Source organism: Nocardia sp. NPDC057227, assembly GCF_042669725.1.
Classification (GTDB): Bacteria; Actinomycetota; Actinomycetes; order Mycobacteriales; family Mycobacteriaceae; genus Nocardia; species Nocardia asteroides_A.
Genome location: NZ_JBHUXA010000036.1, coordinates 1 through 49343, shown reverse-complemented (window position 1 = coordinate 49343; position 49343 = coordinate 1). Strand labels below are relative to the sequence as shown.

Genomic DNA, 49343 nt, shown 5'->3' with positions numbered 1-49343 from the left:
GCTCGGCGGTGGGCGGATCGTTCGGCAGCTGGCGGGTGACGTAGCCGGGGGCGTACCCGTTGAGGACCGTGGTGATCTGCCGGATGCTGTCCGTGCCGTCCTGATCGTCCCACCCGGTGTTGCCCTCGAGGTCTTCGAGCTCGCGCATGAAGTCCCGCTCCGGCTTGACGATGCCGAGGGAATTCAGCACGGTCTGCGTGGACGCGGGCCCGCACCACCACCCGGTCTCCTGTCGCACCACCGCGCGGTCGTAGTCCAGCACCCGTTCGGTCACGAGCCCTCCTCCATCTGCTGCTTGAGGTCTGCGAGCCGGTCGAACGCCGCGGGCATCTGCTGGCGGTACGTCGTCCGCGCCGCCGCCCGCTCCTCGGGCGTCATGTCCTCGATCCGCCCGGCCAGCTTCGGGTTCAGCACACCCAGCAGGGACTCCGCCGTGCCGCGCCATTTCTCGGCTTCGGCGTCCGGGTCGGAGTGGGCGGCCTGCCATTCGGCATAGGCCGCTCGATCCACGACGTTCGGGACGTTCAGCCAGCCACCCTCCGGGTGATCGCCGGGGGTGAACCACTTCGTCTGCAACTCGGGGTCGTGCCGGAACCCCAGATCCCACAGCAGCTGCGAGAACAGCGGACGGACGGCGGGCTGGATCGGCACCCCGCCCATCTGCGGGTTCGGCGACGGGAAGAACAACAGCGCCCAGGCGAGATGCTGGCGCGGGTCGGACATGTCCGCCGCGTCCTGCTGCAGCTGGGCCGAGTCGCCCATCAGCTCCTGGATGTCCATGTGCTCACCTCGGAATCTGTCGATACTGGCAATGTGTGACCTAGCTCACAATGTGAACGCCGATGTTGCTGATCACGGATAACGCGAAGGTGATCTGACGGCTCATCCGCTCCGCTGCGGTCATCGCCGCGGTCGCCTGCCCGATCTGTGCCGAGTACTCGTGCGGGCGCCCGGCCTCGAAATCCCAGCCCAGGGTTACTTCCTCCACCTGGTCCACGCGGATCTTCGAGGTCGCCTGCTCAAACGTGCTGCCGATGCGGTCGCCGGGCATGAACATCAACCCGGGCAGGAACCGGCCGCCGGAGCCGAGCGACATCACGTGCGCCGATTGCGCCTTCGTTGCAAGGAACGCGCCGCGCAGGGCCACCACAGCGCCGAGGGACCAGGCGTTGTTCTCGGCGCCCTGCCCGAAGACCTCCCACAGATGCACCCAGCCGAGCTGGTGCGCGCGGCCGTGGTTCTGCCACTGCAGCCACGCCAGGATCGTGCCGACGAGGAACGGCATGATCACGTCCGCAACGATCGACCCGAGCCCGGAGAATCCCCCGAGGAGGAAGTAGCCGATCAGTGCCCCGATACTCTCGATCGTGAGCCGCGCGAGCTGGTCCACGAGGGGGTTGTCGCCGCCGACGATCGCCCGCACCGCGGTCGCCGGACCCCACGTCCACTCCGAGGTCTCCACCGCGCTGTACTTCGAGTCCCGGATCACGATCCACGTCCGCGTCGGATCACCCGGCCCGAGATAGGTGGGGTCGTAGTAGCTGGCCGGCCAGGACTGCGGGTCGCCGGTGAAGGTCTGGATGTCCTCGACGAACCCGGAGGCGAAGCCCTGGACCGTCCGGTCGAATCCGCCCGCCAGGCCGCCGCCGGTTGCCGTGCCGTCCGGGGAGTAGTAGCCGGAGGTGTCCACCACCTCCAGCACCAACGCCCCATTCGCGACCTCGGGTACACCGGGGACGTCGGAGGTCTCGCCGTCGACGGTGAGGATGCGCCGGTACCGCATGGTCAGCTGCGCGTCGTCGAGGGCGTTCTCGATGATCTGGTCCATGCGGTTCATGCGGGTCGCGATCAGCGTCCACATCGAGCTGTCGTCCAGGTCGATGGGCTTGGCCTTGATCAGCACCTGCCAGGACGACCAGTCGAACAGTCCACCCCAACTGCCGGTGGCGAATGGGTCGTCCGGCAGCGTCCAGAGGTTGCCCTCGATCCGGATCAGGTTCAGCAGGATCATCATCGAGATCGCCCACTTGGCGGGCCCGAACAGCGGCAGCACCCGGGGGAACTGGAAAATCGGGATCGGCAGAAGCGGATTCGGGGCGCCGAGCATGAACTGCAGGTACTGCAGGTCGTCGATGAACGTGATGTCCAAGTACCACAGGCCGCCCTTCTTGACGGCCTTGAAGTACTTCAGGATCCCCGACCAGCGGACTTTGCCGCCGTAGTGGTCGACGGTGATGACGACGTTCTTCTTCGCATCGGGGTCGTCCGGGATGGAGATGAGCCACTTGGCGAGGTAGTGGTCCATCCGCAGCCGCAGGGTGCCCGTGGTGCCGAACTGATTCCGGCGCCAGGGGAACTCGCCACTGATGGAGTCCTCGACGGCGCCCATCAGGATCAGCCCCGGGGAGCCGTCCGGCTTGTTCGTCCACAACCGCGGCAGCGGGCGGGCGCGGCGCATCGCGTTGAGCTCGTCGCGCTTGGCCTGACACCCTGCTCGGATCTGCTCGTGGGTGAGCATCGCCGTCACAGTGACACCCCGAGCGGTCGGGAGAACCAACGGTCACACTCGATCGTCGCCGTCACGCCCGCGGTCGCGCCGGTCACCGACACCGTGGTCTCGAACGGCGGAGTCAAGGGCGCGACCGGATAGATCAGCTCCCGGCCGTTCGACCGCATCCACGGTCCGAGCCCGCCCGCGGAGGTGAGCATGAACGGCTCGGACTGGTTGGTGTCGAGCTCGACATGCTCACCGGCCAGCAGCGGGGTCACCGGGTAGGTGAGGTTGGTGTCCGCGCCCGCGGGCCGCTGGAAGTCGATCTCCTGCCCCAGCGACGGATCGCAGATGGTCCAAGTGGCTGGTCCGTTGAGCGTCCACCGCGGGAAGACCACCACGTCCCCCGGGTTGCCGGGGTGCAGGAAGTGGTTCGTCGACCCCGATGTTCCAGCAGTGAGCGTCCAGGACTCGGTCTCGGGATCGTCTGCGTACCAGTGCGGCATCTCCGCAGCCGCCGAGACCCACAGCGTCGAGGCCCCGAACAGATGCGGGTCCTTGCCCTCCCACTCGCCGGTTTCGAATGCCTTCGGGTCCTCGAGCAACCGCATCTTCAAACGGCGGATGCCCCACCGCGTGGTCTCGGCTTCCAGCTCGAACTGCTGGTCGTACATGCCGAGGTCCATCCGCATCTGCGAGTGGATCTCCGCCTCGTCCTCGGCGTCGTCGCCGGAGATGAACAGCCCGAACAGGGGGTCGCGGCGCTTGAAGCTGAACCCCTGGTACTTCTGCAGCGAGCCGCCGGATTTGATCCAGAACGTCTCCGCCGGGGAGTCGTAGAACTGCTTCGGCTTCGGCATCAGCTCCACGCCGTCGCGGCCCTGACCGGGGCCGGAGATCTCCCACCGCCGCCCGGACACACCGATGAGGGTGAGGCGGAGGAAATCGCTCACGGGAGCGCCGCCATCAGGCCGACGGTCTTCACATGCGCCCGCCTTTCAGCCACGTCGACGAGGTCGTTCACGTCGGCCACGCGGGTGCCGGTGAGGTGGGTGGAGAAGTCGTAGCTCGCCCCGGCCGCCACGGCGCTCGGCGCCGCGGTGAACCGGTCGGCGCCCAGCCGGTCCGACGCCCAGGCGGAGGCGTTGATCGACTCCAGCAGCGGCAGCACCGAGTCGTAGGTCTCGGTCTGGTGCGGGGACAGGGTCCGCTCTGGGCGGATGATGTTCTTCGCCATCAGCCCCTTGCCGACCGCGACACCGCCCTGGTCGTACCAGTGCGGGTTCTGTGCCTGCCAGAACGACCACGCCGAAGCCGGGTCGCCGTAGCGCTGCTCGATGTAGCGCTGCCCGTACACGCCCTGCATGTGCGGGTCGGAGGTCTTCGACCCGCCGACCGTGCCCCAGGTCTGGTCCAGGAACTGGAACAGGCCGTAGGCGGTGGAGTTCGGATTCTGCGCGTTCGGGTCCCAGCTGGACTCGTGCGACACCAGCTCATCCAGGGCATTCCACTGACTGCCGGTGTCCCAGCCCGCCGGAGCGACGGCCTTCTTCACCGCGTCCACCGGGCCGCCGCTCGACGATGCCGGCGCGGCCGGTTCCCCGGTCACCGGATCGGTCGTGGTCGCCGCAGGGGTCATGGTGGTGACTGTGGAGGGCAGGTTCTTCGGCTGGTAGGCGTAGCCGCCTGGCTGGCCGAGCTGCCCGTTCTTGTTGCCGTAGAAGTCGGCGGTGGTGTTCAGCGCCCGGTTGTAGACGTTGTTGCTGGACAGGATCGAGTTCTCCAGCCCGAGCCCCGACAGGATGCCCTCGGCCAGGATCCCGCCCGCCTTCGAGAAGATCCCCTGCAGCGACAGGTCCGCCGAGTCACCCTTCTTCGCAGCGGATTCCAGCGAGTTCTGCGCCTGCTGGTACTTCAGGTCCGCAGCGAGGCGATCTTGCTCGGTGGACGAGGGGTCCGCGTAGACCTTGTTCCGCTCCGAATTCGCCACATCCACCGCAGCCTCACCCTGCAGGCGCTGCAACTCCTCGTCGCTGCGCTTGCCCGGGAGCGCGGCCTGCGGGCTGATCACCGACTGTGTCGTCGCCGACGGCGCACCCGCGATACCCGGCGTGGTCGAGGTCGAGCCCGGAACCGCGGCGGCGGAGGGGATCGACGGCGCGGTCGCCATCGCCCAGTGGACGTGGTTGCGGTGCTCGGCCATCGTCGAGGCCCCGTAGGTGCTCATCCCGTCGCCGACGTTCGCGCCGTTCTTGATGTTGCCGGAGAACGGGGAGTGGATCAGCTCCAGCGACTGCGGGAAATTCGCGGCGATGTAGGCCGCCAGCCCCCGCATCTCCGGAGTGGAGTCCGAGCCGTTGGAGAAGTCCGCGGCGTTGCCGGTGGAGTGGTGGCCGTCGTCGGTAAACCGCAGCCCGGAGGTGAGCTGCATGCCCGGGAACTTCGCGGCCACGACCGCGCTCATGCCCTCCACGACCGACCCGTAGGTGGGGCCCTGCCCGATCCGGCCGCCGGTCTCGTAGCCGGGCAGCTTCGGGAAAACGCCGGCATTGATCGCGGCGAGCTCGGCGCCGTAGGTGTCGGAGGAGTGCCGGTTGACGACCCACTCCCCGCCGTCGAGGCGCGCGATCGGGGCACCCGTCGCCGCGGCCACGCCCAGGAACCCGTCTGTCCGTTCGGTACCGGGCCCGGTGGTCGGCAGGCGCCCGCCGGATGCGTTGCCCGGGGTCGACAGGTCGATGGCCGCGGTGCCGGTGAACTTCTTGCCCGCGAACTTCGCGAGCTCGACGTTCAGGGTGAGGGTGTGGGGCTCCTTGATGAAGTTGTCCAGTGCCACCCGGGCCGGGTCGGTGTTCGCGTTCAGCGAGGTCATGACCGGGTTGTCCGCCACCACCTGGACGTCGACGCCCCACTGCTTCAGCGCGGCGCGCGCCTTGTCGTCCAGCAACTCGGTCGGGATGTTGATCGGCTTGCCGTCGGCCTGGCGCACCATCATCGCCAGCACCTGCAGCTTCTGCTGGGTGTCAGTGGCGCCCTCGAGCTTCACCAGCGGGACGATGAACTCCGGCATCAGCCCGGTGGCGGCGGCGAGCCCGTTCATCTGCTCGATCGAGAGCCCCGTGGCCCCCGCCAGCGTCTCGAACTGTCTCGCGTTGTCGGCCAGGCGGGCGTCCAGATCGCCGCCCGCGGCGCCGACCTCGAGGGTCTTCTCCTTGATATTGATCAGGGTGGTCAGCAGCTTGCCGCCGTTCGCGGTGGCGGTGTTGACCGTGCCGTCGTCGGAGATCAGCTGCGAGCCGAACCCCTGCGAGGCATCGAAACTCGCGGCCAGGTCGGCGGTGGCGCGGAGCTGCTCGTTGTAGGCGGCCAGCGCGAGCTGCGCGTCAACCGGCTTCCCGGACAGCGCATCCAACGCCGACTTCATCGCATTGAGCCGGTCCGCGCTCGTCGAGCTCGTGGAGGCCAGCACCTTCACGGCCTCGGTGAGCTGCGAGAACCCCGGCGTCGTCGCACGGGCGATGTCGCGGGCGCGGATCATCTCATCCCGCAGCCACTGGTAGTTCTTCGCGGCGAACTCGCCGCCCTTGCCCATCCCCTCCAGCTTCGCCTTCAGCTCCGCCCACGAGCCGTCATTGCTGAGCTGCTCGGCGATGGTTTGCTCGGACACGCCGAGCTTCTCGATCGCCTCCTGCGCAGCCTTGTACTGGTCGGCGATGTTGTTCTCTTTGCCCACGTTGTCGTTCCACGGCGCCTGCGTCAGCGCCCGCCACTCCGACCACTCCGTGCGGTTGGCCGCCGAGGACTTGATCGCCGCGTTCAACTGGCCGACCTGGCCGACCATTTTCGCCAGGTTGCCCTCGTCCGTCCCGCCACCGGAGGCCTGCAGGGAGCGCAGCATGTCGTCGCGGGCGAGGCCGAGATCCCGCCAGGACGCCGAGACTGCGTTGATCCGCTGCTCGTGCTCGCGGGCGTCGGCATTGAACTTCACCACCGCCGCGGTGACAGCGAGGAGCCCGATCACCCACGGCCCGCCGAGCGCGGCGGATGCCGAACCGGCGGCCGAGCGAATGCCCGACACGGCTGCCGCCGCGGTACCTGCGCTGCGCCCGAAACGGTCCGCGCCCGCAGCCGCGTTCAGGTACGCCGTCTGCATCCGGCCGATCGCAGGCGAGTGCGTGCCGGCCTGCTGGATGGCGGATCCGAACCGGCCGAGCTGTGTGGCGCCGACACCGGCCACGTTCGCCACACCGCCGGTGGCCGTAGCCATCCCGCGCAGCGCGGTGACCGCGCCCGTGGCGTGACCGCGCATCGTAGCCATCGCACCCGAGGTCGTGGTGATGCCGTTGCGGACCCCGCCGAGCATCGGGCCGATCGCCCGGAAGCCGAGGAAGGCCACGATCGCCGCGGTGACAGCGGAGGTCAGCTCGGGCTGGGCCGCGGCGAGGGAGGTGACGGCGTTGATCAGCGGGGACGTGACCGCGGAGATGGCCTGGAAGCCGTCCCAGATCGCGGCGAGGATCTCCGGCAGGTCCTGCAGGATCGGCTTCAGGTGTTCGGCGCCGTCGCGGGCCTCGTCGAAGAAGGCCTTGAGCTGCTCCTGCCCCTCGGTGGAGCGGAGGAACTCCCTCCACCGCTGGGTGAGGTCGTCGATGCTCTGCAAGGTGGGTCCACCGGCGGCCGCTGCTCGGAAGATGCTGCCGATGCTCCCGCCGAGGTTGCCCGTGATCGAGACGAGCTCCCGGGTCGCGGTGATGCCCGCGTTCATCGTCTCGCGCAGGCTGCCGTCGGCGGCACCTTCCTGGATCCGCTTGTTGAAGCGGCCGGCGGCGTCCGCCATGCCCTGCCCGAACATCGGCGTAAATGTGCTGCCGACCGTGATGAGCTTGGTCAGCGAATCGGTCAGCGGGCCAGCGGCTCCCGCGGCGTTGCCGAATCCGATGGAGGTGTTCGTGAGCGCGGTCCGGAAGTCGATCTTGTTGACGTCGGAGGAGAGAGACCGGATCGAGTCCCGCAACCCGCCGTTGATCGCCGTGTTGATCCCGAAGAACCCGTCCCGCAAGGCAGGGAGCTGAGCGTCAGCGAGCCGCGTGATCGCCGGGCCCATCTCGGTGGACAGCGCCTCCTGGGACGCCTTCCGGACGTCGGTCCACGCGGGCCCGAGCGCCCGGACGTCCTCAACTGCCCGGCGGGCGCTCGGCGACAGCTTCGCCAGGGCGGCCTCGAGCTCGTCCTGCTTCCCGCCGCCGGATGCCTTGGTTTCGGCCTCGTTGAGGGCGGCGATGGCCTGACCCTGAGCGTGGATCGCGTCCGTCACCTGGTTCCGAGCAGCTTCCACCTCCCGGGAGCCCTCCACGCCGCGGGCATTGGCCTCGGCGGTGTCCTCGGCGAGGTCCTGGGTCTGCACCTGCTGCTGCCGCATCCGGGACACGGCCTGGTCGTAGGAGAGCTGAGCCCGCTTGCGACTGGTCGAGTCCGCGGTGGGGTCGAAGCTGACCTCCGTCAGCCGCTGAGCCGCCTCCTCCACGCTCAGCGAGGCGTCCTGCGCGGCGAGCTTGGAATCGACGAGCTCGAAGTTCATGTCGCGGATCGAGCGCGAGGTCTGCTTGTAGACGTCGCTCAGGTTCTGCTGGGAGGCGCGGATGTCCCTGCTCGACTTCGAGACCTGGTACTGCTTGTCGGCCAGTTCGGACTGCCGCTGTCCCTGATCGGACGCCGCGGCCCCGGCCTCCTTCGTGGCCGCGGTCATGGCCTTGAAGGCGCCGCCGATCCCGCTGGCACCGGTCACGAGCGCACCACCGCCAGCGAGCACGCCGAATCCGATGGCAGGGATCAGCGAGACCGCCTTGCCTGCCTGCGCCGCCGCCGCGGTGATCGCGGCGATATCGGCCAGCACCGCACCGGTGCCGAGGACGCCGGAGATGGCGAACGTGACCGTGGCCGCCCGCCGAAGCTGGGCGGAAAGCCGCCGCACCTGCCCCGCCGCAGCACCCCCACCGCCGATGGTGGCGGTGAAGGTCAGCGGGGAGTTCGCCTCGTTCCGCAAGGCGGCCAACTGCGCCCGCGCCAGGATGGTGTCGGCGTGGACGCCGAACGACTGGTTCTCCCGCGCTGCCCGCTTCAGGTTCTCGATCTCTGCTGCGGCGACAGCGGTGTCGGCGCCGATACTGACGTCGGCCGAGAGCTGGATGGCTTTCAGCTCGTTCTCGGCTGCAGTCTTGAAGCCGGTGAATACCGGTTTCATCTTGATACCTGCGGTGCCGGCGTCGAAGCTAGGCAACTTACTTCACCTCCTTCCCTACGGCTCGATCTGCGGAGTGAGACGGACGTGCTGCGGTGAGAAGGTGGCGATGAGCCGGTTCATCCCGGCCTGCCGCTTGGACAGGCTCAGGTGGTCGACCGCGGTGAGCGGACGCGGAATGCTCGCCTTGGGGTCGTGGGTCGCCTTCTTGAGCGCGATATCCACAGCGTCGGCGAGGAGGTGCATCTCGGCCGTCCAGCCGAACAGCGGCGGGTTCTTCGCCTTCGGCAGACCCTTGCGGAGCTCAGCGAGCTTCGGGTCGAGCATCAGCGCCGAGTTGTAGGCCGTGCCCGGGATGCGGGCCAGCTTGCGGGCGAAGCGGAAGAACTGCGGCCAGGAACGCTTGCGGCGAATCCAGTCCAGGGCGTCACACTGCAAGCGGTCCTGGAAGTCCCATTCCAGGTCGTCCCAGTGGTCCTCTACGAGTCGGAGGACTCCCTCGATTTTCCCTCGACATCGTTGATCCCCTTGCCGAAGAAGTGCTCCCAGACCTCCGTGCTGAAGGCGGTCCACTCCTGGTCGGGCCGGTCGTCGAACAGCTCGACGATCGCGTCGTAGTGGCTCCCGAGGAACAGGCGGTCGGCGTCTTCCACCGTCTTGGCGGCGCGGACTGCCTTCATCTGCCTGCGCGTGGGCGGGGGGATCTTGATCTTCGAGGTCAGGACGTAGGGCTCCGGGACCTCGACTTCCTGCTGCAGTGCGTAGAAGCGGCCGATCGGTTGCGTTGCCATGCTGTTGCCTCCCCGGCATCAGTCCCCGGCAGGGTTGGGGCCGCCCGCGCCTGCCGGGGAGGGGCGCGGACGGCGATCGAGGGGTTAGGAGACGGTCACCGAGCAGGTGTCGTTGCCCGCGCCGGAGAGCGCGGCCGTGACCGTCGAGGTGCCCGCCGCCACGCCGGTGATGAGGCCGGAGGTAGAGACGGTGGCCTTGGTGGGCGCCGACGAGGTGTAGGTGGCGTCCGCGGTCCGGTTCACGCCGTTGTTGTCGATCACCGTGAGCTGCGCCAGCTCACCCACGCCCAGCGCGGCGGTACCCGGGTGCACGACGATCGAGGTCGCCGGAGCCAGGAAGCCCGCCTCCGCCGCCAGCGGCTTCCAGCCCGCGCCCGCATAGGTGATGCGGGTGGCGTAGCCGAGGGTCTTGTGCTTCAGGGTCTGCAGGGTCACCGGGTAGACGGCGATGCCGTCGTCGTTGTAGGTGATGTCGCCGGACTTCTGCAGGGTGGCGCGGCCGGAGTCGAGGATGGTGTAGATCTCCTCGTCGACCTCGCCGTCCATCCCGATCGCCACGAGGCTGTACTCGAGGTTGAACGCCGACTCGGCGATGACCAGGTGGGTCTCGCCGCTCGCCGGATTGGCCGTGACCTCGGTGAAGTCCTGCCCCCAGTACAGGCCCTGGGTGACCGCCGTGGTCTGCTGCATGGCGAAGTCGAAGGTGGTGTCGCGGTTCTTCCGGATGATCCGGGTCGGGCCCTGCTCGCCGTAGGTCTCCACGGGGGTGGAGTTGATGGCGGTCGCGAGCTTCGTCGCCGCCTTCTTGTCCAGGTTGCCCACCGGGATGTAGGTGTTCGGCAGGGGCTGCAGCACGCCGGACGAGCTGGTGAAGTCGACCGGGATGGCGGTGCCCTTGGGGGCCAGGTAGATCGCCCAATCCAGGGCGCCGATCTGCAGGTCGGAGTTGCCCTGCCTCACGTCGGTGGCGAAGTCGGCCATGATGGTTTCTCCTCAATCGGGGTCGCCCGGGGTAGGCGGACTGCCGCGCGCCCGGGGCGGACTCGCGGTGGAGTGGGGGGTGGGGTTACGGAAGGAGGGCGCGGACCTTCTGCTCGCGGATGCGCTCGTAGTTCGGCAGCCCGCGCGGCAGGCGGCAGGTGACCCGGAAGGTGCGCACCACCATCCGCTTGTCCGGGTTGAGCTCCGGCACGTACTGCGGTCCGATCAGCTCCTCGACGCCCTGGATCTGCGTCGTGGCCCCGCCTTCGCGGACGACTGCGCCGCCGCGGTAGTAGGTGAGCAGCCACTGCTGGCACAGCTCCATCAGTTGCCAGGACTCGGCCCGGGTGTCGGCGATCACCGCGAGCTGCACCGCCGCAGGGTCCTTCAGTACACCCATGTCCGATGCGCCGCCGCCGCGGTAGACGCGGACGATGGGCAGGCGGTCGGCGAAGTTGTCGGGCAGGTGCGTCCAGCCCGTCGGCCGCCGCGGCTGGCCGGCGTCGAGCACCGGGTCACCGTTTCGGTCGAGGACGTCGACCTCGTCGAGGACGGGCTGCAGCGCGTCGAGCACGAGCAGCTCCCCGTCGGGGAAGCCGCCCTCGAACCAATCCGGGAGCCGGAGGGTCACAGGGTCGCCATCAGGTTCAGGATGGTGTTGAGGTCGTTCGCAGCAGGCAGCGCATTGTCGGGGTTGGTGCGGCCACTGCCGTACTCGTGCGGCAACCCGTGGGGGGCACCTGCGCCGCCGACCACCATGAACCCCGTCCACCTGTCGTCCTCGATGTCGGTGTAGACCCGCGCCGAAGCCGCCAGAGCGCCCGTGTCCTTGGCGACGGTCTCGCGGTAGAGCGCCTGGTACATCTCGGCGAGTTCGAACACGATCGCGCGAGCCCGAGGCCCCTTGAGCCAGTCGGTGATGAACGGGTTGGGCTTGGGGTACATGACGATGTCTCCCATCACTGCACCTCCTTGACCTCGAAGAACTTGAATCCGAAACGGCGCCCGGTGAGTGGATGCGCTTCGCCCCACCGGGCCTGGCCGACGATCGTGAACTTGTCCCCGGCCGGAGACTTCGGCCGATCGGTCACCCGCACGTCTTTGGTGTGCGGGACCGCGAGGATCCCGCTGGCCGTGATCGTGTTGCGCCCGAACGACTCCTCCACCTCCGACGAGGTCCAGTACAGGCAGCCCGAGACGGTGAACTTGCTGTCGGAGCCGTAGTCGCCGGTGCGATCCTGCTCGGCGGGACGAGTGAACTCCCACGTCTTCCCGCGCCACACGGTCAGAACCCCGGGTAGTGGTCAGCCTGGTCGAAGCCGGGGTCACCGGCCGCGACGTAGGCGATCGGATCCGAGCCGGGGGTGGAGTCCGACACGAACCCGGTCTCCGCGTCGTCGTCCCCGCGGGTGGTGGACAGCGTCCACAGACCCCCGCGAGGACGGCAGCGGTGCAGGATCTTCAGCTCGGGCTCGGTGAACACCCCGCCGGTGACGGTGGACGCCGCGCGGGAGCCCGACATCGGGCCCATGGTCTCGTACAGGAACCCCTCGGGGTTCTCATACATCCGCCGCGCGGCGGTGAGCACGACCACGACGACCGCGGCCGGGACGCCAGCTGGGGCGTTCGGCCACTCTTGCTCGGCTTCCTCCCGAGCCCACGCCGAGACATCGCTGAGATTGGCCTGCGCGCGCGCCAGGTCGGCGCCGGTCAGGGTTTCCCCCAGCCGGACGCCGAGGGCGGTGGCTTCAGCGATGCTCGGCGCGGTCATCAGGCGGTGACCGTGATCGCGCAGGTGTCGGTCACCGTCGAGCCACCGGTCACCGGCTGGTAGGTGGCGGTGATGGTGCTAGTACCCGCCGCGACGCCGGTGACCAGGCCCGACGAGTTCACGGTGGCCTTCGAGGTCGCCGAGCTGGTGAAGGTGCAGGACGCGGTGACGTCGAAGCCGTTCGAGTCGAAGACCTTCAACTGCTGGGTGGCCGCCGCAGCGATGGTCGCGGCACCGGGCTTGACCTCGATGAAGGTCACGGTCAGCAGCAACCGCACGCCGCGCACGAACCCCTCCTCCGGGTCCTCCACGGCCTTGTATCCGGCGTAGGAGTTGACGATGGAGCGGTCGGTCGAGGTCATCGCGTCGTAGTCCTGGATCGCCCGCAGCGACAGGCCCGCCTCCGTCCGGGTGGCGCCGTAGACAGCGCCCTTCGGCACCAGGGGCGCCCGGTTGGCGAAGATGAACGCCGACTTGTGGTAGAGGTATGCCTCCCCCTCGCGCAGGGCGTTGGAGGTGACGAACTCGGTGTTGCCGATGCGGCCGATCTTGGCCTCGCGCAGCGCGGTGTTGTTCGAGTCGCCGGTGTGGTCGTAGCGAACGAACTGCGGGTCGGTGAGCAGCGCCGCTTCCCAGGCCGCCCCGCCGACGAGGGTGCGCTCACCCATGTCCACGTCGGAGGTGTTGAGCGTCTTGCGGGCCTTGACGTACGCCTCCCAGGTGGCACCGTCGCCGGTGCCGACGTGGATGGTGGTCTGGTAGGGCGCGCTCTGGATCATCTTCGCGATGTCGTCCTCGAGCCCCTCGACCACCGCCCGGACCTGCGGAACGAGGATCTGCTTGCCGAAGTTGACGATGTCGAGCGTGAGTTCCTCGTCGGTCACCGGCACGGCGTTGTAGACATCGTCGGTGAGTTCGACCGCGATCTTGGTCTCGGTCAGGTTGTCGAGCTGGATGTTCCGGGCGCTGCCGGTCGCGCGCAGCTCGCGGCGCCGCGCCTTGGTGCGGGCCGGGATGCGGATGGTGACGGAGTCGTTCAGGGTCCCGGCGAAGTCGCCGATCCCGTTGGTCCACACGATGCGCGGGAGCACGATCTCACGGAGCAGTAGCCCGATCGCGGTGTCCACGACCCGCGTGGGCTTCTCGAAGACGTTCGGCATGAGTACCTCCTGGGGGCGAGAGCCACCGTGTGCCGCTCATGCCGAACGGGGGTGGCGTGGGGCTCAGCGCGGGATCTTCGCGGCGAGCTTGTAGGGGTCGGTCTCCTCCGGCTCTTCGTCCGGACGGCCACCGCCGCGCAGGTTCTCCCGGGGCTTCTGCGACAGGACCACGGGAGGGTCGGGCGTCGGGATGGTGTCGAGCAGGTCGTCCGCGTCGGCCTCCAGCTCCTCCCGGGTGGTCCCGGTGAGGCGCTTGGCGAACTTGGCGGGCAGACCCTTCGCGTCGGCGATCTCGCGCCGGAGCTGGTTCAGCTCGAGAGCGGCCAGCTTCGAGTTCGCGGCGTTGAGCTGGTCGTTGAGACGTTGCTCGGTGGACTTCTTCGCGTCCTCGAGCTTCTCGTACTCCGCGGCCTTGGCGCTCTTGTCGTCGTAGTCCGCGTACTTCGCGCGCTCCTGCCCGACCCGGCGGCCGATGATCCTGTCCAGGTCGGCCTGCGAGGTGATGGGCTGGAACGCGGGTGCAGGGTCGGCCGGGGGGTCGTCCTGCGGCGGCGCTACCGGATCGTCACCGGCCGGTTCGTCGGGATCGTGGTCCTCGGAGGCGCCGATGATCGGCCAGATGGGGCCGCGGCGACCGATTCCCAGAGCCCGCAGGCCGGTTGTGGGATGGATCGGCAGATCGTCGATGTGCATGGGTTCCTCTTCCGTTTGAGCCCGTCGGCTATGCCGTCCGTTTGGGATGCGCCGGACGTAGGCGCACAGCCGCCCGAAGGCGACCGAGTCATGAGGCCAGCTGGTCTTCCAGCTCGGCGATCCTGCGGCGATACCACTGCATCCCCTTGGAGCCCTGATCGACTCCGCGACGCAGCTGGCTCGCGTAAGCGGTGGAGAGCTCGCGCAGCGCTCGCTGCATCCCCGAGGCGGTGGGCGTGTACATCTCGGCCACAGCACCTCCCTTGCGGGGCGTCACTGCTCCGCCGTCGATGAGGACGCCGAAGCGGCCGATCTGCTGGTCGAACCACACCACCTGATCGGAATCGGGGGCGAACCCGTCGTTCAGCAGCCGGTTGCGCTGCACGATCAGCGAGTGGGCGTCGACTCTCGGGAACGGCGGCGGAGGCGGGGTCGTGTATCGGCGCCGGTACTCCCGGACACCCTCGGCATTCGGAAGGCGGAGCTTCTTGACCTCCTTCCACTGCCGCAGCGCATCCGCCGCGGTGTGGTCGAAGAAGTCATTCGGGCTGTACACGGGCCTCATGCCGCACCGGCACTTGTCGTGCGTCTTCGCGATCCCGTCGCCGTCGAAACGCCCGTCGGCGGAGGCAAAACTGTCCGCCTTGTACACCGCGCCCCGGGAAGCCAGCAGGGCGCAGAAGTAGCAGGGCGAGGCATTGAGCACCCGAGCCCACCCGATCGCCTCCTGATCGAGGTCGACCGCCCGCTGCACCACCCGCCGACCGCCGTCGAGCGCGATACGGGCGGCGACTCGCGTCGACAGCGCGCGAGCGGCCGTGCTGGCATCGGCCTCCGCAGAGTCGCCGGCTTCGACCGCGGGGAGGCGGCGAACCACTTCCCCCGGCCCCGTTCCGAGCAGGCTGGCCACGCTCCGCCGCGCGGGGAACTCCGACGACTCCAGCACCTCGGCCTGTGGCCAGTCCGCGCCGCGGCGGAGCCGTTCTGGGATGTCCGCAGGGCGTAGCCGCTCCCGAGCAGGTTCGGCGCCGGTCACTCCCACGAGCTCCTCGGCCCGAGGGAGGCGGGCGTGCCGCAGGTCGATCGCGAACTGCTGCGCCGCCCACTGACTCCGCTCGTACGCCGACTCCACCACCGGCAGTACCGCTTCGATCCACGGCACCTGCGTCGACCGCAGATCACGGGGCCGCAGGAGTCGCCACAGCGGGATCAGGGCCAGCGCTACCTTCGCGGCGATGGAGGACTGCTCCTCCTGGTGGTTCATGGTCAGCCACGCCGCGAGCCATGCGAGCTCCTGACTCGTCTGCTGCGGCTGCTCCTGCTGAGCTGGTGCAGTCACTGCGCTCAGAGCTCGGGCGCCTCGTAGAGGGCGCCACCCTCGGTCGGATCCGGCCCGAATGACTGGCCCGCAGCGGGGTTCTTCTTGTCGAAGTCGCGCAGGTACTGCGTCAGCGGATCGTCGTCTAGGGCGTGGTCCACCCATTCCTTGACGTCGTCGGCCGTGACGCCGGGGATGCGGGACCACAGGAACTGCCTCGGGATCCCGAGCATCTGCGCGGCCTTGCCGAGCGCGTCCACCGCTTGCGCGAGGGAGCGAACCTCCACGTCCTGCCAGGTCACCCGCGCGTACACGTCCTGCGCCGCCTCGATGTCGCCGTCGAGCTTGGCGGCCAGCCGCAGGGCCTGGCTGTGCGCCGCCCCCAGGGAGACCTTGCGCTCGTACGCCTTCTGCGTCAGCGACGCCCGAGCGGCTGCGAGAGCCTCCGCGCTGAGATTGACCAGCTTCCCGGTCAGCAGGTGGCTGGGAAGCTGCGCCACCGCGGCGAGCGATTCCCGGTCCGCGTCCGCGGCGTCGATGAACCCCTTCAGTCCGGTCTCGTCGAGGGTGCCGAACTTCGTGTCGGGATCCTCGGCAATGAGGATGTCGCCCATCCGCAGCTTCAGCTTCTTGAGGTTCGCTTCCTCCTCGGACTCGGCGAAATTCGCCATGCCCGAGGCGGTCCAGACCTTCCAGGAGTTGTGGTGCTGCACCGACAGCCGGTCGTACTCGGTCTTGTCGATCCGGGAGGCCACCGGGATGAACGGCTCCACCTCGCCCGGGGTGTTGCCTTCCAGGTCGAGCATGTTGGTGAACCGGACGACCGGGCAGACGCCGGCACCGTGCTCCTGGAGCCCGAGGTAGGTCCACTTGTCGTCGGAGGTGCGCAGCATCCGGTGCACGAACTGGTGGTCGAGCACCTTCACGAGGATGGCTCCGCCGCGCTGCGGTTCGACCTTCATGGCGAGCTCGGGCCACTCGTCGGCGCCCGGGTCCTCGTACACCGCGAGCATCCGCTTCGGCGAGACGCCCCGCATGACAGCCCGCTGCACATTTCCCGGGGCAATGCCGGGCAACACCGTCTCGTAGGAGTAGCCGTAGCCGACCGCGCCGCGGTGGATGGCGAGCTGGCGCACCTCCATACCGTTGGCGTTCCATGTCGCCCACGGGCCGGGGATGTTGCCCTTGGCCTCCGGGGACTTGTAGCCGTCCACGTACAGCGTCTGCGCGATCGTGGTGACCACGAGTCCCAGCCACGGCGTCTTCGACAACGCGAGCAAGTTCTTGAGTTCCTTCGTCGCGCCGTTGGGGACGCGGGAGTCGGCCTGGTCGCCCTTCATCCACAGGTCGATCACCCGCAGCCGCTCGCGCTCGGCCTCGAACGCCGGCCACATCACGTCCCTGACGTATTCGAGCAGCTTCGCGTCCGCCAGCCCCTGCGGGGGCTGTTCGCCTACCGGCTCCGGCTGAGCCGCGGCCGCGAACGGTGCTACGGAACCGAGAGTCGCAGTCACGTCACCAAACCCTCCCGGATCGTTTCTTCTCCTGCGGCACAGCCGCCTTCAGCAACCGCCACACCATCCGGACGCCGATCACACACACGCAGCCGTCGATCTTGTCCGGGGAGTTCGGCGACTCCTTCTTGACCGTCACGCCCCACCGGTTGTCGGTGCGGCGAGCGTTGGTGACGTGCCGGGCCGTCCGTGAATCCCCGTCGTGGGTGAAGGTTCCCTCGACGATCTCGGCCTCGGTGAGCTCGGAAGCCATCGTGAAGTCGTAGACGTGGGTACGCATGTCCCAGGCGATCGGCTCCGGAGTCTTCCCCCCCGGTACTGCCCAGAGGGTGAGCTTGTCCCGGTACCGCCCGGGCCAGGTCACCTTGGTGAAGCCTTCCCACTCCTTCACGTCGGCGAAGAATGCCTGGACGTCGTAGCGGTCGAAGGCTCGTTCCACCGCGGCGTCGATCGCGGCCACGGGCACCTGGTCTGTGGAGTCGTGGGAGTTGTCCGGCTCCCACACCCCGAGGGTGAATACGTGCCCGTCGGACACCCGCACTCCGAGCAAGGCGGTGGCGTCTCGGGACTTCGAGCCGTCGAAGAACAGCCCGATCGGCTCCTGATCGGCGACGACGACCGTCGGGTCCGCCATCTTCGACCAGTTCTGCGGGTCGCACCAGGCGTCCTCAGGAGCGGTCGGCCAGTTCAGGTACTTCCGCTTCGAGTCGTCCGGGCGGGACTTCTTGTCCCAGATGCGGACCATGATCGGCCGCACATCCGCCCACCAGCAGTCCCCGTACACGTGCTCGAGAGCCTCCCGCAGGGAATCCTCGTCACCCATATCCGTCGTCGGCGGGGCGATCCGGGCGTCGTAGAGGATCTTCGAGGTGTTGCGGGAGCGACTCTCCTCCTGCTCCACCCACGAATCCCACGACGACTGCGCCACCGAGCCCGTATCCGGCTTCCAGGCGTTGCAGGTCTCCAACATCCGATTGCCGCTCTTGGTCAGGTTGTCCAGCAGGGTCGCGGCAAGGGTCGGGCCACCATTGGCCGGCAGCCACCACTCCGTCTCGTCCGCGGTGACGTGCGTAGCCTCCGCGCCTTCCACCGCCGACGACGAGGAGGTCAGGACCTCCAGCGCGCCCTCGGGGAGCTTGTTGTAGCGGGTGCGCCCGAATTCCAAGCCGTGATCGGCCAGCACACGGGAGCCCTTCGGCGCGAACGCCCGCACCATCCGCATCGTGTTCGCCGTCTGGGATTCGGCCGTCGCCGCGATCTGCACCAGCGGCATCGCCACCGCCTTGCCGCAGCATCCGCCCGGCACCTTCGGGTCGAAGTCGTAGAGCCGCACCGGAGCGCAGAGCTCGATCAGCGACAGCACCGCGGCGAACGGCGACTTACCCGACCCCTTCGCCAGCCGCCGCACGCCGTGGTGGTAGACCCACGACCCGTCCTCCTCCAGCGCGTACCAGTGCAGGAGGAAACGGACTTGGCTGTCCACGAACGCGAACCGCTCACCGGCGTGAGGGCCGTTGGGCTGCCGCAGGTACTTCGAGGCCCACTTGATCGCCTCCCACCCGAGCGTCAGCCGGGGCACCTGCTCGGGCAGCGTGACCAGACGGTCAGCCGGAGAAACGGTTGACGTACTCATTCATCTGCACCACGGCCGCGTCCTCGTCGGCATCCACCACCGGGCGCCGCATCTCGATCCCCAGCCGCCGCTTCTCCGCCGGCGACACCAGCAGCGCCTGCAGCGCGGCCTGGACCTGCGCCCATGCCATGGCCCCTGGCACCTTCTCGGCCGTCAGCAGCCCGTTGAGGTAGTGCAGCTCGAGCCGGACCCGCTGCCAGTCGGCCGGCGAGTAGAACTGCCCCTCCACCGAGCAGGCCAACGTCTCGTACAGGTCCGACACCAAGCTGTGCGCGTCGAACCCGAGCTCAGGAGCGTCCACCGCGCCGTACACCAGCTCCGCCTCGGCCTCACCCTGCGACTTCGGCTTGTTCCGGCGGCGCCGCCGGGAGGCCGGCTTCGGGACGGGACCGGGCACGGCGATCACCTCCTCGGTGGCGGGGGCGGGCTTGCTATCCCGTACGGACCCCTAGGCGCATTGGGCTCCGACGGCTTTGGCGGCCGGCGGGTCGGGGCATCCCCCCACGGGGTTGGATGTGCGCCTGGATGGGGCGTGGGCTGACGGGTGGACGGACGGCGGGTTCGGGTGACCCTGGGTGAGACGGAGGGCTGTGCGGGGCGGCTCGGCCATCTTGTCGTGACAATCCGCAGGTCAGCGTATGATTCGGGTATGGAATGCACCGAATGCGGGGGGTTGATCAGGTGGTCGGGGCGTGGCCGGGCGCCCGTGGTGTGCGGGCAGCGGTGCCGCAAGCGCCGTTCGCGTCGTCTCGTCGTGATTCCCGAAGTCGTGAAGGTCTCGCAGCGTTGGACGGCTCGTGACGGGAAGCGGCCTGTGCGACCCGATGGCAGTCCTGCCTCCTCCACCGACCCGTCCACGTGGTGCGGGTACGTCAGGGTGGAGGCGCTGCCTCACGGGGTGATGCTCGGCGACGGGCTGGCCTGCTGGGACCTCGACGGGGTGATCGGGGAGGACGGTCGGCTGCACCCCGATGCCGTCGCGGTGCTGGCCGAGGTGGGTGACGCCGCGTTGTGGGTCGAGGTGTCACTGTCCGGTCGCGGGCTGCACGTGTTCGTCCGCGGGGACGAGGGGCCGGCGCGTGTGGGTGAGCGGGTGTCGTACTACTCGCGGGCCAGGTTCATCGCCGTGACGGGACTCAGGTTCGCCGGAGTCCGGGATGTGGCGAGGTCGGCAGCTTGAGCCGGTCTCGCTTGGCCTGCTGTGCTGCGTGTCCCTCGTCGGAGGACTTCTTGGCGTGGCACGGAGCGCAGGCGGCTTGCATGTTGGCGTCGTCGTCGGTGCCGCCGAGGTGGACCGGCTTGGCGTGGTCCATGGTCGTGGCCTTACCGATGCAGCGGCCCGGGAGTTGGAGCCGGCAGCGGTAGCGGTCTCGGCGGAGGATGCGCAGGCGCTGGGACTTGTGGGCTGCCGTGCTGGTGCGGGCCCGGGATGCCGTACCCCAGGGCATCGGTCAGGCGGGCATGGGGGTGATGGCGTAGCCGTCCGCTCGCTCGGCGATCCAGTCGCCCAGCTCGGCGGTGCGGTACTCGTTGCGGGGGCCGTCGTGAAGGACGGCGGCCGGGGGCTCACCGGGCTCGACCCGCGCGAGCATCATCTGGCCGCGCGACCATTCCCAGAGCTCGACGTTGAACTCGGGCTGCCCCGTCCACTGGATTGCTCGCTGGTCGGCCATCGTGCTCCTCGATTGTGGGGTGGTGCCCTTCGGCGCCCGCGCACCTCGTCGTGCGCGGGCGCGAGGAGATCAGGCGGTCGGTTCCTGCGGCTCGGCCGCCCAGTGCACGTGGTCCTCGTGCTCACCCGCGACGGGCTCGGCCGGGGCCGGGTCGGCGGGGCCGGGCTCCTCGGCCGGGGGCGGGGTCGCGTCGTCCACGATCCCGTCGAGCCCCTCCGCGGCCTTCGCGGCCCGCTGCAGCGCGGCCTGGTCCTCGTGGTCGAGCTTGCCGGCGTCGGCCAGCCGGGTCCGCAGGGCCTCGAGCTCGCCGAGGATCTCGCCCCTGGCCTTGTCGAGCCGGTCGCTGACCTGGTTCAGGGTGTTCGCTACTTCGCCCATGAGAGCCTCCATTCGGGGTAGTGCCTTGATGGCGTTCCAGAGTTCGGTGATCCGCGACATTGAGGTCACCTCACATCTCGGGGGGTCGGTCGCCAGTCGCAGTCGCGCGGGGCGACCCCGACACCGGCGGCCGGGCGGCCACGGTGTAGCGGCCCGGGGATGGGGCAGCCCTCGTCGCAGAGGTGGAGCCACGGGGCTTGCTGGGGGGTCACTTCTTGCGCCTCGACCGCTTGTAGCTGGTCTCCAGGAGGAGGTTGTGGCGGCGGGTGCCGCCGAGCACGACCGCATCGTCCAAGTCGCGCTGCTTGAGCGTCTTCTGATCCGCCTCGTCGTGGATGTGAGCGCCCGGGGCGGCGGCCATATCGCGAACGGCGGCGTCGAACTCGGCGCGGCTCACACGGCTGCCCAGAGCCTCGCGGAGGTCGCTGAACCGCACGTACGCCTCCGGCTCGGACTTGAGCCGGTCATAGGCTTCTTCGATCCGCTCGGTCACAGATCCAGGGGAATCGGGCTTGCTGGCTGCCGCCCCGCCGGAAGCTCCTCGTCCACCCATGCCGTGCTCCTTGCCTTTCGGGTCTGCCACCACGTGGGGTACCCGCGTACCCGGGGAAGGTCGAGGTCGTCGCACTCGGCGGGCAGCCGCCCGTAGACGAGCAACAGGCTCGGGGTGCAGCGGGTCAGCAACTCGGCCACCCCGGCGCGGAACAGGGTCTTGGCTTCCGGGTCGCGCAGGCCGACGGTCCCGACCGCCAGCGTCGCCCCGGCGGGCAGGCCGTCGAAGGCGAAGTCGAAGGTCTCCGGCCCGGCCCACGACACCGTGGGGATGACCTTGAGGCCGCAGTGCTGCCACCACGCCCCCACCCAGCGAGAGCGGTACACCTGCCACACCTGAGCGGCCAAGGGCATGTTCCGCCAGAGGCTGAAGTCGGGGGTGAGCGCGGCACCCACCTCCGCTACCCGGGTGGTGGCGGCCTCCGGGGAGGTCCAGGTGCGCTCGAAGCGGTAGTCGTCGAGGAAGAAGTGCAGGGCGCCCGTGCCCGCGGCCATCACCCGAGCGGAGGGGTCGTGCCAGGCGGCCAGGGACTCGGGCTCGAACCCGCACGGCTGCAAGGTCGGGATGCCCCAACGGGAGTCCGTCGGCCAGACGAAGCGGAGGTTCAGGGAGTCCATGCGGCCGGGCTTGGACTGCCAGCGGTGGGAGGACTTGGTGCCGAGGAGCTTGGTGACGCACTCGGGCTCGGTGGTGGTCATGTCAGGCGGGCGCGCCGACCGGGCCGCCGCCGAAGCCATCATTGCCGAACGAGATCCCGCCACCACCACCCCCGCCGCCAGCGCCCACCACAACGGAGTCGACGAACAGGGTCGCCGGGCGGTACCAGGTCGGCAGCGCGGATGCCGCGACGATCGCCGACGGGTACAGCGCGTCGTCGCCTTCGCCGTCCTGGCCGCCGATGAAGACGCGCTCGGCCGGGAGAGGCGCGAGGCGGTCGGCGAGCGAGCGCAGGACCGCGGCGAGCCGGGAGCGGATCACAGCGCCCCGAGGATCTCGATGACGGCCTTGATGACGATGAGGGCCACCTTGCCGACGGTCAGCACGGTGTCGAGGTCGACGGAACCCATGGGGCACTCCTAATCGGACATAGCGGGCGACGGTTGGGGTGCCACCAGCGGAAACGCGGAAGAATGATCTTGTTAGACGGTGGCGAGGCGGGCGGTCAGCGCCTCCACCTCGGCGGGGTTCTCGCCGCGCCACTCGGCCCAGCTCGCGTCGCTCAGCTTCCACCGCAGCCACTCGGCCACATCCGGCTTCGGCGTGAACGGCTCGGCGTCGGAGGCGCACCGGCCGCACACCTGCACCACCTCATCGTCGACCTCGGCGTACAGCAGGTGGACGGAGCAGAGGTACAGGCCGCAGCCGTGCTCCCCGCCGTACGGCTCGCTGCCGCAGACGTAGGCCAGGCCCCGGTGGATCTCCTCGGTGCAGTCCGGGTGGTCGCACTGGGCCGGGACGCCGTATCCGATGTCCCGCTTCCAGTTCGTGTCGTAGCCGATCGACCAACCCATGGAAGCTGCTCCTCAGTAGTGGATGCCGAAGCGGGAGACGATGCGCCGAGCCACCCACAGCAGGAAACGGTCCCAGCGGTCAGCCAGGACGCTCACAGCGCCTCCAGCTCCGCTCGGGCTCGCGCCAGCACGTAGTCCTGCCCGTACTCGCGCACGTCCTCGATCTGCGGGTCGTAGTGGCCCTCCGGTGCGCCGACCATCACGGCGAAGAGGTCCATCACCTGCTTCACGTCCTGGACGAACCAGTTGCCCGCGGTGAAGTCGGCGTTCAGGTCGGCGGGGGTGCTCACGGCTTCTCCGCCTCGCCCCGGTCGGCCGGGATTACCTCCACGTCGTCGCAGAGGATGCCGAGCACCACCGTGCTCACCGTGGTGCGCTTCGGGTCGCCGAGCTCGACGGTCACGCCGATGTCGGCCGAGAGTTCCCAGGGGACTTCCTCGCCATCCACCGTCACGATCCCGGCCCGGCGGTCCACGACCACCTTGCCTGCGAACTTCCGGCTCACGGCTTCTCCTGGCTGTAGGGGTCGGACATCGGGGTCAACTGCACTCCAGGGCTCGCCGAACCCCGCAGCAGCCACGGGGTGCCGTTGGAGCCGGTGTAGCGCCAGCAGCCCGGGCCGACCTTCTCCAGGCCCGCCCGCGCCAGGACGGCTCTCGCTGCCGGGTGAGACGCAGGCAGCGGGACCGGAGGGGAGAGGCGGTTGGACAGGGCAAGGAGACGGCGGGCGGTGAAGCGCAACCCGACGGCGAGGAGGTGCATCACAGCGCCCTGGGTTTCTCGGCCAGCCAGCGCCGCAACCCAACCCAGGCGTGAAGCGGAGTGGCGCAGCAGGAGATGCCTCGCCCACGGCTCTCGCAACCCCAGCGGCGGCCACGGGGGCGCTGCCGGTCGTACTCGAAGGTGTAACGGCCCACCTCGAAACGGCGGCCGGGAGTGGCAGTCAGGTCGGTCATGCATCCTCCTCGGCCACATCGACGGTCAGCGTCAGCCAGCCCTCCACCTCGGTCTCGGCGAAGGAGGCAACGCAGCCGTGCTTCATCGCGATCAGGTCCGCCTGCGGCCGGTTCACCGTCTCGATCGGCCTGGACAGCGGCCAGGCGTCCATGGCCTTGCGCATCCGCAGGGCCATGTCCAGTTCGCCCATGGCGAACCCGGCGCAGTAGGCGCGGTCCTCGTGCGGACCACCCTCGCTGGTCACCGTGACGAACGGCATCTTGAAGACGTAGCCGGACTCGTCGTCGCTCACGCCCGCTCCTCCGTGCGCGCCGACCGCTGGACATCCAGCTCCTCGGCAGCGATCTCCGGGCCGTACTCGGTGGTGTAGACGTTCACGCTCACGCCGGTGCGCTGACGGACCTTGGCGTAGCGCAGGGACCGGTAGTAGTCGGCACCCTTCTCGCTCTCGCCGGGGCCATACTCGGCCTCGAACCGCTCCATCATCTCGACGGAGGCGGCACGGTCGGCCTCGGCCTTCGCCAGCGCGGCGGCGGCCGTGGGCTCCTCATTGAAGGTGTAGACGCTGCCGTCGTCCAGCAGGATCTCCCACACCCGCTGCACCTCGGTCTGCACGTGCGGCTGCTGGGCGCTCACGCGGACACCAGCAACGCTCGCAGGGTCCGATCGAGATGCCGAGCGTCCTCCAATGCGTTGTGCAGCCCCGACTCCTGCTGCGGCACCACGAACCCCTCCGGGGCGCTCTCCAGCGCCTGCTGGAGGTCGTGGGTGAACATCGGCAGGCCCTCGGGCAGGTCGATCATCCGGCCGAACAGCTGGCATAGGGCGATGTGGTCGTAGGCGCCGTAGTCCGCCCACAGCTCCGGCGGACCCTCGGCGAGGAGGAACTCGCGGACCTCGGCGGCGATCCGGTCCCGCTTCTTCACCGCCCGGTTGTGGTAGTCGAACAGCCACGAGCGGGGCATGTGGTTGTTCCAGTCGCCTGCGGGCTTGGGCAGGCCGGGCACGACGTTCTCCATCAGCCACGGCTGCTTGCGGATGCGGCGGACGGGCACGTCCCGGTTGACGGCGTAGTACTCCCGACCCGACTCGGAGACGATGCCGATCGAGATCAGCGCGATCGTCTTCCCGTCCTCGAGGAACTCGGTGTCGTAGCTGTACCGGGTCACGCCGGCCCCCAGGGGATCTCCAGCCAGCCGACCGGGGCATGGAACTCCAGGCTCCGGGGAGCGGGATGGAGCCACGAACGGATCCAGGCTTCGAGCATCAGACTCCGATCAGAGATGGCTGCGTCGCCAGCCACGGGGTCGTCGGGCGCATCCGCTCGTCATGCCAGGCCCGCGCATGGCAGCGCTGGCACTCGTCGAGCGTGTAGTGGCGGAAGTCCCAACCCCACGCGACACAGCGGCCCAGATGACTGATGCCCTCCATGTGGGTGCACGGGCCGCTGTAGACGTCGAAGGTGGCCGTGGGGCCGAAGCCCTTCCACCAGGTGACGTGGCCGTGCTCGCGGTTGTCTACGTGCGGGTCGGCCATGACGCCTCCTCGGGCGATCGAAGTTGCCGGTCGGACTCCCGCCGCCACTCCTGCTCCTCACGCTGCCGCTGGTGATGGTTGGAGCGGCGGTCGTTGCAGCAGTGGCAGAACAGGCCATCCCATGCCGCCTTGCCGAGCATCCGGGCCACGACGCCTCCTCGGGTTCAAGGTTGCGGGCCCAGCCCTGAACCGGCAGGGATGGAATTCAGGGGAAGGCGCGGGAGCCAACGGTAAGGAAATTCCGAAGACTTGAGGGGCCGGAGTCGGCCGAGCGCGGACACAACTGTGCCATTGCGCTCGATCTTCCCGGAAGATCAACCCGCTGTCCAGTCGCCACGCCTCACGCCGTCTTCCGGTTCCGGGCCTGCACATCGACCACGTCCTGCACCAGAAACGCGGGCGCCCCAGGCTCGCCGCGGTCGGCCAGCAGACCCTTCGACTTCCAGCCGTACAGCGTGGCCGCCGGGATGCCCCAGAACCGCTCGATCAGCTTCGCCGGGAGCACCGCGTCCATGCCATACTCCGCCGCCTCCGTAGGGATCGCGGTCGGGGCCACCCAGAGCTGGCCGCGCTTGCGGGCCAACTCGTCCAGCTCGTCGCAACGGGTGGGGTTCTCGGCGCGGAGAGCGGACCGGTAGGCGCGGGCGATGTCCCGAGCCCAATCCAGGTTGCTGCGCTTGATGGTCATCTGCTGGTGCCCCCTGGCTTGCAGAAGCCCATCGGTTCTCGAAGCCACTGCGGCCACTCCGCCGGGCAGTTGAGGCAGCAGCGCACCATCCCCTCCCCAGCGGGCGCCCAGTCGTGGCACACGAAGACATCCACATGCCCCAGCTGCAGAGCCCCGCAGTCGTCGCCGGGGTCGTCGATCACCAGCTCCCCGTCAGCGGATTCGAAGTGGGTGGTGATGTAGGTGCAGGGTCCGCCGTCTATATGCCACGTGTCCGCGTGGCCGCACGTACACCAGGAGTAGATGACGGTGCGGGGATCGCTCATGCCGCCACCCGCTCTCGCCACACGCCGCTCTCCAGGTGCGGCCACCTGCGGTCGATCACCCGATACCAGCAGCTCGCCGGAGCGGGCGGCTGCCTGTTCTTCGAGTTGATGGCGGCGTTCTGGGTGCGGTGCCGGGAGACCACTCGGTACTCGAACGGGCCGTAGTGCCGCCTCGGCGGGTCCTCGGGCAACTCCCACTCCCACACCTCCCACGGAAGCTCGCCCGCGATCAGCGCTTGGATGAACTCGTGGAAGTCCGTCATGACAGTCACGGCGCATCGTCTCCTTGAGCCGCCATGAACTCGGCCTGCGTCTGCTCCGCCAGCCGAGCGCCCGCGATCAGCGCGGCGGCCATGAGGCGGGCGTGCTCGGGCGGCAGGAACACGTCGTCGCCCTGGCGCACCATCGACGGGATCTCCTTCGACGGGTTCGTGATGCTCACCGGTTGCAGCAGCCCGCCCGCGGCGAAGAAGGCCGGGTGGACGCGCTGCGGGAGAGCGACCACCGAATGCCAGCGGGTCTCGGCCACAACCGCGTCCGCCGCGATCAAGTCCGGCTCCTCCGGCGGCCATGCCTTCTTGCCTCGCTGCGCCCGGCTGATCAGCCCGGCGATGAAGCGGCGCATCTCGTGCGGGTCCTGCATCATGCGACTGCCCGCACTTCCCGGCGCTCGTAGTCGAGCACGTTCGACAGCAGCGCGAAGTGCGCCGAGTCCCAGCAGATTCGGCACCCCTGGCACATCACCCGCTCCTGATCCTTTGACACTGCCAGCGCCTTCCGCCCGCAGTGCGGGCACGGGTCGGGCAGCAGCGTCGTCACCTCGGTCAGTCCCAGCATCGCCTGCGCCCGACCGTGGAACCGGGCCAGCCGCAGCACAGCGTCCACCCCATCCAGCACGAGGTCTCCCGGGTCGTCCCCGCCGTCGGGGTGAGGCTGCCACACCGTCACCCGCTGCGGCGGGAGGTCCACGAGGGTGCCCAGGTTCGCGCACAACATCGAGTGCGCGTTCCTCAGCTCCTCGCCCCCCGTGGCGCGGATGGCCCAGCGGGTCACCTCGGCGTCGATCTCCCGCAGCAGGGCATCCACGCCCAGCGGGATCGGGATCGGCAACTCCGACGACCCAGACACCTTCGGCCCGGACACGGTGGCCTTGATCTCGTGCCACGCGGCTTCGAGCGACCCCATGTCGCTGTCGAGTTCGCGGATGGCGTCGAACGCCGACTCCTCACACGCCCGACACAACGAGTCCGGGCGCTCCACCCCACACGCCAACCACTCGTTCGCGGGGGTGCGGGTGCGGGACTTGCATCGCTTCCCCTGGCGGCACCGGTGGAGGAGGTCGCTCATAGGTTCGAGTCTAGGGAAATCCGCGACGGATCTCGAGCCGCCGCGCAGGGGTGCTCAGCAGCGCAAACGCGGCTACTCGGGCGACCACTCCCGCCATGTGCCGTGCGATGGCCGGGTGGGGCAGCGCAGGGCGATCCAGCGTGGCAGCCGGACGCTGGTTGGCCGCTCCCATGAGTCGACGGTCAGCTCCACCTGGTAGATCTCCGAGAGCGGATACCCGATCGGCGTCACCCAGCGTGCGACCTCGACATCACAGACCTTCACCACGTGCGCGACGTTGCTCCAGCCCGGCCCCTGGCGCTCGCTGATCAACTCGAACCAGACATGGAGAGGGCTGTCGCACCGCCACCACGGCCCCTCGGGGAGGCGCTGGGCCGGGCCACGGTCGCGCATCTCCGGGTCGATGAGCGTGCCGGGACCGCCGACCAGGATCGGCTCGTCTTCCTCGGGGAGGTCCGGTCCGTCGCCGCGGCGCTGGCCCTCCTCGATCTGCCACGACACCAACCGGTCGATCTCGTCGAGGACGGGCTGCTCCGGGTTCGCCATGGCTACAGCGACCTGCCACAGCGGAGGCAGCGGCGCTCGACCCAGCCCCGCTCCACCAGCTGATCCATCGAAGCCGACCGCTCCAGACGGGGGATCGCGGTCAACGGCCCCGGCCTGTGCCTGCCGATGATGCACAGCGGATGCCACCACTCCACCCGCTCCGGGGGTCCGTCCAGGAACCCCAGGGCAGCACCCAGGCCATCGCCACGGTTGCTCATGCGCTCGTCCTCTCCGCTCGGCCAGCCTCGGTGATCCACCGGTCCAGCATGTCCTCGACATGATCGGGCCACTCGTACTGCTCGCGCTCCAGCCACTTCCCGCACTCGCAGTACTCGGTGTCGTCCTCGAGGTAGATGCCGTCGTGCTTCGCCAGCTCCTCGGCCACGGCAGCGCGGTCGACGGGCTGGACGTAGCCCGCGCCGATCAGCTCGCCCGCGATCTCCTCCGGGGTGGATGCCTGCTCCTCGGTCAGGAGGGCTGCCGCCTTCGAGCGGTACTCCCAGGCGCTCACGGATGGCCCTCGAATGGATCGCGCCAGGCGAGCATCTTCGGCAGCAACTCCGACTCGGGCGTCGCCTGCCCACCGACCACGCGGAAGCTCATGCGCCGCCCGTCGGCGTAGTCCACCGTCACCGCCATGCCCTCGGTCAGGTTCCGCAGTGGCGGACGGCAGTCCACCCATTCGCCGTACTGCTTCCAGTCGTCGGCCGGATTCCACACCCGCCACACCTCGGCCGGGATGGCCTTCTCGATCGCGTTCATCGCTTCTCCTCGGTCCGGCTTGCCAGTTCGGCTTGCGAGCTAGCAAGCGGGTGATCCCCGACGGTCACGAGGGCTCCTCCTGATCCTCGGGGCTCCACGCGGGCCTGCTATAGGCACTGGTCCCCATCCGCTCTCAATGCTCCTCGGGGATGGCGTCCTCGCTGCCGTACATGCGGCAACCCAGCCACTGCGTCGTCATGTACGTGTGGGAGGCGCAGCCTCGGCAGATGAAGTACACCCTGCCCTTGCGAGGATCGGGCTGACGCACAACGACTCGGCCTTCCCGGTCGAGAAGCTGACCCTCGAACACCATCGAGACCGCCTCCCAGTTGTGCTCGCAGTCGCGCGGCGCGGCGAACGTGCTCGGCATCCCATGCCCGCTCACGGCTGCCCTCCCGCGCGGGCCGCCGCCCACATCTGATCCGAGAGGCGCCGCCACGCATCCCGCTTCGCCTCATCGGACGGCAGCGACTCCACGCGGGTGAGCCAGTCGGCACCCGACTCCTCGGCGCGGATAGCCCAGAACAGCTCCTCGTCGGTGCGATCCTCGGGGCGGTCGAAGACCCCCAGTTCGGTGGCACGGGCGATCAAGCGCTGCCGCCGGGCCTCGGTACGATCATTCATGGCTGAACTCCACTTTCTACGGGGTGGATTCGGTCCGTGGCCGGGCGGTCTCCACACCTCCCGGCCACCCCCGAATCTTACCATCTACCAGCGGGTTTCCCGCGCCGACTCATGACTCGGGCGGTCTGTTCCCCGTCATTAGGGCCACGAGATCCCGGACGGTCATCAGGACGATCTGCGCCCCCGGATCGGAGGCGCCCCTTCGCTTCGCCACCACTACGCCAGCCACTGCATCGTCGTTTCGGCGCTCGGTGTCGGCCTCGTTCAGCCACGGCCCCACCTGCACCCGGCCCCCGTGGTCCTTCGCCTCGACCACGACCCGGCCGCCATGGATGGTGCGCACCCCGGACAGGTCGCCGCGGTCCTTCGACCCCGACAGGCGGCGTCTCTCGATGCGGTCGTCCACGTGGGTGGCGAGGTAGGTGGCGATGGAGGTTTCGTGGCGGGTGCCTGCCGCCTTGGCGCTGGCGCGGGAGCGCTTCCGGGTGGTCATTCGGTACCCGCCGGTTCCAACTCGAGCCACACGACCTGGAGGCGTAGACGAGTGCCCAACCACGCCAGCCAGTGCAGCGGGTTCCGCCGGTCGAACCGGCGGTAGACCGGGCGCCGGAGCTGGCGGGCGTACAGGCGTCCGTCATCGGCCTCGCCGATGAGGAATCGGGACTCGCTGTAGACGTACTCGGCCTGATTGCGCCAGTCGCGGTTCTTCATGAGTGGCCCTCTCCTTCGGTGGTCGGCTCATCCCGGTCGTCGTCGATCACAGTGAGGAAGCCGTCGTAGTCGGCCGGATCGAACGGCACACCGCGGCGAGCGGCGTCGGCTTCCTGCCTCGCCCGCAACGTCCGGGCGGGCAGCTCGTCCAAGTCGAACGGCTCGGTGGCGGCGAGGAGGGTGCGCAGTTCCCAGCCGTCGGTGATGCGCTGCTCGGTGTCCTCGTCGTAGTCGTTCGGGGTGGCGATCCACCGTTCGGCGAGGGCGCGGATCAGGGCGAGCCGGTCGGGGGTTTCGCTGGCGCGGATGCGGTCGATCGCTCCCGCCTCCACACACCCCCGCCCGTCCCCGGTGGCGGCTCCACGCCCGCTGGCCACCCCCCGATCGCTCTCCGTGGACACCAGGGGGCCGGAATCGGCATCCCCGATCGAGCGCGGAACCTGAGTCACCGGTCGCCCCTCTCCTGCGACCACAGCCGCAGCCGCGCCGTCCACGGGATGTGGCCGAGGCACCAGTAGCGGATGCGGTTCGGCCACCCGGTCTCGAACGTCCACCAGTCGGGGTTCTGCGCGCCGCACTTGGCGCACGGGTACGTCTTCGCCTCGGTCACGACTGCACCTCCTCGGGTGCGTACCGGGCCAGCTCCCACATCCGGCGCGGCCCGGTCAGCTCGTAGGTCCAGTGGCTGCCATCGGAGGCGACGTGCTCCTGGAAGGCCTCCGGCGCGGGCGGGAAGCCGTACGCCTCGGTCGCCCACTCCGGCTCCATCGACAGGTACTCGCTCGGCTTCCTCGTGAACCGCGTGAACGTCGCCCGCTCCCCCGTCCGCCACTGCACCCACCCCTCCACCCGCACCCGGCAGGCAGCGCAGGAGTGGACCGAGACCGGGCCGGCGTGGACGTAGCCCACCGGGTCGTGGGGGCAAGGGTCGTCGGCTCGCTCGAGCTGATCCTCCAGCTCGGCGACGCGGGCGCGGAGCACGCCCTTCGTCGTCAGCTCGTCGGCGCGCATCGACTGCGTCACGCCGTGGCGGGCCCGCTCCTCGTTCAGCAGCCGCCGGAACAGCGCCTCCTGAGCCTCCAGCCGGACGACACGGTCCCCGGCATCGAGCAGCGCACGGGCGAGGTTCTGGTGGACGTCATCGAAGGCGCTGCTGGTGGTCATCTCCAGCAGCGTGGCGTCGGTGAATGGGCCGCTCATCGGGTCTCGCTCTCGTCTCGGGTTCGGGTCACGCAGGGAATCCGCCGGGGCAGGCGGTTGATCGGGTTCCGGCAGGGCTCACCGGGGGCGGAGGAGCAGGTCGGGCAGGGGCGGTGGATGCAGTCCGCGTACACGGCGGAGATCGGCGGGGGCTTCAAAACCGCGGCCCGTCGTAGGTCGCGGTGAGCGTGACCATGTACGCCGGCCCGCCCACCGCCTCCAACTCCCCGCGCTCCTCGAGCTCGGCGCACACCGTCACCGGGTCGACGACCTCGCCGCGGGCGTGGATGTCCATCACCGCCCGGAAGATGGCGCCGTGCCCGCCGATGCGGAAGTCGGTCTCCGACAGCGCTCGGTAGATGGCGTTGGCGATTCCGGTGGGGCTGCACAGCATCCAGCCCAGCTGGGCCTGTTCGGTCGCGATGTCCACGACGCTGGGGGTGGGCTCGGTCATGACTCGTCCTCCGTCGGTTCGTCGGGCTCCTCGTCCACCGAGCGCCCGAACTCGATCTCGCCCATCGGCCGCGGCGGCGATTGCTCGATCGCCTCCCGCTCGGCCATGCGCTTCTTGAACTCCGCGATCTGGTCCTCGGTCAGGTTCACGTTCGGGGAGCGGCCCAACGCCACCCGCCGAGCCCACCGGTGCGCCACCGGCGGGGCGAACCCCATGTCCTGGAGCACGTGATTCGCACGCTCCATCAGCTGGCGCCGGTCCTCGGGCAGGGACTTCAACTGCTCGAAGTACGCCGCCCTCGCGTGCCGCACCACCGACGCCGGCAAGGGGCGGAACCCGTCCTCGCACACCCGGTACGCCCGAGCCACCCCGGCCAGCAGATCCTCACGACCCAGCCCGGACTCGGAAAACACCTCGGCCCACGCCAGCACCGTGGACTCACCACCCGCCGGGAACCACGGGTCGTTCGCGGCGCACTTCGCCAGGACCATGCCTGCGGTCTGCCTGTCCTCGTCGGTGATCATTCGAGTTCCCCCTGCCCGCGGCTCGGGGTGCCGTAGCTCAGGTACCGGGCGACCTTCTCGTCGGCGCGGGACATGCCGCCGTTGACCACGGCCAGCTGCGGGCGGTACTCGGCGTTGGCCTGGAGGCGGAGCTGGTCGTACTTCGCCCGGAACTTGGGCATCGACAGGATGTTGGTCTTCCAGAAGTGGTGGTCCTGGGACCAGTCGATGAGCCGCATCGCCTTGTCGAAGTCGCGGCCGTCGCGGTCGAGGAGCAACCGGGCCTCGATGCGCCAGCGCTTGGTGACGGCGGCCTTCGAACCGTTGGCGCGGATGCGGTCGCAGAGGTGGGCGCAGAGCGCTTCGGCATCCGGGCGCTCCGGCTGATCGGCCTTCGTCGCGGTTTCCGACGAAGAAGATCTTTCAACGTAACCAATTTCAGAACAGTTACTTACACCCTCACCCTCACCTTCACCGCAGTGATCGGGATGGCATTCCGATGCCATCGTTTCGGAGGGGGTGGAGGGGGTGGGTTCGGGATGGGACCCCGATGGGATCGGGATGGCATTCGAATGGGATTCCACGGGGGTGGAAGGGGTGGGATCGGAATGGGATTCGGATGGCATCTCATCGGGATCGGGATCCGGTTCCCCGGCCAGCTCATCGGCCAGTTCCGTAGCCTCCGGGCGCTGCAACTTGTACAGCTCGATCGCCAGCGCCTTGCGGATCTGCGGTGAGGCCGCGGCGCGGATGCACTTCATCGCGTTGAGCCAGATGTACTTGTGCTTGAGCAGCCCGTCGTCACGCAGGTGCGAGCGCAGCAGCACCTCGAAGGTGTCGCGGTCGACGACGATGAACCCGGCCTTCGCGAGCTCGGTGAGGTCACGCCAGATGTCCGCCTCGGTCATCTCGTCGCAGCCGCCCGCCCACTTCGCCACCTGCAACGGCAGGACGCCGGCGTTGTTGACGTCGCGGTCCGAGGTCAGCTGCGCCCACATCGCCTGCGCGGTGCGGGACAGGGCGCGGAACGGCTTGCTGTTCCAGAGACCGCAGGGGATGCGGCCGTGGTCTCGTGCTCCAGCGGGCATCAGTGGGCCTCCTGGTCTTCTCGGGCGATCCGCTCGGCCGCATCGGCGGCCGTCGCGGTCAGCAACGTGCGCACGTACTCCGGATTCATCCGCATCCCGGAGCCGAGGGTGTGGAGCTGGAGCTTGCAGACGTAATCGCCGCAGAACTCGGCCTCGCCGCGGATGTAGTCGCACATGCACTCGGCCAACTGGGTGCCGTAGTCCTCGCGCCACTCCTTCGCGAGGCACTCCCACCTCCAGTCCACAACCTCCGGCGTGTACACGCGATCGTCGTCGTCCGTGACGGTGTCGCTGCTCCAGTTGGCGACGATCCGGGAGGCGTGCTCCTGGGATCGCTTGATGCTCTTCCAGCAGCAGCCGCAGAAGTACTTCCACTTCTGCGAGACGGTGGCCGTGGTGAGCGCGAGGACCATCAGCTCTTCGAGGTCCTCGACCTCCAGCCCGGCCTCCATGAACTGCCAGATCGAGTTCTCCCAGCCGACCGGCAGCGCCGAGGCGGCGCCGGCGTCGGGCCGGAACTTGGCCCAGTGGTCGAACAGTCCGGCGGCGATGTCGTAGCGCTCGGCCCGCTCCACGGCGCGACCCTGCGCGACGATCGCCATCGCCTTGGCCCACTCGACCGCCTTCGCGTTCACGTCCGCGACGAGCGGCGCATCCGGCACGGTTGAGGTCTTGCCGCCGTTGCAGTCCGCGCAGGCGGTGACCAGGTTGGTCGGGTCGTCGCTGCCGCCGAGGGCGACGGGGACGACGTGGTCGACGGTGAGCTTCACGTCCGGCGCGGCGCCGCCGCAGTACCGGCAGGTGTGGTTGTCGCGCCGCAGTACCTCGTACCGGACCCGCTTGCTGACGCTCATCTCTGCTCCTCGTTCGGTCCGGAGGTCTCAACGCTGGGAGTGGAACCGGTGCTCACGACTGCACCTCCGTCAGCTCGACCACCACGTACCGGCAGTGCCGCGCGTACTTCGGGAAGCTGCACGCCAACGCCTGCCGATACCAGGCGCACGCCTTCTCGGCCTCGTCACGGGAGTCGAAGATCGTCTGCGGAAGCAGCGACTTCGTGTCCGGCTGCAAGCACTTCGGGCCGCGGCGGATCACTACCGCGAACTCCCCCGCATCGGATGGCGGGCGGTCGGTCCAGCCGTGCCCCGGCGGGCAGTGGCGGGTGTTCTCGTGCCGGTTGTGCGGGCCTTCCTTCTCGCACCGCACCAGGCCCTCCTGGCAGGCGTGACCGCCGGGGACGGTGGTGGTCGCTTGGCATCTGGTGCTCATTCCTGCACCCCCTCGTCGGGCGGGGTCCACAGCACCCACACCGGCTCGTCCTCGGCCATGTCCAGCAGCAGGTCGCTGTCGATCTCGTGGCTGTCAGGCCCGGAGAAGTAGCCTCGGCCGGACGACTGGTACACGCAGTGGCCCACGCGGACTATCGAGTCCACCGACAGGGCATCCAGCTCGGCGTAGGTGGTGACACGGCGGGGCAGCAGACCGGCAGCAGCGAGCGCATCGACCACGGGTGCGGCGTCACGCCGGTAGCACTCCCGGGAAGACTCGTCCAGGTGCTCCCATACTCCGCGGTCGTGGCCGACCATCGCCGGGGCGATGACGTCGAGGTAGGCGGCGCGGATCTCGTCGGAGGTCACAGCGGCACCACCTTCGGGAACTCGTCCCACGTGCGGCCGTCCAGCTCCCGTCCCGCCTGCTTCTTCCCGACGCGGGCCATCAACGGCAGGAATCCGTTCCGCCCGCCCGTCTCGAAGGCGTGCTCGCGGGGGTTGCCAGCCGGGCGGCCGGTGTCCCTGCGCCAGAACCCGTTCGGCATCCACTCGCCCCATTGCTTGAACAGGTAGGCGACCCCGAGCTGCTCGCACTGATCGCGGAGGGAGCGCGCCCAGTCCGGGTGCATCGGCCGAGCGCCCCGCCCGCTCTCCCCGCCGACGATCACCCAGTCCAGCGGGGTGTCGTGCAGGTCGATCGGGCCCAGCAGCGGCTCAGCGGACAGGAACCGCACTGCGGCGGGGGTCTCCATGAGTGCGGGGATTCGGATGTCCGCCCACTTCTGGTCTTCGGCGCTGACGCCCAGCCAGAGGTTCCGCAGCGGCCAGCCCGCCTCGAAGTAGACCTGCTGCTCCGCGTCGTCGGGCATCCCCGGCACGCGGTCCGGGTTCGCCTTCGACACAGCCCACGCCATCGCCGAGCGGAGGTGTTCGCCGTCAAGGTGGCCCCCCGTGCAGTGGCACCTGTTCGTGACGATGGACCGCATCCGAGCGTGCCGCTTCGTCAGGATCTGGTAGGTGTGCTGCGGGGTGAGCGCGATGACAGCGAGCACCTTGGCGATGTAGTCGATCGACACCTCGTCATGGAACAGGTCGGACATGCTGTTCACGAACACCCGGCGCGGCTTCCGCCAGCGCAACGGCTGAGCCAGCCTCTCCGGCCGCAGCGTCACCCCGAACCCATTCGGGAACTGCGGGGTGCCAGCGAACCGGTTGGCGATGCCCTCGGCGTAGCAGTGGTCGCAGCCGGGCGAGACCTTGTCACAGCCCGTGACCGGATTCCAGGTGCGGTCGGTCCATTCGATCTTGGTCATCGCGCCTCACCTCGAACGAGGGGCGCGGATGGAAGGTACGACAGGTACAGGTCACACAGCGCAGCTATGATCACCGGACCCCCTTTCGGTGTCGAAATCAGGAAGGGGTAGGCCTCGGGATCGCGGCTCCGCTCAGTACGCCAATACCGAACGGGGTCACCCGGGGCCGCCTTCATTTTACCTGGTCGGAGCCGATAACTCGAGCCGCGCATCACGCCACCCCCAGCTCGAGCACGAACTGCTCCCCCGCTTCGGACGGCACCGTCACCACATGCCGCTCCCGCAAGCACCGCTCCCGGATCAGCCGCTGCTGCTGGTTCACCAGGTCCCGCCACTCCTCGAACCGCAACCGCGACCGCTCCACCACCCCCGCCCGGGACATGTCCCGCATCGCGTCGTTGCTGATCCGCAGACGCCGCGGCAACCGGTACCCCGACCACGCCTGGTAGACGGCCCAGCAGCCGTCACACATCTCGGTGCCGCTCACAACCCCACCCCCTCGACCTCGAACAGCGCGGGATGCTCCGGCACCGGATCGAACTCCCCATCCAGCGCGGCCAGGGTCAGCGCCGCCAACCGGGGAAGGTCCCTGGTCTCACGCGGGTAGGTCGCCCACCACCGCTGCGCCTTCGCCCGCACCTCACCGGGCAGGCCGGCAGCCCACCGCTCCACCCGGGCGAAGCTGACGTGCGCCTCCCGCAGGAGTTCACCGGTGCGCCAGAACCGCGGGCTGCCATCGGCGAACCGCTCGGCCACGAGCCACTCGTGCCAGGTGCCGTGCAGCGAGGAGGTGCCCACCTCGTAGGCGAAACCCCGGCCGCCACCGGAGCGCTCGTTCTGGTCCCGGAGGTACCCGGGGTAGGTGATGGCCGGGCCGACGATGGCATGGAGGCGGCGCAACAGGTCACGCTCGGTGGCCGTGAACTGGTCGGCCGTGGTCGCCATCAGCTCGCCTCCCCTTCGGGTGTCGGGGCCGGCCACTTGTAGCCGTGGTCGGTGAGCAGCCGCCACCCCTCGGACAGTAGGACCGGGACATCGGCGGCGGTGCGGTTGCCGTTGCGGCGCACCAGCCACCCGTTCGCGTACGCCTCGGCGCGATGGCTTTCCAGGTGGGAATGGTGGGCCTGGCAGATGTGCAGCGAATTCGATGCCGAGTTCACCCAGGCGAGGCTGGTACCGCCGAGCCCGCGAGGGGCCCTGTGGTGGTATTCCGACGGCGGGTGGGGGCAGTCGGCGGCGAGCTCGCAGCGACCCTTGGAGCGGGCGGCGACGATCGCCTTCACCTCGGGGGAGAAGCCCTCCGGGCGGCGACGGGAGGAGCGGGGACGGAACTTCGGGCGCAGGGTCATGCGCTCGCCTCCTCGAAGTTCAGGCCCGGCTGCTGCAGGCGGGTGCGCAGGGACAGCGCCAGGTACTCGTCGCTCAGGTCGATGCCGATGTAGCGGCGGCCGTGCCGGGCCGCGGCCAGGCCGGTGGTGCCGGACCCGGAGAACGGGTCGAGCACGGTGCCGCCAGGGCGGCAGCCGGACAGGATGCAGCGCTCGGCCAGCGCGGGCGGCATCGTGGCGAAGTGGGCGCCGGGGAACGGGGTCGTCGGGATCTCCCATACGTCGCCTGGATTGCGGCCCTCGCTGTGCCCGAACTGGTGGCGGGCGCCGTTGGTGGGTACGCCCCGGGACTGACCATCGGCCCAGCCACCGCTGCCTGCGGTTCCGGCGTTGGCGTAGATGTGCGCCTCGCGGATGGGGTCGAGATCGAACCAGTAGCGCGGCTTCTTGGAGAACAGGAACACCTGCTCGTACCGGGTGGTCAGCCGATCGGCCACGGACTCGGGCATGGCGTTGGGCTTGTGCCAGACGATCGCGTTGCGCAGGATCCAGCCGTCGTCCTGGAGGGCGAACGCCGCCCGCCACGGGATGCCGATCAGGTTCTTGTCGGGCAGTCCGGTGACGTACCCGCCGCCGCCCTGCCGCGCTGCGACCGAACGGGAGGCGAGCGCGGAGGCCTTCCCCCGCCCGCTGGCGGGCTTGCCTGCGTAGCTGTCGCCGAGGTTGAGCCACAGGGTGCCGTCGTCGGCGAGCACGCGGCGCAGCTCGGCGAACAGCTCGCGCATGGTGGCGACGTACTCGGCCGGGGAGCCCTCCAGCCCGTACTGCCCCGGCTGCCCGTAGTCGCGCAGCCCGAAGTACGGCGGCGACGTCACGATGCAGTTCGCGGCGCCGTCCGCCAGCGTGCGGGCCACCTCCAGCGCGTCGCCGTGGTGGAGGGTGACCGAGTCGTCCTGATGGAAGATGCTCATGCGTTCCTCCGGTCCAGCAGCCGCCGCTTGCGCTGCTCGTCGGTCGGCTCGACCCACTGATGCCACCGCACGCCAGGCGCCCAGCGCTGGAGGTGCTGGTCCTTGTCGATGCCGCAGTGCTGGCAGCCGTTCGGAGCCGGGACGACCTCCACCGGTTCGGCCATCGTGGAGCGGCAGTAGACGCCCTCCTGGCCCTCGTGCTTCCACCCCTTGGTGTAGTCCGCGTAGTAGCGCTCGATGGGGCGGTCGCAGTGGCGGCAGCGGTCCTGCCTCATGCCCCCTCCCCTCGACCGGCGACCTGGTACATCGCGCGGATGCTGGCCCCCACGGACTGAAGCGCCCGCAGTTCGTCCTGCACCGCCCGCGCCGTGCGGTCCGCGTACCGGTAGGCGGCGTCGGCAACATCCCGTGCCCGACGCTCGTTCTCGGTGGCGATCTCGGCCTCGTACTTCTTGGCGTGCGCCGGCCCCTCGGCGTTGAGGTAGGCGTGGGCGTAGGCCACGTCGTAGGCGTGGTCGGCCTGGAGGTAGGTGGTGTAGCGCTCGTCGCAGACCTTGACGCCGTTCGCGATCCGGTTGGCGCAGGCGGCGATCGCCAGATCCACCTTCTCCGGGGAGTAGTCGGTCACGCCGTCTCCGCCCGGTACTCGGCCAGCAGCTTCTCGATCGCCTCGGCGTTGTCGGAGGTACGCAGGTTCCCGCCACCGGTCAGCTCGGCGAACCGGGCGGTGGCGTCCTTGGAGTTCTTGCCCAGCTTGTTCAGCAGCCGCAGCAGCTCGGCGCGGGCGAAGTCAGCGGGGGGGAGCTGGGCCGCGGACTGCGCCGTCCGCATCCGCACCTCGTCCGCCGAGGCAATGCCCCGCTTGGTGTCCGCGATCAGCGCCGCTACCAGAGCGCGGCCCCACGCCGAGGTCTCCGCGTTCTGCAACTCCGAGCCCCGCGTGAACGAAGTCTTGCCCGGCACCTGCTCCCAAGCCATGCCGATGCCCGGCCGCTCATCCTCCGGGGTGCGGTAGAAGGCGGCGACCACGACGACGAACGCCTGCCCGCCCACCTCCTCCATCGAGTACGGCCGCTCCACCACTGCGGGCTGGAACGCCCCGTCCGGGTACAGCTTGCGAGCCTCGGCGATCCGCTCGGCCACCTCGACGTAGCTGCCGAGGTCCACCTTCTTGTCGTCGGCCATGATCACCACTCCCCGAGCGCCCACGAGGGCAGGCTCATCCGATTGGTCTCGGTCCCGTAGTCCGGCCAGATGCCGGTGTCGCAGCACTGCGCGTAGATGCCGATGCCCGCCGTGACGACCCGATCCCCGGCGGCCAGCGCCTCGGCGTCGAACTCATGCAGGCTGGTCAGGTACGGCGCGGTCTTCTCCTGCGCGAGAAGGACGAAGTCGTCCACCTCGTAGCCCAGCGCCTTCAGGACGCGGATGTAGTGCGCGGCCTGGACGTGGTAGCCGTAGTCCACGGCGCTCTTGCTGAACTCGCGTGGCGCCGCGTTCTTCGTGGTCTTGTAGTCCCGCACTTTGACCCGCTTGTCCGGGCCGAACACCAGGTAGTCGAAGCGGGCGCGGAGCATGACCCACGTCTCCGGGTCGATGGCGTAGCCCGACATCTCGGCCACCCCCTCGGGGGCGGGCGGGAACAGGGCGGCCACCTCGGGACGACTGAGCGCAGCGTCGACCATGCGGCGGGTGGTGTCGTACTGCTTACGTAGCAGCGGCACCTTCCCCCCAGCGCGGGCGGCGATGCGGCCCTCCTTGGCGTGCTTGATCTGCCAGGAGGCGGCGTCGAACACCTCGATGTCGGCGCCGGTCCCGAGGAGCAGGGTGTGCGCCGCGGTGCCCAGGTCGAAGTCGTCGTTGTGCTCGCGCTCGGCGCCCTGCAGCTTGGCCGGACCACCCTGCTTCACGAGCAGTCGGACCGCGGTGCTGGACAGGCTGGCGGTGTCCGAGTGATAGACCTCCTCCGGAACGTTCGGATAGAGGCCGGGATCGGTCGGTGCCTCCGTCGTGGTGGTCATCGGCTCTCCTCGCTGTCTCGGGGGTCGTACTGATCGCGCCGGTACTGGACCGGGTCGGTGGGGAACAGCTGGACCGGGCGCACGAAGTCGGCGATCTCGCGGGCGGCGTCACCGTCGAAGCTGACCGCGTACCCGTCCTCGGCATCGAGGGCGTGGACGGCGATGCGGATCCGCCCGCCGGGCTCGCGCTCGATCACCAGCCGGGACAGGCCGTCGGTGCGGGTGAACTCGCTCACGGCGCCACCCCCTGCGGCTGGAGCGCGAGGATCTTGCGGGCGTTGACCACCAACATCGACCGCGGCGCCCCCGCCTTCAGCAGCTTCTGCACCGTCGACCACGGCACCCCCGACGAGGCGGCGATCTGGTGCACCGAGATTCCGCAGTCGTCCCGCAACCACCGGAGGTAGGCGGTGATGGGGGCGGTGGCGGTCATGTGCTGGGAGCCGGCGCGGGTGCAGGCTCCGCACTTGCCCGCCTTCTTCCGGGTGGTGGTGAAGTCGTCCCCGCACTCCGAGCAGGTGACCGTCCGTGCCTGCCGTCGGGCTGGTAGCGGCAGCGGGCCTTGTCGGTCCATGCCTGCTCCACCACCGCACCCGGCCCGGCGGGTGCCCGGTTCGCCTTCGGCCTGGCGCCGAGGTCGCTAGGCCAGCCGTCGCGGCGCTGGACCTTCCGGGGCCTGCGGGGCTTCTGCTGGTCCAGGCCGAGCATCGCCAGGAACTCGGCTGCCTCCGCCCGGGTGCGGGCCTTGGTGACCACGTACCGGGCGGCGGCGCGCTGCTGGTCGGTGGCGGCGTCGCGGGCGGTGGAGAGGGCGATCGGCTGGATGGTGTCGATGCTCATCACCACCCCCTCCCCTGGACCGCCGACCGGAGCGCGTTCTCGGCGGCGATGCAGTAGTGGTCGCGGGTGTCCACGTCGAGTTCTGCCCAGTCCTGCGTCAGCTCGGGGTCGCCGATGCGGAGGCGGGCGTACATCGCCTTGGCGGCGGCCACGACGTTCGAAGGCCAGCCGTCGGCCGCCTTGTATCGGGCCATCTCGTAGCCCGACTCGATGCCGTTGAGGTGCGACCACATCTGGTGGCAGTCGAGGCTCACCGACAGGAACTTGCTGAGGGCGCCGACGTAGTAGGAGAGGCCGAACCAGCGCGGGGTCGAGGCGCTCTGGTGGATGGCGATGTGCACGCCCGTGGTCGCCTGGACGACTGCCGCTTGCCAGCGCAGCTTCCAAAGCTCAGGCCAGTCGGGGTTGAGCCCGGGCTCGATGTGCGAGCCCGTGTCGTCTCTGATTCGGCGGACCTGGGTCCAGTCGGGTTCGGTCGACGCGCTCACGACGCCACCTCCCACTGATCGTCGTTCCAGCGGTCCCGAGCCCGGTCCCACTCCGCCCCCTCGTCGTCGGTGTACAGCTCCTCCTCGTCCGAGTAGGCCGCCGCAGTCCGCCGCTCGTAGGCGACGAACGCGGCGATCACGTAGAACACGCCAGCGAGGAGGGCCAGGAGGATCAAGCGCTGCACCCACAAGGCAAGATCGGTCACGGTGTGACTCCAGGGTTTCGGTCGCCCGACTCGGGCGAGGTCTCGTAGCTGCGGGAGGAGAGTGCACCGGTCCCGTGGGAGCGGGCCGTGAACCCGGTGCGGCGCCACGTCTCCTCGACGCGGTCCATCCACAGGGCGCGGGGAGCGGGGCGGGGACGCTTACGGGCGGGCATCGCTACCCCACTTCCGTCGGCACGCCGCGGCGTCCTCGGGCGTGATCGGCTCCTGGACCCAAACGCCATCGCGCAGCCGGTCCTCGTGGGTGTGCTCCCAGAACGGCCGGGCGCAGCGGTCGCAGTAGGCGAAGGACTGGCCGAGCCAGGCGAACCCGGCGCACGCCTCCCCTGGCGCGGGAGTCGGGACCGAGGGGGCCGGGCCGAACGGTGAGTCGCTCATCGCTCGCCCTCCACCGTCGGGAGGTCCGCGAGGTCCGGGTGCTCGTCGTCCACGGCCATCGCCACGGTGTCCAGCAGCGACGCCGGCGGGGTGTACCTGCCCGCCAACTCCCGCAGCCGCTTGCGCACCGCCGCCACCGACACGAGAAGCGGGGCGCCATACTCCCGGACGCGCGCGCACCACAGCTCGTCGTCGTCGTCCCACCACACGGTCAGCGTGTGGTCGTCCCGCGAGAAGACGGTGTCGAGCGCGGACGTGCGGCGGTTGATGACCCACCCGAGTTCGAGGGCGTACGCCTCCAGCTCCGCGCGGGTCACGGGGTCACCTCCCGGATGCGGAAGGCGCGGTCACCGGACTCGGCATCCCACACACCCGCCTCGACCTCCGCCCACATCAGCGGCCCGGAGACGTACTCCTCGGCCCGCTGCTCAGCGAGTCCACGGGAGGTGTGAGACCCCAGGTACCGGGTGTGGTTGCTGGCGAACTCGTACAGCTGGAAGCTGGAGGTCATCGCGCACCGCCGATCGCCAGCGTCGGCCACAGCTCGACCGCCAGCTCCCACGGCAGAGACCCCGGCGGGTCCTCGTCGAAGAACGTCACCAGCAACGCCATCACCTCCGGGTCGGTGTGGGAGTGCGCGAAGTCCGCCAGCCGGTGCGGCATCGACTCCCGGGGGTAGCGGTCCCAGCGGTGAAGCAGGGCCTCGCAGGCGGGGGAATGGAGAACGGTCACGACTGCACCTCCAGCGCGCGGATGGTGGGGCAGGGGTAGATCTGCCAGTTGCCGTCGTCGGTGCCGCACCCGGAGCACACTCGGGTGAGCCGCCCGTTGGGGTGGTGCCGGATGTTCAGCGCATCGACCGGCTGGTGCGTCTCACGCACCCGAGCCAGCTGGGTCTCCAGCTCGGCGACGCGCGGACGCAGCACCAGCAGCTCGTTCGCCATCGCCCGCACCTCCGGGCCGTCGGCGTAGCTCACGTTCTCCGCGAACTCGGTCAGTACCTCGTCGGTCAGCGGCCCGGTCATCGCTTGCCCTCCTCGGGGGTGACGGACTCCAGGACAGCGAGCGCGGTCGGGGCCTGACGGCACGCGAGGTGGATCGCCGCGGTCCGGCCCACCACCATCGCGGGCGAAGTCGTAGCGGTCTCGACCGTGCAGACGCCATCGAAGTAGCGGACCTGCGTGCCCTGGGGGTGCGCGCGGTTCCAGGCGTCGCAGCGGTCCTGGGCTTCGGCGGTCGCGGTAGCAGCGGGGAAGTTCTCGGGGGTCATCGCTTCGCCTCCAGCGGCTTCCACTCGACCTCGGCGGTCTCGGCACGCCAGCTCTGCGGGTGGCCCTGGTCGGCGGCCCAGCCGTTCAAGTCCTCGACCGACCGCCGGGCGGCGCTCGCGCTCGGCGACGGCGTGATGTGGGAAATGCCCCAGGCATCGGTGCCGACGACCCGGTAGTGGGTCTCGACTACGGGCCTGAACTGGCTGGCGAAGGCACCCTGCTTGAACCGGTGCCAGCGGCCGTGGCTGTCACGCACCACCCAGTCGAAGAGCCAGACCCGCTCACTCCCGTTGGAGGTGGTCAGGTACTGGGCGGGCATCCCGGCGTTGTCGACGATCCGCTGGCGGTCCTCGGGGATCCAGCGGCAGAGTTCGAGGGTGTTGTCGCCGGTGCTCTGCATGGCATCGACCAGCGAGCCGGTCTGGCGGTCGCGGTACTTCTGCGGGCCGGTCACTTCTTCGCCTTCTCGGCGACAGCGTCGAGGGCATCGGCCATCTTGGCGACCAAGGCCTTGAAGTCGGCGGGGGCGAGGTGGACGTGGATGAGGCGGTGCAGCTCCAGCACGAACACGCCGTCGAACATGCGGACATCGACGTCGTCCTCGGAGAACGTCTGGGTTCCGAGGGCGATGAACGACCTCTCCGCAGCGGTCTTGGGGTCGGTCATTGGTAGACTCCCGTCTGGTTGATTTGGTTAGGTGGCCGTCGAGTAGGCGCTCGGCGGCCACAGCCCTGTCAGGGGTTGGAGGCGCACCCCGACCCGGTCCCGCCGTCACGTGACACGGGGTCGGGGTGCGCGGCCCCACTGCGCGGAGCGAGGTCAGCTCGCAGTGGGGAAGACTCGGCGGCGACCTTCGCCAGCACCGAACGGGCGATGCTCAGCAGGTCGAAGTAGCCGTTGATCTGGACGTGAGAGAAGTCGCCGTCGTCCTCGGCGAAGTCGATCGAGATCGCGCCGTCGGAGAACTCGTCCATCAGGAACTCGGCGAACGCTTCGGCGCGCTTCTCCTCGGCCCGGCGCACGATCTCCCGGCCCACCTCCACCGGCACCGACTCCCGCAGGCGCTTCGCCGCGGGCGTGCCGAGGGAGTTCTCGATCAGCTCACGCATGCGCGGGTTCTCGTCGGTCACGACGCACCTCCGTCCGGAGTGGGCCGCAGCGGAGAAGACTCGGGGAACGTGTCGCGCAACACGCCCAGCGCGAGGCAAGGGCCGCACCACTGCTGCCACAGCCCGAGGAAGTCCGAGCAAGAGAAGGTCGCGTCGCCGTACTCGCAGGGCCTCCCGGCCTCCTTGCGCAGGAACAGCAGGGAAGCGTCGCGCTCGGCCGGGGTCTGCGCGGCCGGGTGGATGCGGCGGGCGTGAGCCTTACGCTCCTGGCGGCGCCCGTACCGGATGGCGAACAGGATCACGAACGCCAGCGCGCCGACGTTGACCACGACCAGAACCCAGGGGTTGCTCACCGCTGCCTCCAGGTGTTGAGAGCCAGCGGGCCGACGATGCCCGCGGGCACCAGCAGGGAGACAGCAGCGACAGCGAGGGCGATCACGACGCACCGCCCTCGGGCTCGGGCGCGGGCTCGACCATGATGTCGAAGCCGTAGCCGTAGTAGAACGGGTTGCCACAGCTCCACTCGACGGTCAGCTCCAGCACGTCCCCGAGGTCGGCGAAGATGTGCCACTTCGTGTAACCGCCGGTGGTGGCCACGCCGGTGATGACGTGGTCCACCTTCTCCGGGTGCAGCAGGAACGCCTTGAGATCGGTGTACGCGCAGCAGTCGGACGTGTCGGCGAGGCAGACCCGAACGCCGTTGTCGAGCGTCAGTACCAAGCCGTGATCGCGGCCCCAGTAGTTGGCCTTGCTGCCGAACCCGCCAAGCTCGGCGGACACGATGCGGTGACCGACGACGTGCTCGCTCAGGGTCTCGACGTTGCTGGGCATGGTGCCGTCGTCGTAGTCCTCGGGAACCGAATCGGGCGGGTACGGATTGCTCATGCCGCACCGCCGATCTCGCGCGGCAGCTCCAACGTCGCGTTCGCGTCGATGAACCGGACCACCCGCTCCCACGCGTACGCCTGCCCGGCAGCCGTCAGCTTCCCGGTGGCGTAGTTGAAGCCGTTCTCCGCCGTGCCCTGGCTGTTCTCGGCGTAGCCCTTCTCGATCGCCCATGCCGTCGCCTGCCCGGAGTCGCTGCGGTTGCCGCGCACGAACAGGCCCAGCTTGCGGGTGGACAAGAAGTCGTTGACCTCGGCCTGCTTCACGGTGACGCCACGCTCGGCCGCCCACGCCTTGACCTCGCGGAAGAACTGGGTCCGCGTGACCATGCCTTCCCCGGAAGCGTGGCGCTTGGCCCGCTCCACCATCGGACGGTCGGCCTCGATCTGCTCCTGCAACGCGAGGCGCTGCGCCCGCTCGGCCTTGGCGACCTGGGCGATCTCGATCAGCTTGTCCAGCGCGGTGTCCGGGTCGGACAGGTCCAGCTCGGCCTGCGAGCCGGGAGCGATGTACGCGCCGCCGGTCTTGCGGATTGTCGGCAGCACCTCGCCGTACACCCATGACTGGAACCGCTGCACCGAGGCGCGAGCAGCTTCGTCTACGATGCGCGACGCCTGCCGCTGGCCGAGGACGCGGTAGAACCCAGCCTCGGTGACGTAGCCGACCTGCTGCTCACCGCCAAGGGTCCGGACTAGCTCGGACCCTTTCTCCTCCATCGGGATCGACCGGAGAAGGTCGTACGCCTCGCGGAATCCGAGGGCGCGGGCGAGGCCGGGCGCGTAGATGCGAAGCCCGTCTTCGTCGTGCGGGTGGATCTCGAGATGGAACTCGCCGTTGTCGAACGGCATCGGCACGGTCATGCTGCGTCCTCCTGTCGCTTGGCCCGCTCGCGGTTGACGCGCTCAGCGGCGAGGAACACGGCGATCCCCCGGTCCAGGTCGCCCGGCTTGAACCGGGCCACGCCCCGCTCCACGGCGGCGTCGATCGCGGCCTGGGTGATGGGGTCGAACTCGCGGCGCGTCACGAAGCCCGCCGCCCGCCCGGCTTGGTCACGCCGAACAGGTCGTCGGGATCGACCTCCAGGACGCGAGCGATGGACTCGAGCTCGTCGACGGTGAAGGCACTGATCCCCCTCACCCGACGGCGGAGAGTCTCACGGGGGATGCCTGTGATGTCTGCCACAGCAGTTTGGGACAGAGGGGAGCTTTTGATCGCCGCTTCGACGCGGGCGCTCACCTGTCGCGACCTGGGAGTTAGTTGCGCCATGCAGGTAGATTACTGCCCATATGGGCAGGTGGCAAGCAGCCCGCATACCCCGTCCAGTGGGGGACAAAGGTCCCAATTCCGACCGGCCGCTCTGTTAGGACAGACTCATATCCGGTCTATCGTCCGGGCCATATGGGCCGCTAACCTACCCATATGGCTACGAATCCTCGCCAAATAGGCGAGTCCACCAGGCTGATCGCAGCGGCGATCAAAGCCACGAGAGCGGCGCGGGGACTCAGACAAGAGGACCTCGCGCGCAGCACTGGCATTCCCGCTCGAACGATCGCGAAGATCGAGAACGGTCAGATGGCAATCGACGTCGAGCAGCTGGGGAGGATCGCCGACTCCTTTGGGCAGGAGATGGGCGACTTCATCCGATACGCGCGCGCCAATGCGAACCTCTATCGGCCGGACGGCTCCCTGAATCCGGCAGACACCACGGGATATCGGCTCTCCGATGAGGAGATGAACGAATTGCACGCGGACGATACGAAAAACGAAGGCTGACGAGAACGAACACCCGCCGTCCATTCGTTTCTGCGGTCGTGACGCCAACCGGGCAAGGCGCTGCGGCCATTCACACACACCTGGGTAGCGGCTGCGATCAGACGTAGCCGCTGCTCGGCCGTAATCCCATGCCGGGGGGTGTAACTCACCGCACCGGAGTTCTCATGGACCGCGCCGATGTGAGCCCATCCGTCACGCACAGCTACCGTCCCGCGCGGAGGTCTGGGAATGGCGCCGATCATCTCGGCCAGCGCCTCGGGAGAGAGCAGGGGCCAGGCCCCACCCGCGCTCATCGTCCCGATCCGGTACTCGTTGCCACCCCGAAAGGGCTCACACGTCACCTCGCAGCTATCGCGCCCACATCCCGCCGGACCCCGGCTCCGACCCTGCTACCCACTGCCCGGTGATAGTCCGACAAGATCAATCATTCAGGGGATCATCCCCCTGAGCAGATCATACGCAAACCTGTGAGCTAAGTGACGGTTTGGACAAATCGATAGCGATGAAAGCGCATCGACTCTGTTGCGGGCGGGTCTCGGCGTCGAATTCGTAATGTCCCCTTGACTGTTCGGTTATGAATCGAATGCGCCGACCAGCTAATTCCAGGCGGTCATTCGAATACCCCAGCCGGGTAAATCTCCACGCCGACAGGCTCCTTCGTCCACCGCACAGGTTGCACCACCACCCGTACAATTGCCCGCGCAACCTCACGCCGGTCGAGCAAACCCATCAACTCCCACCGCCCCTCTACCCCCGGCCCCGCCAAATCCGCCAGGAGGGGATCGGCCGCGCCCGCCCGAACCCGGGCGTCGATCTCCGCGATCTTCGAGTTCACCTCAGCCTCATACGCTTTCACCAGCGCCGCCGAGATCCCATTGCGAGCCGCCTCCCGAACCCACTCCAGCAGGCCGTCCTGCAACCGCGCCTTCTCCGCCAGCGAGTCCTCCAGCGACGGGCCTGCGCCTTCGGCGGGGATGCTCAGCTTCGCCTGCGCCTCCCGCGTCCCCAGCAGCCGCAACAGCGCAGGCTCCACCACCGAGTCCACCAGATCCACCGCCCGCGACACATGCCCTGTTATGCACCGGTACTGCGGCACACTCTTCGGCCGCCGCGGCAGCTCCTTCTTCGGACTCAACGGCTTGCCGCACACCCCGCACACCGCGATGTAGGACAGCCAGTACGCCGGGTCCGAACCCCGATGCGTCCGCCGGGACGGGTCGGTCAGCATCGCGTGCAGCTTCTCGTGGTCATCGACGGAGATGATCGCCTCCCACTTCCCGTCCCGGATCACCTTCCCCTCGTGCGTCCGCAGGGCCGCGATCGTCGGGGAGACCAGCAGGTTCCGCACCTGCTCGGGAGTCCACAACCCTTCCCCGCCCGCCGCACGCCAGCGCTGCTCGAGGTCGCGGGTGATCGAGTACATCGACTCCCGCTGCAACGCCCGCCGCGCCGCCTCCCGGATCACCGCCGCCTGCTCGGGGATCGCCTCACGCCGGATGGGCCGGCCAGAGGTCGCGTCGCGCACGATCCGATACCCGCGGTGCAGCTTGCCGTGGGCTCGCCCGTCCTCACGCGCTTCCCGCATCCCGCGCAGCACAGCCTCGGAGAGGTCGTCGCCGAACTCCTCCGCCCTCACAGCGTCCGCATTGGTAGCCCTGCGGTCGGCGGCGACGGAGAGGTCGTAGGTGCGGCGCCCGTACCGCCAGAGGGTGCCGGTCTCGATGCACAGGCGGCGCAGCAGGATGTAGTCGTCGAGGTCGCGGTGCGCCCTGTTCGCGGCGAAGGACCACAGGAGGTCGGCCTCACCGGAGCGGATGAACTCCTGGGTCTTCACGAACCCCGGCCGCAGCTCGACGCGCCGGTAGCGGGAGGCGGACTGCTTGTCGGTGAAGACTGCTACGACTTCGGCACCGATCTCGGCGAGGTCGCGGCGGCCGACCTTCTCCTGGTCGTTGACGGATTTCTCGCCGGGCTTGGAGACGCGGGCGTAGATGACGGCGCGGAGGGTCACACCCGGACGATACCCTGTATTGACATTTCACCCA

At 69.2% G+C, this 49343-nt stretch carries 84 protein-coding genes (1 of these 84 running past the window's edge); 2 read left to right on the top strand and 82 right to left on the bottom strand.

Translation table 11 applies throughout. From position 1 onward, the window contains the following. The 18 genes from ACFUJ1_RS32205 to ACFUJ1_RS32120 all read right to left on the bottom strand — a co-directional run. Positions 1 to 274 carry the beginning of a C39 family peptidase gene (locus tag ACFUJ1_RS32205; RefSeq protein WP_378651093.1) on the bottom strand. 449 nt of this gene lie to the left of the window's left edge, so 274 of the gene's 723 nt are visible here — the first part of the coding sequence; it begins with the start codon at positions 272 to 274; its stop codon lies beyond the left edge, outside the window. Next, on the bottom strand, positions 271 to 780 hold the full coding sequence (locus tag ACFUJ1_RS32200; RefSeq protein ID WP_378651092.1) for a hypothetical protein: 510 nt from the start codon (positions 778 to 780) through the stop codon (positions 271 to 273). The genes ACFUJ1_RS32205 and ACFUJ1_RS32200 overlap by 4 nt, the downstream gene beginning before the upstream one ends. 40 nt (positions 781 to 820) lie before the next feature. After that, on the bottom strand, positions 821 to 2527 hold the full coding sequence (locus ACFUJ1_RS32195) for a hypothetical protein (protein WP_378651091.1): 1707 nt from the start codon (positions 2525 to 2527) through the stop codon (positions 821 to 823). Next, the gene (locus tag ACFUJ1_RS32190; protein ID WP_378651090.1) at positions 2524 to 3444 is read right to left on the bottom strand and encodes a hypothetical protein; all 921 of its coding nucleotides are present in this window, start codon (positions 3442 to 3444) and stop codon (positions 2524 to 2526) included. The genes ACFUJ1_RS32195 and ACFUJ1_RS32190 overlap by 4 nt, the downstream gene beginning before the upstream one ends. Further along, complete coding sequence (locus tag ACFUJ1_RS32185; protein ID WP_378651089.1) at positions 3441 to 8732, bottom strand: transglycosylase SLT domain-containing protein; 5292 nt, start codon at positions 8730 to 8732, stop codon at positions 3441 to 3443. The genes ACFUJ1_RS32190 and ACFUJ1_RS32185 overlap by 4 nt, the downstream gene beginning before the upstream one ends. 54 nt (positions 8733 to 8786) lie before the next feature. Continuing rightward, positions 8787 to 9167: a hypothetical protein gene (locus ACFUJ1_RS32180; protein WP_378651088.1), complete on the bottom strand. Its 381-nt coding sequence runs from the start codon at positions 9165 to 9167 to the stop codon at positions 8787 to 8789. Between the two features lie 41 nt (positions 9168 to 9208). Beyond that, positions 9209 to 9520, bottom strand: a complete 312-nt coding sequence (locus ACFUJ1_RS32175; protein ID WP_378651087.1) for a hypothetical protein — start codon at positions 9518 to 9520, stop codon at positions 9209 to 9211. A gap of 84 nt (positions 9521 to 9604) precedes the next feature. Beyond that, a complete protein-coding gene (locus ACFUJ1_RS32170) occupies positions 9605 to 10501 on the bottom strand; it encodes an Ig-like domain-containing protein (RefSeq protein ID WP_378651086.1) in 897 nt (298 codons plus the stop codon). Positions 10502 to 10586: 85 nt separating this feature from the next. Then, positions 10587 to 11132 carry a hypothetical protein gene (locus ACFUJ1_RS32165; RefSeq protein ID WP_378651085.1) on the bottom strand — a complete coding sequence of 182 codons (546 nt, stop codon included), beginning with the start codon at positions 11130 to 11132 and terminating at the stop codon, positions 10587 to 10589. Next, positions 11129 to 11461, bottom strand: coding sequence for a hypothetical protein (locus tag ACFUJ1_RS32160; RefSeq protein WP_378651084.1), 333 nt, complete (start codon positions 11459 to 11461; stop codon positions 11129 to 11131). Before ACFUJ1_RS32160 ends, ACFUJ1_RS32165 begins: the two co-directional genes overlap by 4 nt. After that, on the bottom strand, positions 11461 to 11784 hold the full coding sequence (locus tag ACFUJ1_RS32155; RefSeq protein ID WP_378651083.1) for a hypothetical protein: 324 nt from the start codon (positions 11782 to 11784) through the stop codon (positions 11461 to 11463). The genes ACFUJ1_RS32160 and ACFUJ1_RS32155 overlap by 1 nt, the downstream gene beginning before the upstream one ends. Positions 11785 to 11786: 2 nt before the next feature. Continuing rightward, entirely contained in the window at positions 11787 to 12272 is a 486-nt protein-coding gene (locus tag ACFUJ1_RS32150; protein ID WP_378651082.1) for a hypothetical protein, read from the bottom strand. Then, positions 12272 to 13432 carry an Ig-like domain-containing protein gene (locus ACFUJ1_RS32145; protein WP_378651081.1) on the bottom strand — a complete coding sequence of 387 codons (1161 nt, stop codon included), beginning with the start codon at positions 13430 to 13432 and terminating at the stop codon, positions 12272 to 12274. The genes ACFUJ1_RS32150 and ACFUJ1_RS32145 overlap by 1 nt, the downstream gene beginning before the upstream one ends. Before the next feature lie 63 nt (positions 13433 to 13495). After that, positions 13496 to 14125 (bottom strand): hypothetical protein, encoded by a 630-nt coding sequence (locus ACFUJ1_RS32140; RefSeq protein WP_378651080.1) that lies wholly within the window; start codon positions 14123 to 14125, stop codon positions 13496 to 13498. A gap of 88 nt (positions 14126 to 14213) precedes the next feature. Then, positions 14214 to 15464 (bottom strand): hypothetical protein, encoded by a 1251-nt coding sequence (locus ACFUJ1_RS32135; RefSeq protein WP_378651079.1) that lies wholly within the window; start codon positions 15462 to 15464, stop codon positions 14214 to 14216. A 5-nt stretch (positions 15465 to 15469) separates the two neighbouring features. Then, entirely contained in the window at positions 15470 to 16957 is a 1488-nt protein-coding gene (locus ACFUJ1_RS32130) for a phage portal protein (RefSeq protein ID WP_378651078.1), read from the bottom strand. A gap of 1 nt (position 16958) precedes the next feature. Next, a complete protein-coding gene (locus tag ACFUJ1_RS32125) occupies positions 16959 to 18590 on the bottom strand; it encodes a terminase (protein ID WP_378651077.1) in 1632 nt (543 codons plus the stop codon). After that, positions 18562 to 18996, bottom strand: a complete 435-nt coding sequence (locus ACFUJ1_RS32120; protein WP_378651076.1) for a hypothetical protein — start codon at positions 18994 to 18996, stop codon at positions 18562 to 18564. The genes ACFUJ1_RS32125 and ACFUJ1_RS32120 overlap by 29 nt, the downstream gene beginning before the upstream one ends. A gap of 471 nt (positions 18997 to 19467) precedes the next feature. Here ACFUJ1_RS32120 and ACFUJ1_RS32115 point away from each other — a divergent pair, with 471 nt between their 5' ends. Continuing rightward, the gene (locus ACFUJ1_RS32115; protein WP_378651075.1) at positions 19468 to 19770 is read left to right on the top strand and encodes a hypothetical protein; all 303 of its coding nucleotides are present in this window, start codon (positions 19468 to 19470) and stop codon (positions 19768 to 19770) included. Here the strand turns inward: ACFUJ1_RS32115 and ACFUJ1_RS32110 are convergent. The 63 genes from ACFUJ1_RS32110 to ACFUJ1_RS31800 form a co-directional block, all read right to left on the bottom strand. After that, a complete protein-coding gene (locus ACFUJ1_RS32110; RefSeq protein ID WP_378651074.1) occupies positions 19727 to 20038 on the bottom strand; it encodes an HNH endonuclease in 312 nt (103 codons plus the stop codon). The genes ACFUJ1_RS32115 and ACFUJ1_RS32110 overlap by 44 nt on opposite strands. A gap of 3 nt (positions 20039 to 20041) precedes the next feature. Further along, a complete protein-coding gene (locus ACFUJ1_RS32105) occupies positions 20042 to 20263 on the bottom strand; it encodes a hypothetical protein (RefSeq protein WP_378651073.1) in 222 nt (73 codons plus the stop codon). Between the two features lie 69 nt (positions 20264 to 20332). Next, a complete protein-coding gene (locus ACFUJ1_RS32100) occupies positions 20333 to 20701 on the bottom strand; it encodes a hypothetical protein (RefSeq protein ID WP_378651072.1) in 369 nt (122 codons plus the stop codon). 148 nt (positions 20702 to 20849) lie between these two features. After that, positions 20850 to 21134, bottom strand: a complete 285-nt coding sequence (locus ACFUJ1_RS32095) for a hypothetical protein (protein ID WP_378651071.1) — start codon at positions 21132 to 21134, stop codon at positions 20850 to 20852. Beyond that, a complete protein-coding gene (locus ACFUJ1_RS32090) occupies positions 21131 to 21892 on the bottom strand; it encodes a DUF4417 domain-containing protein (RefSeq protein WP_378651070.1) in 762 nt (253 codons plus the stop codon). Before ACFUJ1_RS32090 ends, ACFUJ1_RS32095 begins: the two co-directional genes overlap by 4 nt. A 1-nt stretch (position 21893) precedes the next feature. Beyond that, positions 21894 to 22172, bottom strand: a complete 279-nt coding sequence (locus ACFUJ1_RS32085) for a hypothetical protein (RefSeq protein WP_378651069.1) — start codon at positions 22170 to 22172, stop codon at positions 21894 to 21896. A gap of 161 nt (positions 22173 to 22333) precedes the next feature. After that, the gene (locus ACFUJ1_RS32080; protein ID WP_378651068.1) at positions 22334 to 22705 is read right to left on the bottom strand and encodes a hypothetical protein; all 372 of its coding nucleotides are present in this window, start codon (positions 22703 to 22705) and stop codon (positions 22334 to 22336) included. A 92-nt stretch (positions 22706 to 22797) separates the two neighbouring features. Beyond that, positions 22798 to 22995, bottom strand: coding sequence for a hypothetical protein (locus tag ACFUJ1_RS32075; RefSeq protein ID WP_378651067.1), 198 nt, complete (start codon positions 22993 to 22995; stop codon positions 22798 to 22800). Beyond that, on the bottom strand, positions 22992 to 23210 hold the full coding sequence (locus tag ACFUJ1_RS32070; protein ID WP_378651066.1) for a hypothetical protein: 219 nt from the start codon (positions 23208 to 23210) through the stop codon (positions 22992 to 22994). The genes ACFUJ1_RS32075 and ACFUJ1_RS32070 overlap by 4 nt, the downstream gene beginning before the upstream one ends. Beyond that, on the bottom strand, positions 23207 to 23467 hold the full coding sequence (locus tag ACFUJ1_RS32065; protein WP_378651065.1) for a hypothetical protein: 261 nt from the start codon (positions 23465 to 23467) through the stop codon (positions 23207 to 23209). The genes ACFUJ1_RS32070 and ACFUJ1_RS32065 overlap by 4 nt, the downstream gene beginning before the upstream one ends. A 190-nt stretch (positions 23468 to 23657) precedes the next feature. Beyond that, complete coding sequence (locus tag ACFUJ1_RS32060; protein WP_378651064.1) at positions 23658 to 23954, bottom strand: hypothetical protein; 297 nt, start codon at positions 23952 to 23954, stop codon at positions 23658 to 23660. Then, positions 23951 to 24298, bottom strand: coding sequence for a hypothetical protein (locus tag ACFUJ1_RS32055; protein WP_378651063.1), 348 nt, complete (start codon positions 24296 to 24298; stop codon positions 23951 to 23953). The genes ACFUJ1_RS32060 and ACFUJ1_RS32055 overlap by 4 nt, the downstream gene beginning before the upstream one ends. Beyond that, the gene (locus ACFUJ1_RS32050; protein WP_378651062.1) at positions 24295 to 24831 is read right to left on the bottom strand and encodes a 3'-5' exoribonuclease domain-containing protein; all 537 of its coding nucleotides are present in this window, start codon (positions 24829 to 24831) and stop codon (positions 24295 to 24297) included. Before ACFUJ1_RS32050 ends, ACFUJ1_RS32055 begins: the two co-directional genes overlap by 4 nt. 97 nt (positions 24832 to 24928) lie before the next feature. Further along, a complete protein-coding gene (locus ACFUJ1_RS32045) occupies positions 24929 to 25198 on the bottom strand; it encodes a hypothetical protein (protein ID WP_378651061.1) in 270 nt (89 codons plus the stop codon). Further along, a complete protein-coding gene (locus tag ACFUJ1_RS32040) occupies positions 25180 to 25347 on the bottom strand; it encodes a hypothetical protein (RefSeq protein ID WP_378651060.1) in 168 nt (55 codons plus the stop codon). The genes ACFUJ1_RS32045 and ACFUJ1_RS32040 overlap by 19 nt, the downstream gene beginning before the upstream one ends. A gap of 191 nt (positions 25348 to 25538) precedes the next feature. Further along, the gene (locus ACFUJ1_RS32035; RefSeq protein ID WP_378651059.1) at positions 25539 to 25886 is read right to left on the bottom strand and encodes a hypothetical protein; all 348 of its coding nucleotides are present in this window, start codon (positions 25884 to 25886) and stop codon (positions 25539 to 25541) included. A 301-nt stretch (positions 25887 to 26187) separates the two neighbouring features. Further along, complete coding sequence (locus tag ACFUJ1_RS32030; RefSeq protein WP_378651058.1) at positions 26188 to 26463, bottom strand: hypothetical protein; 276 nt, start codon at positions 26461 to 26463, stop codon at positions 26188 to 26190. After that, positions 26460 to 26837, bottom strand: a complete 378-nt coding sequence (locus ACFUJ1_RS32025) for a hypothetical protein (protein ID WP_378651057.1) — start codon at positions 26835 to 26837, stop codon at positions 26460 to 26462. Before ACFUJ1_RS32025 ends, ACFUJ1_RS32030 begins: the two co-directional genes overlap by 4 nt. Next, positions 26834 to 27538 (bottom strand): hypothetical protein, encoded by a 705-nt coding sequence (locus tag ACFUJ1_RS32020; protein ID WP_378651056.1) that lies wholly within the window; start codon positions 27536 to 27538, stop codon positions 26834 to 26836. Before ACFUJ1_RS32020 ends, ACFUJ1_RS32025 begins: the two co-directional genes overlap by 4 nt. A 72-nt stretch (positions 27539 to 27610) precedes the next feature. Further along, positions 27611 to 28084, bottom strand: a complete 474-nt coding sequence (locus ACFUJ1_RS32015; RefSeq protein WP_378651055.1) for a hypothetical protein — start codon at positions 28082 to 28084, stop codon at positions 27611 to 27613. Positions 28085 to 28298: 214 nt separating this feature from the next. After that, a complete protein-coding gene (locus ACFUJ1_RS32010) occupies positions 28299 to 28595 on the bottom strand; it encodes a hypothetical protein (RefSeq protein ID WP_378651054.1) in 297 nt (98 codons plus the stop codon). Further along, the gene (locus tag ACFUJ1_RS32005) at positions 28592 to 28846 is read right to left on the bottom strand and encodes a hypothetical protein (RefSeq protein WP_378651053.1); all 255 of its coding nucleotides are present in this window, start codon (positions 28844 to 28846) and stop codon (positions 28592 to 28594) included. Before ACFUJ1_RS32005 ends, ACFUJ1_RS32010 begins: the two co-directional genes overlap by 4 nt. Before the next feature lie 133 nt (positions 28847 to 28979). Next, on the bottom strand, positions 28980 to 29216 hold the full coding sequence (locus ACFUJ1_RS32000) for a hypothetical protein (protein ID WP_378651052.1): 237 nt from the start codon (positions 29214 to 29216) through the stop codon (positions 28980 to 28982). An 11-nt stretch (positions 29217 to 29227) separates the two neighbouring features. Then, positions 29228 to 29470 carry a hypothetical protein gene (locus tag ACFUJ1_RS31995; RefSeq protein WP_378651051.1) on the bottom strand — a complete coding sequence of 81 codons (243 nt, stop codon included), beginning with the start codon at positions 29468 to 29470 and terminating at the stop codon, positions 29228 to 29230. A 109-nt stretch (positions 29471 to 29579) separates the two neighbouring features. Next, entirely contained in the window at positions 29580 to 29963 is a 384-nt protein-coding gene (locus ACFUJ1_RS31990; protein WP_378651050.1) for a hypothetical protein, read from the bottom strand. Beyond that, complete coding sequence (locus tag ACFUJ1_RS31985; protein ID WP_378651049.1) at positions 29960 to 30181, bottom strand: hypothetical protein; 222 nt, start codon at positions 30179 to 30181, stop codon at positions 29960 to 29962. Before ACFUJ1_RS31985 ends, ACFUJ1_RS31990 begins: the two co-directional genes overlap by 4 nt. Beyond that, positions 30178 to 30630: a hypothetical protein gene (locus tag ACFUJ1_RS31980; protein ID WP_378651048.1), complete on the bottom strand. Its 453-nt coding sequence runs from the start codon at positions 30628 to 30630 to the stop codon at positions 30178 to 30180. Before ACFUJ1_RS31980 ends, ACFUJ1_RS31985 begins: the two co-directional genes overlap by 4 nt. Continuing rightward, positions 30627 to 30791, bottom strand: coding sequence for a hypothetical protein (locus ACFUJ1_RS31975; protein WP_378651047.1), 165 nt, complete (start codon positions 30789 to 30791; stop codon positions 30627 to 30629). Before ACFUJ1_RS31975 ends, ACFUJ1_RS31980 begins: the two co-directional genes overlap by 4 nt. Beyond that, positions 30788 to 31381, bottom strand: a complete 594-nt coding sequence (locus tag ACFUJ1_RS31970; protein WP_378651046.1) for a hypothetical protein — start codon at positions 31379 to 31381, stop codon at positions 30788 to 30790. The genes ACFUJ1_RS31975 and ACFUJ1_RS31970 overlap by 4 nt, the downstream gene beginning before the upstream one ends. A gap of 154 nt (positions 31382 to 31535) precedes the next feature. Further along, entirely contained in the window at positions 31536 to 31835 is a 300-nt protein-coding gene (locus ACFUJ1_RS31965) for a DnaB-like helicase N-terminal domain-containing protein (protein ID WP_378651045.1), read from the bottom strand. Then, complete coding sequence (locus tag ACFUJ1_RS31960) at positions 31832 to 32359, bottom strand: hypothetical protein (RefSeq protein ID WP_378651044.1); 528 nt, start codon at positions 32357 to 32359, stop codon at positions 31832 to 31834. Before ACFUJ1_RS31960 ends, ACFUJ1_RS31965 begins: the two co-directional genes overlap by 4 nt. Beyond that, on the bottom strand, positions 32356 to 33426 hold the full coding sequence (locus ACFUJ1_RS31955) for a hypothetical protein (RefSeq protein WP_378651043.1): 1071 nt from the start codon (positions 33424 to 33426) through the stop codon (positions 32356 to 32358). The genes ACFUJ1_RS31960 and ACFUJ1_RS31955 overlap by 4 nt, the downstream gene beginning before the upstream one ends. Next, the gene (locus ACFUJ1_RS31950; RefSeq protein WP_378651042.1) at positions 33426 to 34280 is read right to left on the bottom strand and encodes an HNH endonuclease; all 855 of its coding nucleotides are present in this window, start codon (positions 34278 to 34280) and stop codon (positions 33426 to 33428) included. Before ACFUJ1_RS31950 ends, ACFUJ1_RS31955 begins: the two co-directional genes overlap by 1 nt. A 52-nt stretch (positions 34281 to 34332) precedes the next feature. Further along, entirely contained in the window at positions 34333 to 34695 is a 363-nt protein-coding gene (locus ACFUJ1_RS31945; RefSeq protein ID WP_378651041.1) for a hypothetical protein, read from the bottom strand. Next, positions 34692 to 35063, bottom strand: coding sequence for a hypothetical protein (locus ACFUJ1_RS31940; RefSeq protein ID WP_378651040.1), 372 nt, complete (start codon positions 35061 to 35063; stop codon positions 34692 to 34694). Before ACFUJ1_RS31940 ends, ACFUJ1_RS31945 begins: the two co-directional genes overlap by 4 nt. Further along, entirely contained in the window at positions 35060 to 36010 is a 951-nt protein-coding gene (locus tag ACFUJ1_RS31935; RefSeq protein ID WP_378651039.1) for a phage Gp37/Gp68 family protein, read from the bottom strand. The genes ACFUJ1_RS31940 and ACFUJ1_RS31935 overlap by 4 nt, the downstream gene beginning before the upstream one ends. A 211-nt stretch (positions 36011 to 36221) precedes the next feature. Then, positions 36222 to 36497 (bottom strand): hypothetical protein, encoded by a 276-nt coding sequence (locus ACFUJ1_RS31930; RefSeq protein WP_378651038.1) that lies wholly within the window; start codon positions 36495 to 36497, stop codon positions 36222 to 36224. Further along, positions 36494 to 36955, bottom strand: a complete 462-nt coding sequence (locus tag ACFUJ1_RS31925) for a hypothetical protein (RefSeq protein ID WP_378651037.1) — start codon at positions 36953 to 36955, stop codon at positions 36494 to 36496. Before ACFUJ1_RS31925 ends, ACFUJ1_RS31930 begins: the two co-directional genes overlap by 4 nt. Next, entirely contained in the window at positions 36955 to 37359 is a 405-nt protein-coding gene (locus tag ACFUJ1_RS31920; protein WP_378651036.1) for a hypothetical protein, read from the bottom strand. The genes ACFUJ1_RS31925 and ACFUJ1_RS31920 overlap by 1 nt, the downstream gene beginning before the upstream one ends. Next, positions 37356 to 38309 (bottom strand): DNA-methyltransferase, encoded by a 954-nt coding sequence (locus tag ACFUJ1_RS31915; RefSeq protein ID WP_378651035.1) that lies wholly within the window; start codon positions 38307 to 38309, stop codon positions 37356 to 37358. The genes ACFUJ1_RS31920 and ACFUJ1_RS31915 overlap by 4 nt, the downstream gene beginning before the upstream one ends. Beyond that, complete coding sequence (locus ACFUJ1_RS31910; RefSeq protein ID WP_378651034.1) at positions 38306 to 38584, bottom strand: hypothetical protein; 279 nt, start codon at positions 38582 to 38584, stop codon at positions 38306 to 38308. The genes ACFUJ1_RS31915 and ACFUJ1_RS31910 overlap by 4 nt, the downstream gene beginning before the upstream one ends. After that, positions 38581 to 38937 (bottom strand): hypothetical protein, encoded by a 357-nt coding sequence (locus tag ACFUJ1_RS31905; protein WP_378651033.1) that lies wholly within the window; start codon positions 38935 to 38937, stop codon positions 38581 to 38583. Before ACFUJ1_RS31905 ends, ACFUJ1_RS31910 begins: the two co-directional genes overlap by 4 nt. Next, the gene (locus ACFUJ1_RS31900) at positions 38934 to 39518 is read right to left on the bottom strand and encodes a hypothetical protein (protein ID WP_378651032.1); all 585 of its coding nucleotides are present in this window, start codon (positions 39516 to 39518) and stop codon (positions 38934 to 38936) included. Before ACFUJ1_RS31900 ends, ACFUJ1_RS31905 begins: the two co-directional genes overlap by 4 nt. Continuing rightward, the gene (locus ACFUJ1_RS31895; RefSeq protein WP_378651031.1) at positions 39497 to 40330 is read right to left on the bottom strand and encodes a PD-(D/E)XK nuclease-like domain-containing protein; all 834 of its coding nucleotides are present in this window, start codon (positions 40328 to 40330) and stop codon (positions 39497 to 39499) included. The genes ACFUJ1_RS31900 and ACFUJ1_RS31895 overlap by 22 nt, the downstream gene beginning before the upstream one ends. Beyond that, positions 40327 to 40566, bottom strand: a complete 240-nt coding sequence (locus ACFUJ1_RS31890; protein WP_378651030.1) for a hypothetical protein — start codon at positions 40564 to 40566, stop codon at positions 40327 to 40329. Before ACFUJ1_RS31890 ends, ACFUJ1_RS31895 begins: the two co-directional genes overlap by 4 nt. Then, on the bottom strand, positions 40563 to 40763 hold the full coding sequence (locus tag ACFUJ1_RS31885) for a hypothetical protein (RefSeq protein ID WP_378651029.1): 201 nt from the start codon (positions 40761 to 40763) through the stop codon (positions 40563 to 40565). The genes ACFUJ1_RS31890 and ACFUJ1_RS31885 overlap by 4 nt, the downstream gene beginning before the upstream one ends. Further along, positions 40760 to 41170 carry a hypothetical protein gene (locus ACFUJ1_RS31880; protein WP_378651028.1) on the bottom strand — a complete coding sequence of 137 codons (411 nt, stop codon included), beginning with the start codon at positions 41168 to 41170 and terminating at the stop codon, positions 40760 to 40762. The genes ACFUJ1_RS31885 and ACFUJ1_RS31880 overlap by 4 nt, the downstream gene beginning before the upstream one ends. Beyond that, positions 41170 to 41658, bottom strand: a complete 489-nt coding sequence (locus ACFUJ1_RS31875) for a hypothetical protein (RefSeq protein WP_378651027.1) — start codon at positions 41656 to 41658, stop codon at positions 41170 to 41172. The genes ACFUJ1_RS31880 and ACFUJ1_RS31875 overlap by 1 nt, the downstream gene beginning before the upstream one ends. Further along, positions 41655 to 41864 carry a hypothetical protein gene (locus tag ACFUJ1_RS31870; RefSeq protein WP_378651026.1) on the bottom strand — a complete coding sequence of 70 codons (210 nt, stop codon included), beginning with the start codon at positions 41862 to 41864 and terminating at the stop codon, positions 41655 to 41657. Before ACFUJ1_RS31870 ends, ACFUJ1_RS31875 begins: the two co-directional genes overlap by 4 nt. A gap of 159 nt (positions 41865 to 42023) precedes the next feature. Next, positions 42024 to 42260 (bottom strand): hypothetical protein, encoded by a 237-nt coding sequence (locus tag ACFUJ1_RS31865; RefSeq protein WP_378651025.1) that lies wholly within the window; start codon positions 42258 to 42260, stop codon positions 42024 to 42026. Then, on the bottom strand, positions 42257 to 42577 hold the full coding sequence (locus ACFUJ1_RS31860; protein WP_378651024.1) for a hypothetical protein: 321 nt from the start codon (positions 42575 to 42577) through the stop codon (positions 42257 to 42259). The genes ACFUJ1_RS31865 and ACFUJ1_RS31860 overlap by 4 nt, the downstream gene beginning before the upstream one ends. Beyond that, on the bottom strand, positions 42574 to 42771 hold the full coding sequence (locus ACFUJ1_RS31855) for a hypothetical protein (protein ID WP_378651023.1): 198 nt from the start codon (positions 42769 to 42771) through the stop codon (positions 42574 to 42576). The genes ACFUJ1_RS31860 and ACFUJ1_RS31855 overlap by 4 nt, the downstream gene beginning before the upstream one ends. Beyond that, positions 42768 to 42992, bottom strand: coding sequence for a hypothetical protein (locus ACFUJ1_RS31850; protein WP_378651022.1), 225 nt, complete (start codon positions 42990 to 42992; stop codon positions 42768 to 42770). Before ACFUJ1_RS31850 ends, ACFUJ1_RS31855 begins: the two co-directional genes overlap by 4 nt. Next, positions 42989 to 43285, bottom strand: a complete 297-nt coding sequence (locus tag ACFUJ1_RS31845) for a hypothetical protein (protein ID WP_378651021.1) — start codon at positions 43283 to 43285, stop codon at positions 42989 to 42991. Before ACFUJ1_RS31845 ends, ACFUJ1_RS31850 begins: the two co-directional genes overlap by 4 nt. Further along, positions 43282 to 43530 carry a hypothetical protein gene (locus ACFUJ1_RS31840; protein WP_378651020.1) on the bottom strand — a complete coding sequence of 83 codons (249 nt, stop codon included), beginning with the start codon at positions 43528 to 43530 and terminating at the stop codon, positions 43282 to 43284. Before ACFUJ1_RS31840 ends, ACFUJ1_RS31845 begins: the two co-directional genes overlap by 4 nt. Beyond that, positions 43527 to 43985 carry a hypothetical protein gene (locus ACFUJ1_RS31835; protein WP_378651019.1) on the bottom strand — a complete coding sequence of 153 codons (459 nt, stop codon included), beginning with the start codon at positions 43983 to 43985 and terminating at the stop codon, positions 43527 to 43529. Before ACFUJ1_RS31835 ends, ACFUJ1_RS31840 begins: the two co-directional genes overlap by 4 nt. Next, the gene (locus ACFUJ1_RS31830) at positions 43982 to 44197 is read right to left on the bottom strand and encodes a hypothetical protein (RefSeq protein ID WP_378651018.1); all 216 of its coding nucleotides are present in this window, start codon (positions 44195 to 44197) and stop codon (positions 43982 to 43984) included. Before ACFUJ1_RS31830 ends, ACFUJ1_RS31835 begins: the two co-directional genes overlap by 4 nt. Positions 44198 to 44265: 68 nt before the next feature. After that, a complete protein-coding gene (locus ACFUJ1_RS31825) occupies positions 44266 to 44661 on the bottom strand; it encodes a hypothetical protein (protein WP_378651017.1) in 396 nt (131 codons plus the stop codon). Beyond that, positions 44658 to 44993, bottom strand: a complete 336-nt coding sequence (locus ACFUJ1_RS31820) for a hypothetical protein (protein WP_378651016.1) — start codon at positions 44991 to 44993, stop codon at positions 44658 to 44660. The genes ACFUJ1_RS31825 and ACFUJ1_RS31820 overlap by 4 nt, the downstream gene beginning before the upstream one ends. An 82-nt stretch (positions 44994 to 45075) precedes the next feature. Beyond that, positions 45076 to 45525: a hypothetical protein gene (locus tag ACFUJ1_RS31815; protein ID WP_378651015.1), complete on the bottom strand. Its 450-nt coding sequence runs from the start codon at positions 45523 to 45525 to the stop codon at positions 45076 to 45078. Then, on the bottom strand, positions 45522 to 46385 hold the full coding sequence (locus ACFUJ1_RS31810; protein WP_378651014.1) for a Bro-N domain-containing protein: 864 nt from the start codon (positions 46383 to 46385) through the stop codon (positions 45522 to 45524). The genes ACFUJ1_RS31815 and ACFUJ1_RS31810 overlap by 4 nt, the downstream gene beginning before the upstream one ends. Continuing rightward, positions 46382 to 46549 carry a hypothetical protein gene (locus ACFUJ1_RS31805; RefSeq protein ID WP_378651013.1) on the bottom strand — a complete coding sequence of 56 codons (168 nt, stop codon included), beginning with the start codon at positions 46547 to 46549 and terminating at the stop codon, positions 46382 to 46384. Before ACFUJ1_RS31805 ends, ACFUJ1_RS31810 begins: the two co-directional genes overlap by 4 nt. After that, positions 46546 to 46791 carry a helix-turn-helix domain-containing protein gene (locus ACFUJ1_RS31800; protein ID WP_378651012.1) on the bottom strand — a complete coding sequence of 82 codons (246 nt, stop codon included), beginning with the start codon at positions 46789 to 46791 and terminating at the stop codon, positions 46546 to 46548. Before ACFUJ1_RS31800 ends, ACFUJ1_RS31805 begins: the two co-directional genes overlap by 4 nt. Positions 46792 to 46944: 153 nt before the next feature. Between ACFUJ1_RS31800 and ACFUJ1_RS31795 the strand changes: the two genes are divergently transcribed. Then, complete coding sequence (locus tag ACFUJ1_RS31795; protein WP_378651011.1) at positions 46945 to 47298, top strand: helix-turn-helix domain-containing protein; 354 nt, start codon at positions 46945 to 46947, stop codon at positions 47296 to 47298. Between the two features lie 610 nt (positions 47299 to 47908). On the opposite strand, the gene ACFUJ1_RS31790 is transcribed toward ACFUJ1_RS31795, so the two are convergent. Further along, positions 47909 to 49309 (bottom strand): recombinase family protein, encoded by a 1401-nt coding sequence (locus ACFUJ1_RS31790; RefSeq protein ID WP_378651010.1) that lies wholly within the window; start codon positions 49307 to 49309, stop codon positions 47909 to 47911. Positions 49310 to 49343: the final 34 nt, after the last annotated feature.

Bases quoted from the DNA above. Each gene is read 5' to 3' on its own strand.
- ACFUJ1_RS32000 (WP_378651052.1), bottom strand. From the start codon at position 29,216: ATGCCGAGCACGTTCGCCGCGCCGCGCGACTGCGAGCACAACTGGGAG.
- ACFUJ1_RS32065 (WP_378651065.1), bottom strand. From the start codon at position 23,467: ATGCACCTCCTCGCCGTCGGGTTGCGCTTCACCGCCCGCCGTCTCCTT.
- ACFUJ1_RS32005 (WP_378651053.1), bottom strand. From the start codon at position 28,846: ATGAACGCGATCGAGAAGGCCATCCCGGCCGAGGTGTGGCGGGTGTGG.
- ACFUJ1_RS31800 (WP_378651012.1), bottom strand. From the start codon at position 46,791: ATGGCGCAACTAACTCCCAGGTCGCGACAGGTGAGCGCCCGCGTCGAA.
- ACFUJ1_RS32175 (WP_378651087.1), bottom strand. From the start codon at position 9,520: ATGGCAACGCAACCGATCGGCCGCTTCTACGCACTGCAGCAGGAAGTC.
- ACFUJ1_RS32110 (WP_378651074.1), bottom strand. From the start codon at position 20,038: ATGCCCTGGGGTACGGCATCCCGGGCCCGCACCAGCACGGCAGCCCAC.
- ACFUJ1_RS32105 (WP_378651073.1), bottom strand. From the start codon at position 20,263: ATGGCCGACCAGCGAGCAATCCAGTGGACGGGGCAGCCCGAGTTCAAC.
- ACFUJ1_RS31990 (WP_378651050.1), bottom strand. From the start codon at position 29,963: ATGACCACCCGGAAGCGCTCCCGCGCCAGCGCCAAGGCGGCAGGCACC.
- ACFUJ1_RS32145 (WP_378651081.1), bottom strand. From the start codon at position 13,432: ATGCCGAACGTCTTCGAGAAGCCCACGCGGGTCGTGGACACCGCGATC.
- ACFUJ1_RS31945 (WP_378651041.1), bottom strand. From the start codon at position 34,695: ATGAGCACCAGATGCCAAGCGACCACCACCGTCCCCGGCGGTCACGCC.
- ACFUJ1_RS32080 (WP_378651068.1), bottom strand. From the start codon at position 22,705: ATGGGTTGGTCGATCGGCTACGACACGAACTGGAAGCGGGACATCGGA.
- ACFUJ1_RS32150 (WP_378651082.1), bottom strand. From the start codon at position 12,272: ATGACCGCGCCGAGCATCGCTGAAGCCACCGCCCTCGGCGTCCGGCTG.
- ACFUJ1_RS31895 (WP_378651031.1), bottom strand. From the start codon at position 40,330: ATGACCACCACGACGGAGGCACCGACCGATCCCGGCCTCTATCCGAAC.
- ACFUJ1_RS32200 (WP_378651092.1), bottom strand. From the start codon at position 780: ATGGACATCCAGGAGCTGATGGGCGACTCGGCCCAGCTGCAGCAGGAC.
- ACFUJ1_RS31935 (WP_378651039.1), bottom strand. From the start codon at position 36,010: ATGACCAAGATCGAATGGACCGACCGCACCTGGAATCCGGTCACGGGC.
- ACFUJ1_RS31985 (WP_378651049.1), bottom strand. From the start codon at position 30,181: ATGAAGAACCGCGACTGGCGCAATCAGGCCGAGTACGTCTACAGCGAG.
- ACFUJ1_RS32160 (WP_378651084.1), bottom strand. From the start codon at position 11,461: ATGGGAGACATCGTCATGTACCCCAAGCCCAACCCGTTCATCACCGAC.
- ACFUJ1_RS31910 (WP_378651034.1), bottom strand. From the start codon at position 38,584: ATGAGGCAGGACCGCTGCCGCCACTGCGACCGCCCCATCGAGCGCTAC.
- ACFUJ1_RS31950 (WP_378651042.1), bottom strand. From the start codon at position 34,280: ATGAGCGTCAGCAAGCGGGTCCGGTACGAGGTACTGCGGCGCGACAAC.
- ACFUJ1_RS31880 (WP_378651028.1), bottom strand. From the start codon at position 41,170: ATGAGCATCGACACCATCCAGCCGATCGCCCTCTCCACCGCCCGCGAC.
- ACFUJ1_RS31920 (WP_378651036.1), bottom strand. From the start codon at position 37,359: ATGACCCTGCGCCCGAAGTTCCGTCCCCGCTCCTCCCGTCGCCGCCCG.
- ACFUJ1_RS32125 (WP_378651077.1), bottom strand. From the start codon at position 18,590: ATGAGTACGTCAACCGTTTCTCCGGCTGACCGTCTGGTCACGCTGCCC.
- ACFUJ1_RS31810 (WP_378651014.1), bottom strand. From the start codon at position 46,385: ATGACCGTGCCGATGCCGTTCGACAACGGCGAGTTCCATCTCGAGATC.
- ACFUJ1_RS32140 (WP_378651080.1), bottom strand. From the start codon at position 14,125: ATGCACATCGACGATCTGCCGATCCATCCCACAACCGGCCTGCGGGCT.
- ACFUJ1_RS31795 (WP_378651011.1), top strand. From the start codon at position 46,945: ATGGCTACGAATCCTCGCCAAATAGGCGAGTCCACCAGGCTGATCGCA.
- ACFUJ1_RS31925 (WP_378651037.1), bottom strand. From the start codon at position 36,955: ATGGCGACCACGGCCGACCAGTTCACGGCCACCGAGCGTGACCTGTTG.
- ACFUJ1_RS32035 (WP_378651059.1), bottom strand. From the start codon at position 25,886: ATGACCATCAAGCGCAGCAACCTGGATTGGGCTCGGGACATCGCCCGC.
- ACFUJ1_RS32090 (WP_378651070.1), bottom strand. From the start codon at position 21,892: ATGACCACCACCGAGCCCGAGTGCGTCACCAAGCTCCTCGGCACCAAG.
- ACFUJ1_RS31965 (WP_378651045.1), bottom strand. From the start codon at position 31,835: ATGACCGAGCCCACCCCCAGCGTCGTGGACATCGCGACCGAACAGGCC.
- ACFUJ1_RS31865 (WP_378651025.1), bottom strand. From the start codon at position 42,260: ATGAGCGACTCACCGTTCGGCCCGGCCCCCTCGGTCCCGACTCCCGCG.
- ACFUJ1_RS32045 (WP_378651061.1), bottom strand. From the start codon at position 25,198: ATGGCCGACCCGCACGTAGACAACCGCGAGCACGGCCACGTCACCTGG.
- ACFUJ1_RS32015 (WP_378651055.1), bottom strand. From the start codon at position 28,084: ATGGCGAACCCGGAGCAGCCCGTCCTCGACGAGATCGACCGGTTGGTG.
- ACFUJ1_RS31845 (WP_378651021.1), bottom strand. From the start codon at position 43,285: ATGACCGGGCCGCTGACCGACGAGGTACTGACCGAGTTCGCGGAGAAC.
- ACFUJ1_RS31830 (WP_378651018.1), bottom strand. From the start codon at position 44,197: ATGACCGACCCCAAGACCGCTGCGGAGAGGTCGTTCATCGCCCTCGGA.
- ACFUJ1_RS31955 (WP_378651043.1), bottom strand. From the start codon at position 33,426: ATGCCCGCTGGAGCACGAGACCACGGCCGCATCCCCTGCGGTCTCTGG.
- ACFUJ1_RS31840 (WP_378651020.1), bottom strand. From the start codon at position 43,530: ATGACCCCCGAGAACTTCCCCGCTGCTACCGCGACCGCCGAAGCCCAG.
- ACFUJ1_RS31855 (WP_378651023.1), bottom strand. From the start codon at position 42,771: ATGACCTCCAGCTTCCAGCTGTACGAGTTCGCCAGCAACCACACCCGG.
- ACFUJ1_RS32170 (WP_378651086.1), bottom strand. From the start codon at position 10,501: ATGGCCGACTTCGCCACCGACGTGAGGCAGGGCAACTCCGACCTGCAG.
- ACFUJ1_RS31915 (WP_378651035.1), bottom strand. From the start codon at position 38,309: ATGAGCATCTTCCATCAGGACGACTCGGTCACCCTCCACCACGGCGAC.
- ACFUJ1_RS31885 (WP_378651029.1), bottom strand. From the start codon at position 40,763: ATGACCGCCACCGCCCCCATCACCGCCTACCTCCGGTGGTTGCGGGAC.
- ACFUJ1_RS32185 (WP_378651089.1), bottom strand. From the start codon at position 8,732: ATGAAACCGGTATTCACCGGCTTCAAGACTGCAGCCGAGAACGAGCTG.
- ACFUJ1_RS31815 (WP_378651015.1), bottom strand. From the start codon at position 45,525: ATGAGCAATCCGTACCCGCCCGATTCGGTTCCCGAGGACTACGACGAC.
- ACFUJ1_RS32025 (WP_378651057.1), bottom strand. From the start codon at position 26,837: ATGATGCAGGACCCGCACGAGATGCGCCGCTTCATCGCCGGGCTGATC.
- ACFUJ1_RS31995 (WP_378651051.1), bottom strand. From the start codon at position 29,470: ATGAATGATCGTACCGAGGCCCGGCGGCAGCGCTTGATCGCCCGTGCC.
- ACFUJ1_RS32100 (WP_378651072.1), bottom strand. From the start codon at position 20,701: ATGTCGCGGATCACCGAACTCTGGAACGCCATCAAGGCACTACCCCGA.
- ACFUJ1_RS32020 (WP_378651056.1), bottom strand. From the start codon at position 27,538: ATGAGCGACCTCCTCCACCGGTGCCGCCAGGGGAAGCGATGCAAGTCC.
- ACFUJ1_RS31970 (WP_378651046.1), bottom strand. From the start codon at position 31,381: ATGAGCGGCCCATTCACCGACGCCACGCTGCTGGAGATGACCACCAGC.
- ACFUJ1_RS31960 (WP_378651044.1), bottom strand. From the start codon at position 32,359: ATGATCACCGACGAGGACAGGCAGACCGCAGGCATGGTCCTGGCGAAG.